We start from the raw sequence: 53,470 nt of genomic DNA, 5'->3' as shown, positions 1-53,470 counted from the left end.
GGGTGATGCCGGGCATGTCCGAGTCCTTCGCATGCTTCTGGAAGAACAACTCGCCGCCAATACCCTCGGGCGCCCGCACCAGCGACACCGGGCGGCCCTTGAGATGCGGCAGCATCACGGCCGAGGCCGCCTGGTAGTAGGCGGCGAGCTCGCCCTTGGTGGCGCCGCTCTCGGGGTCGATCACCCGGTCTGCATGGGTGATGCGCACGCCGGCGGTCTTGCCGGCGGGTGTGGGCTTGGTCTTTGCGGCAGCAGGCATGGCAGTGTCCTTGGAGGGGTTGGACGGCGCGGTGGCGGGGGACGATGCACCGGTCACGGGCACCGCCTTCTCGCGCGTCACCTGGCGCGCCGGCTTGTCGCTGCGCAGGCCCTGGAACACGCTGTGGCGCACACGGTGCTCGCGCGTCCATTCGCCGAAGCTCACCTCGGCCACCAGTTCGGGCCGGACCCACTGCGCCTTGACCGAGCGCGGCACGCCCGCATCGCCGCTGCCGAAGGGCGACCGATCGGCCGCCACGGCGTCCAGCCGCGACTTGATGTCTTCCAGCCGGCTGGCGTCGAAGCCGGTCCCGACGTTGCCGCAGTACTGCAGCACCCCCCGGGCGTCGTACACGCCGAGCAGCAGTGCGCCGAAGCCGGCACGCGAACCCTTGGGCGCGGTGTAGCCACCGATGACGAACTCCTGCCGCTGCAGGCTTTTGAGCTTGATCCAGTCGGACGAACGGCGCGAGACGTAGATCGACCCCTTGCGCTTGCCGATCAGCCCCTCGAAGCCCAGCGCGCTGACCGATGCGAGCAGGTCGCGCGGAGGCGCGTCGAAGGCCTCGCTGAAGCGCAGCTGCGGCGCCAGGTCCTCGCCGATCAGGGTGGCCAGGCGGTCGCGGCGCAGCTCGACCGCCTGCTCGCGCAGGTCTTCGCCATCGACGAAGAGCAGGTCGAAGATCCAGTAGACGATCGAGGCGGTCGACCGACGGTCGAAGGCGTTCTGCAGCGCCTGGAAGTCCGGTGCATCGCCCTCCCCCTGCACGATGATCTCCCCATCGAGCCAGGCCGAGCGAAGCCCGAGCCGACCGAGTGCGCGCACCAGCTCCGGCAGCTTGCCGGTCCAGTCATGGCCATTGCGGGTGAAGCAACGCACCTCGCCGTCCTCGATGCGGGTGAGCAGGCGGTAGCCGTCGAACTTCAGCTCCCACAGCCAGTCGCCGGGCTCCGGGGGTGGTGCAGTCGCGAGCGTGGCGAGCTGCGGTGACAGCAGGGCGGGCAAGGGCACCGCAGCGGCTGCGTTCTTCTGGGCGAGCTTGGTGGTGCGCCTGGGGGGCGTCTTGACGGCCGTCAGCACGCTGTCGGGCAGCGCTTCGGTCACGTCGTAGTCATCGAGCGGCCGCGCCTGGGCATCGTTCTCCTTGATCAGCAGCCAGCTCTCCTGCTTTTCGTCGTCCTTGCCGCGCATGCGAACCAGGGTCCAGTGGCCGCGGAGCTTTTCGCCGCGCAACTCGAACTTGAGCTTGCCCGCCGCCAGCGCCTGCCGGGCGTTGCCCTCGGGCAGCCAGTCGCCCCGGTCCCAGACGATCACCGTGCCGGCACCGTACTGGCCGGGCGGGATGGTGCCCTCGAAGCCGCCATAGGCGATCGGATGGTCCTCGACATGCACCGCCATGCGCTTGACGTGCGGATCCAGGCAGGGGCCCTTGGGCACCGCCCAGCTCTTGAGCGTGCCGTCGAGCTCGAGTCGGAAGTCGTAGTGCAACCGGCTCGCATGGTGTTTCTGGATCACGAACGACAGCCGGCCCTTGCCGGCCGCGCCGCCGGTGCGTGGCTCCGGCGTCTTGCCGAAATCGCGCTTGCGGTGGTAGGGGAGCAATGCGTCGCGGGCGCCCATGTGCGGCCTCTTCGAGGGGGTCTTCGGGGGGCTTCGGGGCGCTTCGGGGGTTCGAGGCGGGTCAGGCAGCGCGGCGGCGCGCCGGTGTCTTCGCGGCCGCCGTGCTCTTGCGCGCCGGTGTCTTGCGGGCCTTGGCGGCCGGCTTGCTGGCGCTTCGGGCCTTGCCGGATTTGGCCGATGCGGCGTCTTCCTCGCCCTCATCGTCCGAGTCGGCCGCTGGCTTGCCCGCCGGCTTGCCGCCGCCCCCCTTGCGCAGGCTGCGTTGCAGCAGCTCGGTCAGGTCCAGGATCTTCGCGCCGCTGCCGCCGTCCTCGGACGGCTCCAGCGGCGTCACGGCCTCGGTCTCGCCCGCGGCCACCTTGCGGTCGACCAGCCGCATGATTTCGTCCTTGAACGAGTCCTTGAATTCGTCGGGGTTCCAATCCGAACTCATGTCCTCGACCAGTTCACCGGCCATCTTGAGTTCGCGCTCCGACAGGCCCGCGGCCTTGGCACCCTCGGCCGGCAACGGCAGGTCTTTCCAGGGGCGGATGTCGGCACCCCAGCGCAGCAGGTTCAGCACCAGCCCCGGGCCGGTCGGCACCAGCACGGCCAGGTGCTGCTTGGTCTGGATCACGACCCGCGCCACGCCCACGCGGCCGGTACGCTGCAGCGTCTCGCGTAGCAGCGCATACACCTTGGCGCCCTTGTTGATGGGTGCCACGTAGTAGGGCCGCTCCAGGTACACGAAAGGAATCGCGTCGGCCGGAACGAAGGTCTCGATCTCGACCGTCTGGGTGGTCTTCGGGTAGGCCGCCGCGATTTCGGCATCGGTGAGAACGACGTACTGGCCGTCCTCGTAGGCGATGCCCTTGACGATCTGCTCGCGCGCGATTTCCTTGCCGGTCTTCTTGTTGATGCGCTTGTAGCCCACCGGGTCCATGGTGCGCTTGTCGAGCCAGTCGAAGTCGATGCTGTGGTCGGTGGTGGCCGAGTACAGCGCGACCGGGATGTGGACCAGCCCGAAGCTGATGGCGCCCTTCCACAGGACGCGCGGTGTAGATGTCTTGGCAGCAGGCATGCGAAACCCTCCAGACCGCCACCCTAGGTCCGCGCGTGCCACCACGCTGTAGGAGCGCCACTTCCCGCCTCGTGGGGAGTGGCTGATCGCGCTACAGCCTGCGCTCGCTCGCCACTGCGAAATAGAACCACTCGGCGCCCGGCTGCGCCTCGGTGTTCGGGAAGATGATGAAGCCGTCGCGCTCGGCGCCGAGCACGCTGCCGTCCGCACGCACGCCGATCGGCTCGCCGCACGCGACGGCGTCGAAGGTGGCCCATTCGCGCACGAACTGATCGTCCTCGTGCGCCCGGTCGGTGACGCTCACCAGGCGCAGCAGTGCAGGCTGCTGCGGCGGCGCGGGCGGCGGCGCGTCGACCAGGCCCAGCAGGCGCAGGGCCGAATGGATGGCCGCATGCGCGACGTCCGGCGCGGCGGGGTCCTGGTGCTGACCGCATTCGAGCGTGACGCCGTAGCCGCCGCGGCTGCGCATGTACTCGTTGGTGCCCCAGCCGAAGGCGAGCGCCGCATCGTCCGCCGGCGCGCCGCCCGCGCGCTGCGCCAGGCCGGCGGCATAGATGTCGAGCCAGCCTTCGACCACGCGCGGCGTGCCGAGGTGCAACGCCAGCCGGCCTTCTTCGGTGGCACGTGCGAAGGGCTCGAGCGTGCCGTCGTTGTCGCGCGGGCCGATCATCGCGAAGGCCTCGCCCGCGCTCTGGAACGAGTGCAGGTCGAGCAGCACGTCGTGGCGGTCGAGCAGCGGGCACAGCAGGTTGGTGACCCGGGCCTCGTAGTCGGCCGGTGCGCCGCTCGGCCGGAACGACCGGTTCAGGTTGCGCTCGCCCTCGCGCTGCATCAGCCGGCGGGCCAGCGGATTGGCCACCGGCACCATCGTGAGTTGGCCGCGGCGCAACGCGAGCGTGCCGCCGTCGAGTTCGGCGAGCACCCGTTCGATGCCCGCTGTGCCGCAGGTCTCGTTGCCGTGCACACCACCCAGCACGATGAGCCGCGGGCCGGGGTCGGTCGATGCGAAGCTGTGGATGCGCAGGGTGTCGTGGAGAGAGGAATCGGCCATCGCCGACGATCCTACAGCGGCCGGCCCGGCGGTCCTACCGGGCCGATCCGCAGTCCATGGCAGAAACGGAGATCATGAGGAGCACCGCCATGGCCACACCCAAAGCGAACGACAGCACCGACCAGCGCCCACCGCGCAGCCCGGCCACGCCGGACCCGAAGGGTGACGGCAACACCCGCACTGCACAGAATGGCGAGTCGTCGCCGCGCCTGCCGCACGAACGCGACGAATCCTCGGACAGCCAGCAGAACCAGGACGGCAGCGCGTCGGCCATCGGCCATCGGCCAGCGGGCCCACGACGACGTCGAGCGCGGCGTGGTCGACACCAGCCGCGGCGAGGAAACCGACCGCGTCTACAACGACCAGGTCAAACGCTGAGGCCCCGGCGGGCCCGGTGGAATCAGCGGCCGGCCGTGGCCAGGTTGGCGCGCATCGCCGACACCACGCCGCCGTAGTCCTTGGCATTGAAGATCGCACTGCCGGCCACGAAGGTGTCGGCACCGGCCGACGCCACCCGCGCGATGTTGTCGGCCTTGATGCCGCCGTCGACTTCGAGCCGGATGTCGCGACCGCTCTGCTCGATGCGCTTGCGCGCCAGCTCGATCTTGCGCAGCGCCGAATCGATGAAGCTCTGGCCACCGAAACCCGGGTTGACGCTCATGATGAGGATCAGGTCGATGTCGTCGATCGCCCAATCGAGGGCCTCCAGCCCGGCGCCCGGGTTGAACACCAGCCCCGGCTTGCAGCCGGCGGCCTTGATGGCCTGGATGCTGCGGTGCACATGCGGCGACGCGTCGGGGTGGAAGCTGATGTAGTCCGCCCCCGCCTGCGCGAAGGCGGCGGCCAGCGCGTCGACCGGCTGGATCATCAGGTGCACGTCGATCGGCACCGGCGTGCCGTCGGCGGTCTTGGCATGCGGCTTGAGCGACTGGCAGACCATCGGGCCGAAGGTCAGGTTGGGGACGTAATGGTTGTCCATCACGTCGAAATGGATCCAGTCGGCGCCGGCGGCGATCACGTCGCTCACCTCGGCGCCCAGGCGCGCGAAGTCGGCCGACAGGATCGAGGGGGCGATGCGGTAGATGGAGCTCGTCATGCCCCTGATTGTCGCAGGGCCTCGCGCGGGCAAGCCGTTACCATTCCGGCATGTCCCAGCCCGCCATGAGCGTCACCGTCGAGCCCCGCTATCTTGCCGACCAGTCCTCCCCGGAGGCCAAGGTCTATACCTTCGCGTACACCGTGACCGTGACCAACACCGGCGACGTCGCGGCCCAGCTCATCGCCCGGCACTGGCACATCGACGACGTGTCTGGCCATTCGCAGGAGGTGCAGGGGCTGGGCGTGATCGGCCAGCAACCCCTGCTGGCGCCCGGCGAATCGTTCCGCTATACCAGCGGCTGTCGATTGCAGGCCGCCAGCGGCACGATGCACGGCAGCTACTTCTTCGTGAGCGAACAAGGCGAGCGCTTCGACGTGCCGATCCCCCTGTTCCTGCTCGAGGCGGACGCCCAGGGCGCACCGGGCTCGCGCGTGCTGCACTGACGCGCGCTGCCGGTCCGCCGCGAAGCGCGCTTCTTCGCCCCCCTTTCCGGTTTCGTTCCGAACCTTCTCGATGACATCCTTCCTTCCTGCCGACGTGCTTGGCTTCTGGGCCCAGTGGGTGCGCCCCTCGGCCGGGCTGCCGACGGTGCTGTGGTCGCTGCTGCTGGCGGCCGCGGCGGCGTCGGGCCACCTCGTTCAACGCTACATGGGCATGCCCAAGGTGGTCGGCTATTCCATCGTCGGCACCCTGGTCGGCCTGGCCGGCTTCGAGGGGGCACTCTGGCCGCTGCAGGGCATTCCGCTTTTCCTGCTGGAACTGGGCGTCGCCATCGTGCTGTTCGAGGCCGGCGGCCGGCTGCCGCTGCGCTGGTTCCGCCACAACCCGATGGTGCTGCTGCAGAGCCTGCTCGAATCGGCGCTGACCTATTTCGGCGTGTTCTGGACGCTGCACTGGATGGGCGTGCCCAACCCGGTGGCCAACCCGGTGGCGCTGATGGCCATCGTCGCCTCCCCGGCGGTCCTGAGCCGGGTGGTGATGGACACGCGCGCCTCCGGCCCGGTGACCGAACGCGCGCTGACGCTGGCCACGCTCAACACCTTCTATGCGCTCGCGCTCGGCTACGCGCAGGCCGGCCTGCTGGAGCGCGGCCCCGAGGGGCTGATGAACAAGCTCTACCCGGTGCTGGTGGTGCTGGGCGTGTCCTTCGTGGTCGGCGCCGTCATGGCGCTGGCGCTGCGGTCGGCGCTGCGGGTGATGAGTCCGGCCAGCGAGAACACCTCGATCCTGCTGCTGGCGATCATCGGCGCGGGCGCCGCGCTGGCGGCGCATTTCGGCGGCTCGGCGCCGCTCGGCGCGCTCATCGGCGGCATCCTGCTCAAGCAGCTCAACCCGAAGCCCTGGGCCTGGTCGCGGCAGCTGGGCACCGCGGCCTCGCTGCTCACCATGCTGATGTTCGTGCTGGTGTCGATCGTCGCGGCGCAGGGCGATTGGAGCATGCCGGTGGCCAGCCTGGTGCTGGCGGTGATCGGCGTGCGCCTGCTGGCCAAGATCGCCGGCGTGGCCATTGCCAACCCGGGCAGCGGCGCCAGCTGGAAGCAGGCCTTCTGGGTCGGCTGCGCGATGTCGCCGCTGTCGTCGATCGCGCTCTTGATCGCCTCCAACTTCGCCACCGCGTCGCCGCTGCTCGGCGCCATGATCACGCAGATCGCGCTGCCGGCCATCCTGCTGATGGAGGTGGTGGGCGCGGTGCTGGCGACGATCGCCATCCACGCATCGGGTGAAAGCCTCAAACCCTGGCTGCCCGAGGTGTTCCGGGGCAACGAAGAACGGGATACGCAGCGATGAGCATCGCCAACCTGCCGAGCTCGACGCGCGACCGCACGGTGCAACTCGAGCCCTTCAACAAGTCCGAGGCACTGTCGCTCGGCGTCGAGCTCGAGCTGCAACTCGTCAACACCCACGACTATGACCTCGCGCCCTATGCCGAGGACATGCTGCGGCTGATGGCGCAGACGCCGCTGCCCGGCAGCGTGGTGCCCGAGATGACCTCGAGCATGATCGAGATCTCGACCGGCATCTGCCACTCGGCGCAGGACGTGATCGACCAGCTCACGCCGATCCGCGACGCGCTGGTGCGCAACGCCGACAAACTGAACATCGCGGTGGTCGGCGGCGGCACGCACGCCTTCCAGCAATGGCACGAGCGCCGCATCTACGACAAGCCGCGCTTTCGCGAACTGTCGGAGCTGTACGGCTACCTCAGCAAGCAGTTCACCATCTTCGGCCAGCATGTGCACATCGGCTGCCCGGATGCCGACGCCGCCCTGCTGATGCTGCACCGCATGTCGCGCTACATCCCGCACTTCATCGCGCTGTCGGCCTCGTCGCCGTATGTGCAGGGGCAAGACACGCAGTTCGACTCGGCACGGCTCAACTCGGTGTTCGCCTTCCCGCTGTCGGGCCGCGCCCCTTTCACACTGAGCTGGAAGGAGTTCGAAGCGTACTTCGAGAAAATGACCCGCACCGGCGTCGTGCGCAGCATGAAGGACTTCTACTGGGACATCCGGCCCAAGCCCGAGTTCGGCACCATCGAGATCCGCGTGTTCGACACGCCGCTGACCGTCGAGCGCGCCGCCGCGCTGGCCGGTTATGTGCAGTCGCTGGGCGCCTGGTTCCTGCAGGAGCAGCCCTTCACGCCGACCGAGGACGACTACCTGGTCTACACCTACAACCGCTTCCAGGCCTGCCGCTTCGGCCTGGACGCGGTGTATGTGGACCCGGCCAGCGGCGAGCACATGCCGCTGCGCGAGCACATCCTGATGACCATGACACAGCTCGAATGGCACAGCGAGGCACTCGGCGCCACCCGCTCGTTGGCCCAGCTGCGCACCGACGTCGAAGCCAGCCGCAACGATGCGCGCTGGCTGCGCGAGAAGCAGGCCAAGGAGAACCTGCTGGCCGAGGTGGTGCGGCAGGCGGCACTGCGGTTCAGGAACCCGACCAAATGAGCGCCGTCGGCGAATTCGATCTCATCGCGCGCTACTTCGCGCGGCCCGCCAAGCGCTCGCCCTTGGGCACCGGCGACGACTGCGCGCTGCTGGCGCCGGCGCCGGGCATGCAGCTGGCCGTGTCGACCGACATGCTGGTCGAGGGACGGCACTTTCTTTCGACCGTGGACCCGGCCCGCCTCGGCCACAAGGCGCTGGCGGTGAACCTCAGCGACCTCGCCGCCTGCGGCGCGAAGCCGCTGGCCTTCACCCTCGCGCTGTCGCTGCCGGCGGTCGACGAAGCCTGGCTCGAAGGCTTCTCGCGCGGCCTGTTCGCGCTGGCCGAGGCGCACGACTGCGACCTGGTCGGCGGCGACACCACGCGCGGCCCGCTCAACATCTGCATCACGGTGTTCGGCGAAGTGCCGCAAGGCGCCGCGCTGCTGCGCTCGGGTGCACGCGCTGGCGACGACCTCTGGGTCAGCGGAACACTGGGCGATGCGCGGCTGGCGCTCGAGGTCTTCCGCGGCACGCTCGACCTTCCGTCAGACCTGTTCGCGCTGGCGCGCTCGCGCATGGAGACGCCGACGCCGCGCGTGGCGCTGGGCATGGCGCTGCGCGGCATCGCGAGCGCAGCCGCCGACGTGAGCGACGGCCTGCTGGGCGACCTGTCGCACATCCTGCGCGCGAGCGGTACCGGTGCCGAGGTCGACGCGGACGCCGCGGTCGGCTGCATCGCGGCGCGGACACATCCGAGCTTCGATCGCAGCGTGCTCGGCGACGAGATGCAACGCCTGTGCGCGCTTTCGGGCGGCGACGACTACGAACTCGTGTTCACCGCGCCGGTCACGGCCCGCGACGCCGTGATGCAAGCCGGCCGCGCAAGCGCCACCGCGGTAACGCGCATCGGCCGCATCGAAGCCGAAGCCGGCGTGCGCATCGTCGATGCGGCGCATGTGCCGGTGGGACAGCGCTTCACCTCGTTCGATCACTTCGTCTGAGGTGGCGTCGGATGCTGGTCCGACAGCGTCAAGCCGACGCGCCGAAGTGCAGCACCCCGAAGGCCGCGAGGATCCACAGCAACAACAGGAAGTGCGTCTGCTGCAGCGCCTCCTGCCGGATCCAGTAGGCGGTCGCCAGGCCGCCCAGCAGCATCGCCATCACCGCAGCCGACAGCGCCGCCAGGCCGAGATCGAACCAGGGCATAGCGGGCACGCGCGTGCCGTGGATGGCCCACACGACGCAGCCGGTCCAGAGGCCGGCCGCCGCGATGAATTCCAGCGAGACCACGACGATCAAGCCGAGCCGGTGCAGCAGAGGCGAGCGGATCGCGCGGCGGCGCAAGGGCGTGTCGATGGCCGGTGGCTCGGCCAGCAGGGCCATCGACAACGTGCGACCGACCGCCGCCGCGGCGCCGTGGAAGTCCTGCAGGTTGTTGATCACCGCGAGGCTGGCCCAGAGCGCCAGCCCCAGCGCTTGCGTGCCGGCGAACAGTGCGACGGTGTCGATGCTCATGCGTCACCCCGCGTCGCCCGCCCGGCCAGCCATGCAGCCGCCAGCGGTGCCAGTGCGAAGCTGGCGAACAGCCACAGCGCCGCCGACTGCGCGCCGGCCACGCCGCCAGGCATCGTCAGCCCCGCCGCATTGGCCACGAGACCGGCGATGGCCGCGCCCACCGCCATGCCGTAGAGCTGCACCGTGGTGATCGAGGCCGACGCGATGCCCTCCTCGCCCGCGGGTGCGAGCGCCATCACGCGCGTCAACAGGTGCGGCCAGCCGATGCCCACCCCCAGGCCGACGGCGCTGAGCGCCAGCGCCATGACCATCAGCGTCGGGCCCGCTGCCAGCGCGCCGCTCGTGGGCACGGCCCAGGCCAGCACGCCGAGGCCGAGGGCCGACAGCACCGGCCCGAGGCGCAGCAGGCGGTCGGCCGCCGCGCCCTGACGCCCCGACGACCCCAGCGAACCCACGCTCCAGCCCGCTGCCATCGCAGCCGTGAGATAGCCCGCGGCCAACGGGCTGTGGCCCTGCAGTAGCTGCAGGAAATAGGGCACAAAGATTTCGGTGGTGGTACCGACCAGCAGCAGCGCGATGGCCGCGTAGATGGCGCCCAGCGGCCGGCCCAGCGCATAGGCGCCGGTGGGCAGCAGGCGCACCGTGGCGCGCCGGTCCCAGCGGCTGGCCAGCCATCCCAGCGCCAGCCCGATGAGCACGGCCACCGCCTGCGCCGTCAGCGATGCCAGCAGCCCGCCCGCGGCGATCGCCAGCACCGACAGCGTCAGCAGCGCGATCTGCGGCGCGGGCACGCGCGGCATCGTGTCGGGCCGCCGATGCGGCACGCCGGCTCTCGGCGAGAGCCGCCAGTTCACCAGCAGCGCCTGCAGCACGGCCAGCGGCAGCAGCGCCCAGAAGGCCCAGCGCCAGTGGCCGGCCTGGGCGAACAGGCCGCCCACCGCGGGGCCGCACAAGGTCGCCACGCCCCACATCCCCGACACCAGCGCCACCGCGCGCGGCCAGAGCCGCGGCTCGAACACCCGGCTGATGAGCGCGTAGCTCAGCGCCGCGAGGATGCCACCGCCCAGGCCCTGCACGGTGCGGCCGGCCAGCAGCCAGGGCATGGTCGATGCCATCGCGCAGCCGACCGAGCCCGCAGCGAACACCGCCAGTGCGGCCAGGCAGGCACCGCGCGGCCCCAGCGCGGCCAGCAGGCGCACCGACAGGGCAGCGCCGACGATCGAGCCGACCACGAACAGCGTGGTGCTCCAGGCGTACCAGTCGAGCCCGCCGATCTCGCGCACCACCGAGGGCAGCACGGTGGTCACGATGTGCACGTTGACCGCATGCAGCGCGACGCCGCCGGTCAGCGCCAACGCACGCCAGCCGTTGCGACCGGTGAAGAGTTCGGCCCATCCAGCGGCGGTGTCATGAGAGGAAGGCAAAGGAGAAGAAGACGAGGCGGCATCGGCCGCAGAGGCATGCGAAGTCATGGGTTGGGCACCGGACACCGCCGGCGTTAATATCAAAGTCAAGTCTTGGATATTAGGCTTGCACACGCACTTAAACAAGCAAATACTTGCATAATGGAAATCGACTCCACCGCTGATCGCATCCTGTTCGCCCTGAAGACGCGCGGGCCGGTCGCGACCGCCGCTCTCGCCGCCCAGCTGGCAATCACGGGCGAGGCCGCGCGCCAGCAACTGCAGAAGCTGCAGGCCGCAGGTCTGATCGAAAGCCGACTGCAGCCGCAAGCCGGCGCGGGCCGCCCACGCAGCGACTGGGCGTTGACCGCCGCGGGCCATGCGCGCTTCCCGGACACCCATGCGCAGCTCACAGTGCAGTTGCTGTCGACGGTGCGCGAGGTGTTCGGCGAGGAAGGGCTGGATCGCCTCGTCGCCATCCGCGAGCAGGCGACGCGCACCGCCTACCTGCAGGCCTGCGACGGGATCGAGGCGCTCGAACCGAGGCTGCGCCGGCTCGCCGCGCTGCGCGACGCCGAGGGCTACATGGCGCGCGTCGAACCCGATGGCCGCGACTGGCTGCTGATCGAGGACCACTGCCCGATCTGCGCCGCTGCCACCAGTTGCCTGGGCTTCTGCCGTTCCGAGCTCGAGGTGTTCCGCGAGGTCGCCGGCCCGCGCGGCACACTGCAGCGCGAGGAGCACCTGATCGCCGGCGCGCGGCGCTGCGTCTACCGCATCACGCCGGTCGAGTCACCCGTCCGATCCAAAAGACGCGACACGTCGAAGTGATGCCGATATCACAACGCTTCAGCGCGCTCGACCACGTCGCCTGAGGTTTCGCGCCGCGCCGCTCAGGAGCCTCGAACCACCGTCTGCAGTTTTTGCTGCGCCGCGTTGATGGCGGTCGACTGGCTGTTCAGCCGCTGCAGCATCTTGTTGAGTTCGGCCTGCACGGCCGGGTCGGTCACGCTGATGGCGCCGCCCGAAATCTGGATCTTCGACTTGTTCTGCTCGATGTAGGTGCCGATGGTCAGCGCGCTGTCGAACACGGTGTCGAGCGCCGGGAATACTTCCTTGAAGGTGGTCGATGGCAACGTCACGGTCTTGTCGTAGGCCTTGTCGTAGACCTGCTTCAGGTCGTCGGGCTGCTTGAGCTGCGCGTGCGCGGCGTCGGCATCGGCGGTCTGCTGGTCGAGTGCGGTGCGCAGGCCCACCAAGGCGTCCTTCGCAGCCTTGATGTCGTCGCGGCGCGAGGCCAGATCGCCGATGGAACGCAGCCCGCCCTTGGCCATGAGTTGCGTCATGGGCTGGCCCACCGACGTGTTCATGCCATCGTTGAAATCGGTGATCACCGCGTAGTGCGGCGCATAGTCGCCGAAAGAAGCCTTCTCCTCCACGCTGGGCGCCGGCACACGAATGCCGGGCTTGTCGAGCACCCGGGTCTGCAGGAACGTGGTGAAGGCCTTGCGCTGATCCGCCTCCTTGTTGCCGCAGGCCACCAGCGCGCAGCCGAAGGCCACGAGAAGCGACAGGGCCCCAAGACGTTGAACGATGTTTCTCATGAGGCGGTGCGCTCCCGTTCATTGTGAAAGCAAAAAATTATAGAAGGCGCCTCACGGCGTCGAGGCGTCCGGCCGGCCCGAGATACGCGACACTTCAAAGTGATGTCCACCGCACCCGAATCCGGCGCCTTGTCGCCCGCCGCCCGCCTGCACGCCGTCCCGATGCGCCCGACCTTCCGCTTCATGCGCTCGCACCCGGCGCACCTGATCGCCCTGGGCTTCGGCTCCGGCCTGCCACGCCGCGCCCCGGGCACCGTCGGCACGCTGTGGGCCTGGGCCGCCTTCGTGGTGATGCAGCTGTGGCTGTCGCCGGCCACCATCGGCTGGGTGATCCTGGCGTCGCTGCCGATCGGTTGGTGGGCCTGCACCGTGACGGCCCGCCACATGAACGTGGCCGATCCGGGCCACATCGTGTGGGACGAGGTCGTTGCCTTCTGGCTCATCCTCTGGCTGGTCACGCCGGCCGGGCTGTGGGCGCAGCTCGCGGCCTTCGTGCTGTTCCGCATCTTCGACGCGGCCAAGCCCGGCCCCATCGCGTGGGCCGATGCCCTGTGCAAGCAGAAGGGCGCCGCGGCCGAGGACATGCGCTGGGCCATCGCCGGCTTCGGCATCCTGTTCGACGACCTGGTCGCGGCCTTCTGCACGCTGGTCGTCATCGCGCTGTGGCGCGCCTGGTGAACCCGGCCGGTGCGCCAGCGCGGCATACTCGCCGGCGATGAACGACGCCAACGACTCCCTCCCCGACCTGGTCGCGCGCCTGGCCGGACTGCTCGAACGACGCGGCGCGATGCTGGTCACCGCCGAAAGCTGCACCGGCGGGCTGATCGCCGCGGCGTGCACCGAGCGCGCCGGCTCCAGCGCCTGGTTCGAGCGCGGCTTCGTCAGCTATTCCAACGAGGCGAAGCACGAAGCGCTCGGCGTCGATGCCGCACTGATCGCCGCGCATGGCGCCGTCAGCGAGCCGGTCGCGCGCGCGATGGCCGAAGGTGCCGTCACACATTCGCGTGCCCAGGTGTCGCTCGCGGTCACCGGCATTGCCGGGCCGACCGGTGGCTCGCCCGACAAGCCGGTGGGCACCGTGTGGTTCGGCTGGTCGGTGGGCGGCGTGACGCGCACCGAACGCCGGCGCTTCGACGGCGACCGCGCGACGGTGCGCCAAGCCACGGTGGCCCATGCGCTGCAGACGCTGGCCACGCTGCTCGACCGCCCCTGACCCTTGAGCAAGGACGAACCATGCACGCCAGCGAAGAGACGATCCGCCGCTTCTACGACGCCTTCGCGCGCCTGGACGCCCACACCATGGCCGCTTGCTACGCGCCCGACGCGACCTTCCGCGACGAGGTCTTCGAGCTGCGCGGCGCGCGCGAGATCGGCGGCATGTGGACGATGCTGTGCACCGGCACCGCCGTCAAGGGCGCGCAGGTGTGGAAGCTGACCTACCGCGGCGTGCAGGCCGACGCCGCCGGCGGCCAGGCGCACTGGGACGCGCATTACCTCTTCAGCGCCACCGGCCGGATCGTCGACAACGCGATCGACGCCCGCTTCACCTTCACGCCCGAAGGCCTGATCGCGACGCACCGCGACCGCTTCGCCTTCTGGACCTGGGCACGCCAGGCGCTCGGCCTGCCGGGCCTGCTGCTGGGCTGGTCGCCCAGCCTGCGGCGCAAGGTGCGCAGCACCGCCGCATCGAACCTGAAGGCCTTTCTCGCCCGAAACCCCTGAACCCACTTCACGAGCCCCCCATGCCCGACATCCAGATCACCAACAACGCCGAGAAGCACCGCTACGAAGCCTTCATCGGCACCGAGCTCGCGGGCTACTGCGAATACAACCTGCTGACCGACGCCATCATGTTCACGCACACCGAGGTGCTGCCCGAGCATGAGGGCCAGGGCGTCGGCTCGACGATTGCGAAGCATGTGCTCGACACCGCGCGCAGCGAAGGCAAGCATGTGATCCCGGTGTGCCAGTTCATCGCCGGCTACATCCGCAAGCACCGCGACTACGCGGACCTGGTGCGGCCGGACATCCAGCGCGCCTTCAAGATCTAAGCAAATCGGCACGGCAGCGGCGGCATCATGCGGGGATGCAGTTTCACGACGCCATCGCCGCCCACCGCTCGGCCCGACCCTTCCTGCCCGCGCCGTGGCGAGGCATCGCCGACCCGGCGCATCCGCTGGACGGCCTGGTGAGCGAGCGCGCCCCGCTCGAGGAAACGGTGCGCTTCCATGGTGTCTGAAGACCGCGTGCTCGACCGCCGCGGCTTCCTGCAGGCGGGCGTTGCCGCCACGGTCGCGCTGATGGGTGCGGGCTGCGCTTTGCCGGGGTCCACTGACCCGACCCTGCTGGGCTTCGGCGCGGTGCCGCCCACGCTGCACGACGGCATCACGCTGCCGCCCGAGTACCGTGCTCAGGTGCTCTACCCCTGGGGCACGCCGACCGGCGTCGCCGGCGCGATGCCGGCCTTCACGCCCGACGCCAGCAACAGCGCGGCCGACCAGGCGGTGCAGGCCGGCATGCACCACGACGGCATGCACTTCTTTCCGCTGGGCAGCGACGGCACGCGCGGCCTGCTGGTGATGAACCACGAGTACACCGACGAGCGGCTGCTGCACACCGACGGCGTCGAACGCTGGACGGCCGAGAAGGTCCGCAAGTCGCTGCATGCGATGGGCGTGTCGGTGATCGAGATCGAGCGCATGGCCGACGGCTGGCGGCAGGTGCGCCCGTCGCCCCATGCACGGCGCATCCACGGCGCCACGCCGATGCGCATCGCCGGGCCGGCCGCCGGCTCGCCCTGGCTGCGCACTGCGGCCGACCCCACGGGCACGCGGGTGCTCGGCACCTTCGCCAACTGTGCGATGGGCGTCACACCCTGGGGCACCTACCTCACGTGCGAGGAGAACTTCCACGGCTACTTCGGCGGCCCGGCAGACGCGGCGGCGCGCATCACGCCGGCGCAGCGCCGCTACGGCACGGTACCCGGCGCGCAGTGGGTCGAGTACTGGCGTTTCGACGAACGCTTCGACCTGTCGAGGCATCCCAACGAGGCGCACCGCTTCGGCTGGGTGGTGGAGATCGACCCCTTCGACCCGAGCAGCACGCCGGTCAAGCGCACCGCACTGGGCCGCAAGCGCCAGGAGAGCGCGACCTGCACGCTGACGAAGGACGGCCGCGTCGCGGTCTACATGGGCGACGACGCGGCCTTCGAATGCATCTACAAGTTCGTGAGCCGGGACAAGGTCCGCCCCGGGCAGGACGCGGCGGCGCGCGCAGCGAACCGCACGCTGCTCGATGACGGCACGCTCCATGTCGCGCGCTTCGATGCCGATGGCCGTGGCCGCTGGCTCGAACTCGTGCACGGCCGCGGCGGGCTCGACGCCGCACGCGGCTTCGCCGGCCACGACGAGGTGCTGCTGCATGCCCGGCTCGCGGCCGACGTCGTCGGCGCGACGAAGATGGACCGCCCCGAATGGATCGCGGTGCACCCGCGCACCGGCGAGGTCTACGTCACGCTCACCAACAACAGCCAGCGCGGCGCCGCCGGCAAGCCGGCAACCGACGCCGCCAACCCGCGCGGCCCGAACCTCTTCGGCGGCATCCTGCGCTGGCGCGAAGACGGTGGCGACGCGGCCAGCACCGGCTTCGCGTGGGACCACTTCGTGCAGGCCGGCGACCCGGCCCTGCCCGACATCGGCGCGCGCTATCCGCGGGCCGACGACGACGCCTTCGGCTCGCCCGACGGACTGCACTTCGACAGCGGCGGGCTGCTGTGGATCCAGACCGACATGAGCGGCCAAGCGATCGGCACCGGCGCCCATGCCGCCCTGGGCAACAACCAGCTGCTGTGCGCCGACTCGGCGAGCGGACGCATCCGCCGCTTTCTCGTTGGGCCGAACGGCTGCGAGATCACGGGCTGCGTCGTGACGCCTGACCGCCGCACGCTGTTCGTCAACGTGCAGCACCCCGGCGAGCGCCGCGACGACGGCACCGGCGCGCTCAGCAGCGCCTGGCCCGACGGCACGCTGCCGGCGAGCACGCGACCGCGCTCGGCCACGGTGGTGGTGCAGCGGCGCGACGGCGGCATCGTGGGCACCTGAACACGCACCTCAAGGAGACATCCATGGCCATCCGCATCATCCGCCTCGGCACGCCGCGCGCGCCCGGCGAGGGCCTGCGCATCGGCACCGTGCGGCGCCCGCCGCGCGGCGTGCCGAAGACCGCGTTCGCCGCCCAGGACTGGTACGACGTGTGGTACCCGAACCTCGCCCCATCGGCTGAGACCATGAAGCTCGGCCAGGCCGCTGAGACGCCGGCGCAATGGGCCGCCTTCAGCCGCCTCTACCAGCGCGAGATGGCCCAGCCCGATGCCAGCCGAAACCTCGACCTGCTGGCCGCGCTGTCGCACCACGGCGCGATGGCGGTCGGCTGCTATTGCGAAGACGCGGCGCGCTGCCACCGCTCGCTGCTGCGCGACCTGCTGGCGCAACGCGGTGCCGAAATCATCGACTGACCTTGCCATGACCACGACAGCCCTTGCACCCCTTGCCGGCACCCGCGTGCTGAGCCTTGCCCTCAACCTCCCCGGCCCTGCGGCGCTGATGCGCTGCCGGGCCATGGGCGCGCACTGCGTGAAGTTCGAGCCGCCCGCAGCGGCCGGGCAATCGGCCGACCCGATGAGCCTTTACGCGCCGGCCGCCTATGCCGAAATGCACGAGGGCATCGCGCACGTGCAGGGCGACCTCAAGACCGCAGAAGGTCGTGCCCAGCTCGACACCGAGCTCGCACGGACCGACGTGCTGATCACGTCCTTCCGGCCCTCCGCGCTTGCCAAACTCGGCCTCGGCTGGGAGGCGCTGCACGCCCGCCATCCGCGCCTGTCGATGGTCGCCATCGTCGGTGCCCCAGGCGCCCGCGCCGAAGAGCCCGGCCACGACCTGACCTACCTGGCCGAGAGCGGCCTGGTCACCGGTTGCGCGCTGCCGTCCACGCTCTACGCCGACATGGCAGGCTCGCTGATGGCGAGCGAGGCGGCACTGCAGGCGCTGCTGCACCGCAGCATGCATGGCAGCGGCACGCGCATCGAGGTGGCGCTGTCGGCCGCCGCACACTACCTCGCGCTGCCGCGCCAATGGGGACTCACCACGCCCGGCGGCTCGGTCGGCGGCGCGCATGCGGGCTACCGCGTCTACCCGTGCCGCGACGGGCGCGTCGCCCTCGCCGCGCTCGAGCCGCACTTCGCGCAGCGCCTGTGCGCAGCGGCGGGCCTGGGCGCCGAGGCAGGGAACGCGATGTTCCGGTCGTCCACGCATGCAGCGATCGCGGCCTTCCTGGAAGGCCGGGACTGCGCCGAAATCGAAGTGATCGCCAGACAGCATGACCTGCCGCTGCATGTCCTGCGCGACGAGGCCACGCCGGGGTAACCCCAAAGTGTCGAATTGTCATAAAACTGTCACACGAGAGTTGCGACAATCCTTCGATTCCCGGCCATCGCCAGCGTCGTCGTTCAACCGGACAAACCCGGAGACCACGGCCCCGGGTCTGCCGCCATCCCCCTTGAAGGATCACCCGTGAACGCCATCAAATCTGCCCGCAAATTCATCGTCGCCAACCCTTCGAGCGAATCGGCCCGCACGCTTGCGCAGCTCGTGCTCGCGCTCGAGTCCGAAACGCAGTTCAACGTCGCCGACCTCTACAAGCTCGAGCTCGAGACCTTCGACATCGCCATCGACATCCTCAAGGAATGGCGCATCGACCGCTACTACGCCGGCAAGGCGAAGCTGTTCGACCTGTCGGTGCAGGTGACCGGCCTGCCAAACTGAGTCGCGGACCCACATCCGCCCCCCCCCGACGAGCCCGCCCCTTGGCGGGCTCTTTGCATTTCAGCGGTCGGAGAGAATGCCCGCTTCGTCACTCCCGCTCTCGCCGTGGGCGTGCTGTTGCTGGTCTGCCTGCTGACCTTCTTCGTCTACGGCTTCGACAAGCACGCGGCCGAGACCGGGCGCTGGCGCACATCGCCGCAGTCGCAGCCTGGGTCGGCCGGTTTCTGCCGGCCGGCCTCACGGCCCTGTGAACCTCAGGGCGCGGCGGTGGGCACCCGCAGCGTCGACAGCGCCGCATCGAAGCGCAGCAGCCAGAAGCGCGTCGGCCGCTCCAGGTCACTGCCGCGTGCGATGCGCGCGCTGACCACACCGGCCGGGCAGCCCGAGACGATCGCGCCGGCAGCATCGACCGTGCAGTCCTCCATGCTGCCCGCCACGGTCTTGCCGTTGGCATCGAGCAGCGTGGTGCTCACACCGAAATCGTTGTCGTTGACCAGCGCCAGCGTGTGGTCGTCGACCAGCGCCAGGCCTTCGGCCTTCTCGGCCAGCCACCCGAGCGCGTTGAGGTCCAGCAGCTCGGTCTTGCGCAAGGCGACGACACCTGCATAGTTGACGCCGTTCGAGGCGGCCTGCGTGATGCTGCTGATCTCGAGGTTCTGGTCCATGGCAGCGATGTTCGTCGCATTGGCGGGCACCTCGACCAGGAACAGCTTGTTCATCACCTTGCCGTCGCTCTTGCGCGCGCCCTGCTCGATCACGATGAAGCGGCCGTTGCCCAGGCTCACCAGATCGCCGAGCTTCGCGTTGCCGGTGCGGTCCTTGTCGTACATGCTGCCGTCGATCGGGTAGGCATAGAGCTTCGACGTCTCCGTCGTCGGGTCGAACTCGAGCCAGCGTGCGAACTTCGCGATGTGGCGCACGTCGGTGTTGGTGCCGCCGGGCGGCTTCGCCTTGATCGACTTGCCGGCACTGTCGCGCGGATCGATCGGGCTCTGCAGATAGCCATGCAGCTTGCCGCTGGCGACGTCGAGCGCCAGGCCTTCCATGCCGCGGTTCGGCCGGCGCTGCGCCAGCACCATCGGCAGGTCGGCCGCGCCGCTGCCGGGGCCGTAGCGCTTCTCGACCACACCGCTGTCGATGGCGATGCGCGCGATGAAGGGACCGTACTCGTCGCTGGTCCACAGCACCTTGCGCGCCTTGTCCAGCACCATCGTCTCGGGGTCGAGGCCATTGGCGTCGAAGTTGGCCTTGGTGGCATCGAAGACGTACTTGTCGGTCAGTGGCGTCTCGCCGGTGGCGCCGACGCCGGTCTGCGGCGGCAGGCCGGTGAGCTTCTTGTCGGCGTTCAGGCGCAGCGGCGTGCTCGATTGCAGCACCGCGCCATTCGAACCCACCCGCACCACGCCGAAGCTCGGCGCGAAGGACGGCGCGGGGAACACCTTGCTGATGTTCAGCGTGCCAGCGGGCGCACCCGGCACTGGCGCGTTCGGGCCGTCGCCATTCGGGCCGCGGTCGGTGATGGCATAGAACTCCAGCGCGCCATCGGCTGCCGTGCCCTTGAAGGCCAGGCCGGAACCGTAGGCCGGCAGGAAGCCGTCCGGGAAGTCGGCACGCGTCCTGGCGTTGTCGCCTTCGTACGGCACGTAGTACTTGGCATCGGCCTGCAGTTGGTAGCGCGAGACTTTCAGCGCCAGCGTGCCGAGCGCGTTGGTCTGCGTGGCCGATTCCTGGATAGTCGTGTTGAGCTGGGCGGCAAGCGTGTTCTGGAAATGCTCGAGCGCCAGCGCGCGACGGTTGGCATCCACCGTGCGGTCCGCATAGCTCGCGGGCAGCACGGTCAACAGACCGTTGAGGGCGGTGTCGAACGACGCGGCCGGCGCGGTGAAATCCAGGGCGCCGGCCTTCAGTGCGGCACGGAGTTCAGCCGTCAGGCGGATGCCGTTCGACGGGTCGCGGTCCTCGTCGAAGCTCTGCAACGCGAGCAGCCGATTGACCACGGCGTCGGCCTTCACGTCGGTGCCGGCCGCCAGGGTCAGCGGCGTCACGGTCGTGCCGCAGGTCGCACTGCCGAGCACCAGAGCGCCAACGCTGAACTGCACGGTCTGGCCCTCTTCACAGACGAAGTCGCCCTTGACGCCGGTCTGGGCCTTCGCGCCGTTGCCTGCCACGTAGTCCAGCCCTTCGACGGCGGCATCGAGGAAGACGCCGTTGACGGTCTTCGCGACTGGCGCTGTGCCGGGGCTACCGCCGCTGCCCGCGGTGGCTGTTCCTCCGCCATCTCCGCCACCGCAGGCCGCGACCAGAAGCGCCGCGGCAATGGACGCCAGCAGAGGCCGTCCCGAGATCGATTGTTGTTGTGTCATGTGCAGTTCCTGGGCAAGGGTGCCGCGCACCCGCGCAGCTGCGGGGATTAACCCCGAGCCTTGTGACAGGAAGGTGACGCTGCCCGGAGGCGGCGGCGTCGTGGGCATGCACAGTGTGTTGAGCCCGCAGGATCGGAGTGCGGAGCCTTTCCCGCCATAGCGCCTCTGTGGCATCCTCCGGTCGACGGCAAGCGGCCAAAGGCAGGCCTTCGCTGGCGGTGCAGACCTCGCTCCATGCTTGACCGTTCGACCCAACCTATCGACCCATCACAGATGCTCTTCTTCAACAGGTCCAAGAAGCGCTCCGTCGAGCTATTGCAGCTGCACCAGTATCTGGCGCTTCTGGACGGAGGAATGGAAGCGCATGAGGCGTCGGGTGTCGAGAAGGTGGCTGCCCTTGCGCTCGCCCGCGATGTCTGGCAATCGCTTGCGCTCGGCGTCTGGGCCGAAATCGACCCTGCCCGTATCGATGCTTGGCGCAACAAGGTGCACGGTCAAGCGCTTGTCCACATTCCGACAGGAATCGAAGACTGCTTTCTGGTCGTCGTCTTCGACGAGTCAGCGGCACCAGCTTCGTACTTTCTGTTCGATATCGGTTCCCAGTACACGCCAGCAACTCTTTTCAGCCCCGCGTTTGGACTCGAGCAGGCTGCCACGGAGACAGACATCCGTCGAGTAGTCCCGCAACTGCCCGCCAGCTCAGAATCGTTCGTCGTGCTGGAGTTGCGCGGTGGGACCTACATGCAGGTCTACGCCGATGAGCACGGCTTTCATCTGGAGCATCAACTGGTGACCACTGGCGCCCACTACCGCTGCGCTTCGGTGCTTGGTCCGGAGGATGCGGCTGACATGCTTGTTTCCTACGCGTTTGGCAGCTATGAATGGGCTCGCACCAAGCGTTGGGAGCGCATGAGCCTTTAGAAGAGGCGCCGCTCCGCCAGCAACGGACATTCGAGCGGCTGCACAATTCAGCCAACGCATCCGATTCGAGGGATAGGAGCAAGCGACATGAAGTCAGAACAACGCGAGGTGTTCATCGGTACTTTGAAACTGCGCTTCGAACAACACAAGCACCGACACCCAGGAATCGACTGGGCCGACGTTCATGTCCGCTTGCAAGGCAGCCCGCAGCAGCTGAAGTCGCTCCATGTGATGGAGACGACAGGAGGAGAACCTGATGTCATCGGGGCGGCGGACGATGGCGGCGCCTACCTTTTCTGCGATTGCGCGGCCGAAAGTCCGCAGGGGCGCAGGAGCCTTTGCTTTGACGAAGAAGCTTTGCATTCCCGGAAACAGAACAAGCCGAAAGGCAGCGCCATCGACTTGGCTGCCGTCATGGGCGTCTCGCTGCTGACGGAGGCGCAATATCGCGCCCTTCAACAGTTCGGTGAGTTCGACTTGAAGACATCCAGCTGGGTGGCAACCCCGCCTGACGTCAGAAAGCTGGGCGGCGCTCTGTTTTGCGATAGACGGTACGGCAAGGTTTTCGTGTATCACAACGGCGCTGAGTCTTACTACGCCGCGCGAGGATTCAGAGGCTCAATAAGTGTCTGAGCTGAGGGCGGAGGGCGGCCAAGCGCGGAAGTCTGCCCGGCGTTGCTCGTTGCATTCAGCACGCTGACGACCCCATGCAGTGCACCCGCCTGTTTCGGGAGAATGGCGGTCTCATGCTTCAGCCGATTCCTCAACACGCTCTCTCCCAACGTTCACGCCCACTGCTCGAAAAGAAGCCCGCAAAGCGAACCCGCTCCGTGTGGGCGTGGCTGCTGTGCCGCGCATGTGTCTTCGCGCTGTTGCTCCCTGTCGGATGCGCTACCGCAGCGCCTGCTGCGCCGGAGCTCTTCCCAGGAGCATCCTGGGCGGCAGCGTCAGAGGCTGAACCGGGCAGCGCCTGCCGCCGTGACCTGGACGCCACCCGCAGCTACGTGCGCACGCTGGACACGACCGCTCTCATGGCAGTGCAGGACGGCCGCGTGCTGTTCAGCGAGGGCCCGGTTCAGGCCGTGAGCATCGTGTTCTCGGTGCGCAAGAGCCTGCTCTCGATGATGTACGGCAAGTACGTGGCCAACGGCACCATCGACCTCGACCGCACGCTGGCCGACCTGGGCATCGACGACGTGGGCGGCTTGCTGCCCATCGAGCGGCAGGCGAGGCTGCGCGACCTGCTCGCCGCGCGTTCTGGGGTCTACCACGCGGCGGCCAATGGCGGTGACGACGCAGCGGCCGCACCCCCACGTGGATCGCATAGGCCCGGCAGCTACTTTCTGTACAACAACTGGGACTTCAACGCTGCGGGTACCGTCTTCGAACGCTTGACCGGGCGAGACATCTACCAGGCTTTCACGGATGACCTGGCAATACCTCTGCAGCTCGAGGATTTCGACTTGGCCCGCCATGCACGCAGCGGCGACGCGCGGCGCTCGCAGCACCTGGCCTACCCCTTCTACCTGTCCACGCGCGACATGGCACGTCTGGGCTACTTGATGCTGCACCAGGGAAATTGGCGCGGCCAACAGCTCGTACCGGCTGATTGGGTCAAACAAATGACGAGCCAGACCACGCCCGCTGCACAGATGCATCCGCCGCACACGGCACGGCGTGGCTTCGGGTACGGCTACCTGTGGTGGCTGCTCGAAGAGCCGCAAGACTCACCGCTGAGCGGTGCGTACATGGCATGGGGCGTGCATGGCCAGTACATCCTGGTCGTACCGAAACGCAATATGGTGATCGCGCACAAGCGCGAGGTGCCGGTAGCGGGTAACTGGGATGTCAGCTGGGTGGGGCCGGTGGCGTTCCTCCGCGCAGCGCGGATGTTGGCTGCAGCACCTTGCCGTGTGGGGGAGCAATGAGTTTGCTGCGCGTATGACGAACGGCGGCTGATCCATCTTCCGGCGACACGCTGTGCGCTCCAGTCGTCCAATACCGGCGCTTCGCTTCGGTCGCTCGATGAACTGCTGTCATGAACATTCAAGAGATCAAGGCGACCATCCGACCGAGCACGGACAAATCACTCTCATTCTCATCTACACTCCAAGAGGCGTTGCGTGGTGTGCGCCGGGTTGGCGAGCGCCCCGGTGCTGCTCCGCTGTGACTTTCAAAATTCCTGACTCCTTGTGCCAGAGCGTCACTACCGAGAACTGCTGCGGTACTTCATTCGCAAGGCCGGAAACGGCGACGCTGCCGCCGATGTGGTCCAGGAGGCCTATATGCGCGTGTTCGCGCTTCAGCATGGCGGCGGCACCATCCGCGAGCCGCGGGCGCTTCTCTTCCAAGCTGCGCGCAACATATGGACCAATCAGATCGTTCGACGGGCCGCCGAGCTGCGCATGCTCGAGACGCTGGCCGTGGTGCGCGACGACAGCGTCCCTTCCGTGGAGCGCGAAGTCATTGCGCGGCAGCAGCTGGCGCACCTCTTGCGACTGCTTTCGAGCATGCCGCGCAAGCGGTGTGAGGTCTTCGTGCTGGTGCGAATTCATGGGTTGAGCTATGCCCAGACATGTGCCCACCTGGACCTGAGCCTCAAGGCAGTGGAACATCACATGACGCGCGCCTTGCTCGACTGCGCCGGCTACGGCCGGCCTTCGGGGCACTGACTGGGACCTCCAGCACCGCGATGACCGACCCTCAGCACAACGATGGGCTGCTTGGCGCAGAGGAAAGGCGGGCACCGCGCCGGCTGGTGGCGCACGCTCTCACCTTGTTGGGACGCATGGAACGCGCGGATCCCCAGCTTTCACAGGCGGCCGAGGCGGCACTCCATGCATGGCGTCAGCAAAGCCCCAAGAATGAAGAGGCGGCCACCACCGCATGGCGCATCTGGCAGTTGACTGGGCAAAGCGCAGCGCGTGCTCTGCTTCCCATGCCCCCACGGGCCGAGGACCGGCCTGCGTCTCGACGCCGGGCAATGGGCCTGCTCGGCGTCGTTGGCTTCACTGCAGCGGCGGTCGCAGGCGCCCGGTTCTACTGGGGGCAGCCGCTGGAAGTTTTCGCACTGCACACCCCGCGCGGCCGCACGCTGACCCGCACGCTGGACGATGGCACCCGACTGGACCTCGACTCGCTCACTGCTGCGCGGGTGCGATTCTTCCGCGATCGGCGTACGGTGCATCTCCTCGAGGGGGAGGCGCGTTTTGGCGTGACGCACGATGCAGAGCGGCCTTTCATCGTGACTTGCGCCTGGGGAAGCGTGCAGGTCGTGGGTACCGCCTTCACGGTTTCGGCACGGGAGGGCCGCATGCGCGTGGCCGTTGCCGAAGGACGCGTGCTGGTGCGTGCGACGAACGCGCCAGCTGCGGCCGCTTCGCTCACGCTCGGCCCCGGAGAGGCGGTCGAGACGGATGAAACGGGCCTGCGGGCACCCTGGGCGATCGATGTTGCCGATGTTGCTGCCTGGAGGCAGGGCTGGCTCGTCTTCCGCAACACGCCCCTTCCCGAGGTGGTGGCGCGCTGGAACGACTACCTCGGGCAACCGATTCGGCTCGACACGGACGCACGCCTTGAGCGGCTGCGTGTCTCCGGCCGTTTTGCCCTGCGCGATCTGCAGGGGTTCCTCGATGCATTGGCATTGATGGTGCCCGTCCAGGTCAGGCGTGCTGCAGACGGCCCGACCGAAATCCAGGTTCGCCGCTGAACGCCCCCAAGTACATCAAGCGGATCTTTCTTTGGGGGGTATCGGCCCTCGAACTTGTCTTCTGTTCGAACCAACCCCAAGGACCTTCGAACATGAGCAAGCCTGCCGCGCAGTCCCTACTCCCTCTCCCGCATGACGTCACTCGTCATCCCGTCGCGTGGATCACCCGCGCCAAGCCGCTGGCGGCCGCCGCCGCGATTTGTGCCAATGTCTTGGTCCTCACGAGCGGCCAAGTCCATGCGCAGAGCGCTTCGTCCCCTCCCGTGGCACGAACGCCACTGGCCCTTCCCGCGCAGGCACTTCCCATCCGCCTGGGCGTCCTCTCGCGCCAGTTCGGCGTCTCCATCGGGGGTGAGGCCGCTCTGCTCGAGGGCCGCCTCGCCCCCGCCTTGAATGGCTCCTTCGATCTGCAGCAGGCGATGGATCGCACGCTGGAGAACACGGGCCTCACCTACGTTCGCTCCGCGTCGACGGTGACCGTCTTGCCGGCGGGTGACGGGCGTGCCAGCACGCTGGCGGCCGTCACCGTCACGGCGAGCGCCCCGGCGGAGACGGCCAGCAGCCGGGTGGAGGGTTTCATCGCGCGCCGCACGGCCACGGCCACCAAGACGGACACCCCCATCGCGGAGATTGCGCAGTCGATTTCGGTCGTCACGCGCGACCAGATGGAGGCGCAAGGTGTCCAGACCGTGGAGCAGGCACTGCGCTACACGGCTGGCGTGCTGACCGAGGTCACCGGCTATGACCTGCGTTACGCGAGCCTGAACATTCGCGGCTTTGACGCGACCCTCTATCGCGATGGCCTGAGGGTCTTCAAGACCGGGACCTACGGTGATTGGCTCACCGAACCCCAGGGCGTCGAGCGCGTGGAGGTGCTCAAGGGCCCCTCCGCCGTCCTCTATGGGCAAGGCGGCCCGGGGGGCATCGTCAACCAGGTCTCCAAGCGCCCGACGAGCGATGCGGTCAGCGAGGTCAACGTGAGCGCGGGCAATCATGGCCGTTATCAGGCCGGCTTCGATCTCGGACGGACGCTCGATGCCGACGGTACGCTGATGTTCCGGTTGAATGGCATGGGTCGCGACAGCCGCACGCAGACGGCCCACTCGCAGGATGACCGCATGTACCTTGCGCCCGCGCTGACCTGGAAGCCCACGGCGCAGACCTCGCTCACGATCCTGGCAGACGTCACGCGCGACCGAATGACGCCCAAGAGCTGGTGGCCGAACCAGTCACTTCTCGGCACTTATGCAGAGGGGCGGATTCCCGTGCGCACCTTCGCCGGCGAGCCCGAGTTCGACCGCTACGACCGGGACATGCACTCGCTGGGCTATCTGCTGGAGCATCGCTTCGACGACACGCTGACCTTGCGTCAGCAATTGCGCCGAGCCAGTTTCGAGCTGGACTATCAGCACGTGTATGCGACGGCGGTTCGCGGCGACCAGCGCAGCGTCAACCGGGCATCGCTCATCTCCCGCAGCAAGAGCGATGTCACCACGGTGGACACCAGCCTGCAGAAGGAAGTCGCGACCGGGCCACTGCGGCACACGCTCCTTTTGGGCCTGGACTACCAGCGCTTCTCCGGCAGCGAGGACATCGGCTTTGGCAATGCGCCCGTTCTGGACATCTTCAATCCGGTCTACGGACGCGCTTTCCGCGCACCGGTGACCGCCCCGAGTACCGCGGAGCTGCGTCAGCTTGGCCTCTATGCACAGGACCAGATGCGCTGGGACCGGTGGATCGTGACCGCCGGGCTGCGTCATGACCGGGCCGATACCGTGCGGCGGGCCGGAGCGACCGAAGCCTCTGCAGAGGACGGCAAGACAACCGGCAGCGTGGGCGCCATGTACCGCTTCGACAACGGGATCTCGCCCTACGCCAGTTACGCGACCGCCTTCGTTCCGGTCGTCGGCAGCAACTACCGGGGGACCCCGCAACCAGAGACGAGCGAGCAGTTCGAGGTGGGTGTGAAGTTCGAGCCCGCGGGCGCTGGCCATCTGCTCACCGCGGCGGTGTTCGACCTGCGTCGCCAGAATGTCACCACCCTGGATCCCACCAACCCGCTGCTGCGCGTGCAGACGGGCGAGGTCAGGGCACGCGGTCTCGAGCTGGAGGGCAAGTCGCGCTTGAGCGCCGGCGTCGATCTGATCGCAAGCTACACGTATCTCGACGCGGAGATCACGCGCAGCAATGATGCCGCGGAGCTCGGCAAGCGACCTTTCCAGACCGCTCGGCAAACGGCCAAGCTCTGGTTGAACTACGCCTTTCGCAGTGAGGCGGCTCGCGGCTGGAGCGTCGGCGCCGGTGTGCGCCGCGTCGGCCCCACGGTGGCCGACACGTACAACCGCTACTGGAACGCGGGGTATACGTTGATCGACGCGGCCGTGCGCTACGACGCCGGGCCCGTGCGCTTCTCGATCAATGTCGCCAATCTCACCGACGAGGTGACGACCGCGAACCGGGCGCAGTTCTACGGCCAAGACCGCACGGTCACTGCAACCCTGGGGTATCGCTGGTAGCTGAAGACGGTTGTGGCTGAGAAGGCGGCCGGGCAAGGGCGCAATCAGTCGGCGCGACGCGCACCGCAGCTTGCCAGCGCAGGCGCCATGCCGCGCGCTCAACGCGCCTTGCGAAAGCCCTTGCCGGGCACGCCCGTCGGACCGCGGGCGGCGCCGTTGTCGCGCGGCGGCAGGCCGGTGTGCTGCGTGAGGATGCGGCCCTTCGACGGCTTCACCGGCGTGAGCTTGACCGGTGCGGCCTTGGCGGCGGGCGGCACGGCGGTCGAGTTCTTGCGGCGCGCGCTGGTGTAACCGCCGTCGGTCAACGGCTGCCAGGTCGGGATGAGGTGGTGCTTGCCGTTGCCGATCAGGTCGGCCCGACCCATGCTCTTCAAGGCTTCGCGCAGCAGCGGCCAGTTGTTGGCGTCGTGGTAGCGCAGGAACGCCTTGTGCAGCCGGCGGCGCTTGTCGCCGCGCACGATGTCCACCGTCTCGCTCTCGCGCGTGATCTTGCGCAGCGGGTTCTTGTTGGTGTGGTACATCGTCGTCGCCGTGGCCATGGGCGACGGGTAGAAGGTCTGCACCTGGTCGGCGCGGAAGCCGTTCTTCTTCAGCCAGATCGCGAGGTTCATCATGTCCTCGTCGCTGGTACCCGGGTGCGCCGCGATGAAGTACGGAATGAGGTACTGCTTCTTGCCCGCCTCGGCCGAGAACTTCTCGAACATCTGCTTGAACTTGTCGTAGCTGCCGATGCCAGGCTTCATCATCTTCGTGAGCGGGCCCTGCTCGGTGTGTTCGGGCGCGATCTTGAGGTAGCCGCCGACGTGGTGCTGCACCAGTTCCTTGACGTACTCGGGGCTCTGCACGGCCAGGTCGTAGCGCAGGCCGGAGCCGATCAGGATCTTCTTGATGCCGCGCAGCGCACGGGCGCGGCGGTAGATCTTGATGAGCGGGTCGTGGTTGGTGCCCAGGTTCGAACAGATGCCCGGGTACACGCAGCTGGGCTTGCGGCACGCAGCCTCGATCTCGGGGCTCTTGCAGCCGAGCCGGTACATGTTGGCCGTGGGGCCGCCGAGGTCGGAGATGGTGCCGGTGAAGCCGCTCACGCTGTCGCGGATGGCCTCGACCTCCTTGATGATCGAATCTTCGGAACGGCTCTGGATGATGCGGCCCTCGTGCTCGGTGATCGAGCAGAAGGTGCAGCCACCAAAGCAGCCGCGCATGATGTTCACGCTGAAGCGGATCATTTCCCAGGCCGGGATCTTGGTGGCGCCGTCGTGGCTGCCCGCCTCGTCGGCGTAGCGCGGATGCGGGCTGCGCGCGTACGGCAGGTCGAACACGTGATCCATCTCGGCCGTGGTCAGCGGAATGGGCGGCGGGTTGATCCAGACGTCGCGCGCGGTGTGCCCTTCGCCGTGCGCCTGCACCAGCGCGCGGGCGTTGCCGGGGTTGGTCTCGAGGTGCAGCACGCGGTTGGCGTGCGCGTAGAGCACCGGGTCGGCACGGACTTGTTCGTATGACGGCAGGCGGATCACCGAGCGATCGCGCGGCGGCACCTTCAGCTTGACCGAGGGGTTGGCGACGAAGGTGATGGGCTTGATCGCCGGGTTCACGTCGGCCGAGCGCGCACGCACCGCGGCCAGGGCCTGGGCGCCCGCGGCTTCGGCGGTGGCAGCGACGACCTGGGCTTCGTCTTCCTTGGCGCAGGTGGCGCCGTTGGCCTTGGCTTGGTCCGACACCATGAGGTATGGGTTGACGTGCGCCTCGACACGGCCGGGTTCGTCGACGCTGGTCGAGTTGATCTCGAACCAGGCTTCGGGCGTCTCGCGCCGCACGAAGGCCGTGCCGCGCACGTCGGTGATCTGCTGCACCGGCTCCTTGGCGGCCAGGCGGTGCGCGATCTCGACGATGGCGCGTTCGGCGTTGCCGTAGAGCAGCAGGTCGCACTTCGCATCGACCACGATCGAGCGGCGCACCTTGTCCGACCAGTAGTCGTAGTGGGCGATACGGCGCAGGCTGCCTTCGATGCCGCCGAGGATGATCGGCACGTCGCTCCAGGCTTCCTTGCAGCGCTGCGAGTAGACGATGGCCGCGCGGTCGGGCCGGGCACCGCCGACATCGCCGGGCGTGTAGGCGTCGTCGCTGCGGATCTTCCGGTCCGCCGTGTAGCGGTTGATCATCGAATCCATGTTGCCGGCGGTCACGCCGAAGAACAGGTTCGGCTTGCCCAGCACCTTGAAGGGGTCGGCGCTCTGCCAGTCGGGCTGCGCGATGATGCCGACGCGAAAGCCCTGCGCTTCGAGCATGCGGCCGATCACCGACATGCCGAAGCTGGGGTGGTCGACGTAAGCATCGCCAGTGACCACGATCACGTCGCAACTGTCCCAGCCCAGGGCGTCCATCTCCTGGCGCGAGGTCGGCAGGAATTTCGCCGTGCCGAACCGCGCCGCCCAGTACTTGCGGTAGCTGGTCAGCGGCTTGGCGGCGCGCGCGAAAAAGGAGACGTCGACGGGGGCGTTCATCGGGGGGACTATCGGGGGGTCAGTGCATCAGGCCTGGAAGGCGGCCTTGGCCTTCGGGCCTGCGAAGGACAACCCGCGATTGTAGGCGGACGGGTCGTTTTTGTCGCCTCTGCCGAGAGTGCCCTGCCCCCCAACAGGTCTTGATTTGATTGACCAAGTCAACTTGTTGGCGCCAAAATCCGCCGATGCCTACCACCGCCAACCCCGAGCCCGTTGCATCCGAAGCCGTCAAGGCGGTGCGCCGCTTCAACCGCTTCTTCACCCGCCGCATCGGCGTGCTCGAGCCGTACCTGGGCAGCGCGCTGTCGCTGACCGACATCCGCGTGCTGTACGAACTGGCCCACCGGCCGGGCGTCGTGGCGCGCGACCTGATGCACGACCTGGGGCTGGACGCCGGCTATCTCAGCCGCATCCTCAAGCGCTTCGAAGCCGCGGGCTGGCTGACGCGAAGCCCGAGCCCCGAGGATGCGCGACAAAGCCTGCTGACCCTCACCGAGGCCGGCCATGCCGCCTTCGCGCCGCTGCAGCAGCGGTCCCGCGACGAAGCGGCCGCTCTGCTCCGGCCCCTGCCGCCCGGCCCACGGCGGCAACTGGTCGACGCCATGGCGCGGGTCGAAGCGCTGCTCGCCGACGCGCCGACGGCCTCGCGCCAGGTGGTGCTGCGCGATCCGGTGCCGGGCGACATCGGCTGGGTCGTGCAGCAGCACGGCGCCCTCTACGCCAGCGAATACGGCTGGGACATGCGCTTCGAAGCACTGGTCGCCGGCATCGCGGCCGACTTCGTGCGCAAGTTCCAGCCCGACTGGGAGAAGTGCTGGATCGCCGAGCTCGACGGCGAGCGGGTCGGCGCGATCTTCGTGGTGCGCAAGTCGGCCACCACGGCGCAGTTGCGGATGCTCATCCTCACGCCCCAGGCGCGTGGCTTCGGCCTGGGCGCACGGCTGACCGACGAATGCATCGCCTTCGCGCGCGCCAAGGGCTATCGGAAGATGGTGCTGTGGACCAACAGCTGCCTCACGGCGGCGCGTGGCATTTATGCCAAGCGCGGCTTTCAGCGCGTGAAGTCCGAGCCTTACGAAGGCTTCGGCCAGCAGCTCGTCGGCGAGACCTGGGAGCTGCGGCTGTAGCGCAACCTTATTCCATGCTCCAGCCGTGGCTGACGATGAGCGACTGGCCGGTCAAGGCATTGGTCGGGAACGCCGCGAACAGCAACGCCACGCGCGCCACGTCGTCGGTCGTGGTGAATTCGCCATCGACCGTGTCCTTGAGCATCACGTTCTTGACGACCTGTTCCTCGGTGATGCCGAGCGTCTTGGCCTGCTCCGGGATCTGCTTCTCGACCAGCGGCGTGCGCACGAAGCCCGGGCAGATGACGTTGGAGCGAACGCCGTACTTGGCGCCTTCCTTGGCCACGGTCTTCGACAGGCCGATGAGGCCGTGCTTCGCCGTCACGTAGGGCGCCTTCAGCACCGATGCTTCCTTCGAGTGCACCGAGCCCATGTAGATCACGCTGCCGCCGCGGCCCTGCGCGTACATGTGCTTGAGGCAGGCCTTGGTCGTGAGAAACGCGCCGTCGAGGTGGATGGCGAGCATCTTCTTCCAATCGGCGAAGCTGAATTCCTCCACCGGATGGACGATCTGGATGCCGGCATTGCTCACCAGGATGTCGATGCCACCGAAGGCCTTGGCCGCCTCTTCGACGGCCGCGTCGACCTGCTCTTCGCTGGTCACGTCGACCGCCACGCCGATGGCCTCTGCGCCCTTGGCCTTCAGCTGCGCCGCGGTCGCGTCGGCCGCAGCCTTGTTGAGGTCGGCGATGACGATCTTGGCGCCCTCCTGCGCGAACAGAATGGCGATTTCCTTGCCGATGCCGCTGGCCGAGCCGGTGATGAAGGCGACCTTGTCCTTGAGTTGCATGAGATGTCCTTGTTGACGTGAAAAGGATGTGGCAAGCGTGCAAGCCGCGTGCCGGAGGATCGAAGAAAACAGCCTACGCGGCGCGCCTTTGACGAAGCTGACCGGTCAGCGCGCCGAGCGCACGGCCGGCAGCTGGAGCGGGCGGCGCACCCGGTGCGCGTTCGGCTCGGTCAGGTCGAAGGTGGTGACGCCGTTGACCTGCGAGGCCTCCTGCAGCAGTTCGGGATGGCTCAGCGTGTTGCGGATGTCGCGCAGGCCGGCCTCCCAGTGGTCTTCGACCGAGGCGCGCGAGAACTCGTAGTCCTTCGATTCCAGTTCGTAGTGCTTGTCGCGGTAGATCAGATGCACGATCTCGATCGGCTGGTGCGTCAGCTCGGCGCAGATGGCGGCCACCGCCGGGTCCTTGCGCAGGCGCTCCGGCATCTTGGCCATCAGGTCGGCGATGGCCTGCTGCAGGTTCATGTTGGCGGCCATCGCGTCGGTGTTCATCCGGGTGCGGCTCGAATAGGTGATGTCCTTCTGCCGCTCCAGGGCCTCGGCCAGGGTGCGCGGCATGTCGCCGTGGGCACTGAACAGGTCGACCTGCAGCACCATCAGCGGCTCGGTGCGCGGATGGGTGTCGAGCACGTACTGCAGCGGCGTGTTCGACACGATGCCGCCATCCCAGTAGTCCTCGCCGTCGATGTGCACCGGCGCGAAGCCCGGTGGCAGCGCGCCGCTGGCCATGATGTGCTCCGGGCCGATGCGCTGCTGCGAGTTGTCGAAGTAGACCGAGTTGCCGCTGCGCACGTTGACCGCGCCGACGCTGAAACGGATGCCGCCTTCGTTGATGCGGTCGAAGTCGACCAGCCGCTCGAGCGTGGCCTGCAACGGCGCCGTGTCGTAGTAGCTGAGCACCGGCGCCGCCCCGCCCAGCAGCAGGGCGGGCGAACGGCGCGGCTCGAAGAAGCCGGGGATACCGAACAGCGTGGCAGCGCTGGCGCTCCACTGGTTGCGCCAGGTGCGCTCGCCGGCCCAGTTCGGCAGGCGCTGCGCCGGGCCGGACGACACCAGGTGCCAGAACTCTTTCAGCCGCTCGACGCGCTTCTCCGGCGGGTTGCCGGCGATGAGCGCGGCATTGACCGCGCCGATCGACACGCCGGCCACCCAGTCGAGTTGCTTGTGCTTCTCGGTGACACCGGCATAGACGCCGGCCTGGTAGGCACCGAGTGCGCCGCCGCCCTGCAGCACCAGCGCACGGCGCGCCTTCGTGATGTCCAGGCGCGGGGCCGATCGGCGGGTCTTGGGGCGGGAGGGGGAGGTCATGCCCGACATTGGACACCAAGCCCGCTGCCGATGGCATCATCCCGCGCATGAACCTGCAGCCTTCCCCCGACGATGTCACGCGCTTCTGGCGAGACGCCGGCCCCCAGCGGTGGTTCAAGAAAGACGCCGCTTTCGACGCGGATTTCAAGGCACGCTTCGAGATGGCGCACCACGCAGCCGCGACCGGTGCGTTCGAGGGCTGGGCGTCGGAGCCCAAAGGCGCCCTCGCGCTTGTGATCCTGCTCGACCAGTTGCCGCGCAATGCCTGGCGCGGCAGCGGCCACATGTTCGCGACCGACGGCAAGGCGCTGGCCGTGGCCCGTACCGCCGTCGACGCCGGCTTCGACCGCCGGGTCGATGACGCGCTGCGCGCCTTCTTCTACATGCCCTTCATGCACTCGGAGTCGCTCGCCGACCAGGAACGCTGCGTCGAGCTCTGCGCCGACCTGGCCGACAACCTGCGCTTCGCGATCCTGCATCGCGACATCATCCGGCGCTTCGGCCGCTTTCCGCACCGCAACGCCGCGCTCGGACGCACGACGACCCCAGAGGAACAGCGCTTTCTCGACGAAGGCGGCTTCGCCGGCTGACGGGCTTCAACCCTTCATCGCAACGGCGCGGGCTGCTGCGGCACGTGCTCCTGGGGCTGCGGTTTGCCGCGCAGCGAGCCGTACTGGTGGGCGTAGACCCAGGTGAACTCGGCCCCCAGCAGGAAGATCTGCGCCGAGTAATAGACCCACACCAGCACCACCACCAGCGAGCCCGCCGCGCCGTAACCCGAAGCCACGCTGCTCTTGCCGATGTACAGGCCGATCAGGTGCTTGCCGACGGTGAAGAGCAGCGCCGTCACGCTGGCGCCCACCCACACGTCGCGCCACTCGACCTTCACCCGCGGCATCAGCTTGTAGATCATTGCGAAGATCACGGTGACCATGGCGAAGCTGAAGACGAAGTTCACGGCCTGCGCCAGCACTTCCCAGCCGCCGAAGACCGGCGCCCACCACTTGCCCAGCGCCGCGATGGCCGCGCTCGCCACCAGCGACACCATCAGCAGGAAGCCGATCCCCATGATCATGCTGAAGGACAGCAGGCGCACCCGCAACAGGCCGAAGATGCCGCCGCCGGTGTCGCGCGCCGGCGCGCGCCAGATGCGGTCCATGGCGTCCTGCAGCTCGCCGAAGACGGTGGTGGCGCCGACCACCAGCAGGGCCAGGCCCACCAATGTGGCGATGAGGCCCTCGCGCGGCTTGTTGACCGCCTCGAGCATGCCCTGGACTGCCAGCGCGCCTTGGGCCCCCATCATTCCGGAGAGCTGCGCGAAGATCTCGCCGCGCGCCGCCTCCTCGCCGAACACCAGGCCGGCGACCGAGATCACGATCAACAGCAGCGGTGCCACCGAGAAGACCGTGTAGTAGGCCAGTGCCGCGCCCATGCTCGGTGCGTAATCGTTCTTCCAGGAAAGGAAGGCCTGCTTGGAGAGATCGCCGAGTGCACGCAGTTGCATGCGACCAGTGTCGCCGCGCACGGCGCCGCAGCGTGTCGGCGCAGCGCCCGTGCGACCGACGTCGGCACCGCCAGCGCCGCGCGGCGGGGCCGCCCATAATCGTCCGCCTATGCCGCCGCACACCCCGGACCCCGCCCCTGCACGGGCCGCCGATCGTCCCCGCCCCCAGTCGCCCCGCGACCTCTTCGTCTCCTTCACCTGGCTGGCCCTGCAGGGCTTCGGCGGCGTGCTGGCCATCGTGCAGCGCGAGGTGGTCGAGAAGAAGCGTTGGCTGACGGCCGAGGAATTCCTCGATGACTGGGCCGTCGCCCAGGTGCTGCCCGGGCCCAACGTGGTCAACCTGGCAGTGATGATCGGCGATCGCTATTTCGGCCTGCGCGGCGCCGCGGCCGCCCTGGCCGGCATGCTGACGGTCCCGCTGGTCGTGATCCTCGCACTGGCGGTGCTCTATGCGCACTTCGCCGGCAACCCGCAGGTGGCGGGCGCGCTGCGCGGCATGGGCGCCGTCGCGGCCGGCCTCATCGCCGCCACCGGCATCAAGCTGCTGCCGGCGCTGCGGCGGCATCCGCTCGGCTTCGGACTGTGCCTGGCGTTCGTCGCGGCGGTCTTCGCGGCCATCGCCTGGCTGCGCATTCCGCTGGGCTGGGTGCTCGTGGTGGTGGGCGGCGTGGCCTGCGCCGCCACCTGGCGGCGGCTCCCGCCGACGAAGGACGCGGCGCCATGACCATCACGATGCACTGGCACGACTGGCTGGCGCTTTTCGCGCAGTACCTGCTGCTGTCGCTGTTGTCCGTGAGCGGCGCGATCACCACCGTGCCGGACATGCACCGCTACCTGGTCGACCAGCACCGCTGGCTGACCGAGGCCCAGTTCACTTCCTCGGTCGCCATCGCGCAGGCCGCCCCCGGCCCCAACGTGCTGTTCGTCGGCCTGATGGGCTGGAACGTCGGGCTCAACGCCGGCGGCGGTATCGGCGCCGGTTTGCACGCCTGGCTGCTGGGCCTGTTCGGCCTGGCCGTGACGATGCTCGGCATCCTGGTGCCGAGCACCACCCTCACCTACTTCGCCACCCGCTGGGGCCACCGCAACCGCGAGCGGCGCGAGGTGCGCGCCTTCAAGCAGGGCATGGCGCCGGTGGTCGTCGGCCTGCTGATCGCGACCGGCTGGGTGCTGGCGGCCGGAAACGTCGACGCCGACGTGCCGGCCTGGCGCCTGTGGCTGCTGACCGGCACCGCCGCCTTCATCGTCTGGCGCACCCGCGTGCACCTGCTCTGGCTGCTCGGCGCCGGTGCGCTGCTGGGCGCGTTCGGGCTTGTCTGACTTTTACAGGAGAACCCATGCAACTTCGCGAACTCGGCCGCTCCGGCCTTCAGGTGTCCCCGCTGGCCTTCGGCGGCAATGTCTTCGGCTGGACCGTGGACGAAGCCCAGTCCTTCCGCCTGCTCGATGCCTGGCTCGATGCCGGCTTCAACTTCGTCGACACGGCCGACGTCTACTCCCGCTGGGCGCCCGGCCATGTCGGCGGCGAGTCCGAAACCATCATCGGCAAGTGGTTCCGGCAAAGCGGCAAGCGCAACCGGGTGGTGCTCGCCACCAAGGTCGGCAAGCCGATGGGCGACGAGAAGGTCGGCCTGTCGGCGGCCTACATCCGCGCGGCGGTCGACGCGTCGCTGACGCGCCTGAAAACCGATCACATCGATCTCTACCAGTCGCACGACGACGATGCGGCCACGCCACTCGAAGAGACGATGGAAGCCTTCGCCGGGCTCATCCAGGCCGGCAAGGTGCGCGCAATCGGCGCATCCAACTACAGCGCGCCGCGGCTGGCCGAGGCGCTGGACGTGTCGGAACGCCTGGGCCTGCCGCGCTACGAAAGCCTGCAGCCGCTCTACAACCTCTACGACCGTGCGGTGTTCGAGGACGCGCTCGCGCCGCTGTGCCTGGCGCGCGGTGTGGGCGTGATCAACTTCTATGCGCTGGCGGCCGGCTTCCTGACCGGCAAGTACCGCAGCGAGGCCGATGCGGCCAAGAGCCTGCGCGGAGCGAACACGACCAAGAAGTACCTGAACGCCCGCGGCCTGCGCATCCTCGAGGCGCTGGACGCCGTGGCGGCGAGCCATGGGGCGACCCCGGCGCAAGTGGCGATCGCGTGGCAGATCGCGCAGCCCGCCATCACCGCGCCGATCGCCAGCGCCACCTCCGTGCCGCAACTGGAGGAGCTGGCGAAAGCCGCCACGCTGGTGCTCGACCCCGTGGCCATCGCCACCCTGGATGCGGCGAGCCAGGAGGACAAGCAGTAGGCTCGTTCCCACACGCTTTGGCGGTCGGGCCCCCTGCCGACAGCGCGTCAGCGGGTGCAGAGTTCTCTTCATTCCAAAAACCCGGAGAGAGAACCATGTCTTTTGCGCTTTACATGATCGGCTTCCTGATCTTTCTGGCCGGCCTCGGCTGGGGTGCGTCCGTCGCCGGTGTGCCAACGATCTACATCGGCATCGGCGCGCTCATCCTTCTTGGCATCGGCATCTTCAGCGCCGTGAGCCGCACGCGCAGCAAGGACCCTTCCTGATCAGCGGCGCGGCGCCCTGAGCGCCGCGTGCCACCCCAAAAAAGCCCGCCGGGCTGTGCCGAGGCGGGCTTTTTGCTGCGCGCCGTGGCGCGAATCGGGCCGCGACGCCCGTGCGTATTTTTACTTCGGTGCCGAGGCGGCGTTGCGCGCAGCGCCGGTGGCTGCATTGGCTGCGTCGAGCGCCGACGATGCCGAGGAGGATGGCGCGGCCGCAGGGTCCGACGATGCGGGCGCCGAGGGGCTGGCAGCGGCGGGTGCGCTGGGCATGGACGGTGCAGGCGTCACGGCCGCGGGCGGTGGCGTGACCACGGCCGGTGCGGCGTCTTCCTTCTTGCCGCAAGCGGTGAGTGCAGCGGCCGCGATCACGGTGGCGAGCAGGACGGACTTGTTCATGGAATCTCCTTGAAATGATGCATGAGCAAAAATTCTAGGACTGCGTTCCTGCATCAAAACGTGAGCGCGGCCTCGGCTTACAAGCCCAGGGTGGAAGCCGGAAAAGCCGGCCGCGCGTGGCGCAAACACTCGTCGATCCGCTCGCGCAAGCCACGACGGTTGTCGGCCTGAACACTGCACACGCCGCGGCTGCGTTCGACGTCGATGCGGTGCAGCGACCATGTCGGCGTCCACACCGCACTGGGCACCGTCGGCGCGCCGGCCCCGCTGCAGGCGCGCGCGTCCACCACATGGCTCCAGAGCCGCCGCCATTCGACGAAGCGCGCGTGCGCATGGTCGAACACCTTGAAGCTCTCGGCCAGCAACAGCAGCGTGCGGCCGCTCGCCGCCCAGGCCTGTAGTGCAGCGATGCTGCTGCGCTCGCCCAGCGGCCAATCGACAAAGGCCGGGTCGCTGAACACGATCTCGCGCCAGCCCTGCTGCGCCGCTGCGTCGAAGGCGCTGCGCAGCTGCGCATCGAAGGCCACGCGGCCATCGAAGGAGCCATCAGACAAGGCGGGCCGCTCGGGCGGCGGCGTGTCAGTCGGCATGGGCCCACCCCGCTTCGCACCAGTCGCTCAGCAGGGCCATCGCATCGTCGCTGGCCCGCGCCAGGTCGCGCGCGTCGAGGCTGCGCTGGTCGGCCAGGCGGCGCATCAGCGTCGCGTCGCGACCACCGGCGCGGAAGCTCTCGCCGTTGATGTAGAGATGGCGCGCGTCGTAGAGCATGCGGGTGCGGCGGTCGAGCCGCACGCCCTGCGTGAGCTCCGGCGCTTCGTCAGCGGCTGCATCGAACCAGACGTTGGACTTCGGCTCGGTCATCGATTCGCCGAGTGCGCGGTCGATCGCATCCGGATCGCGCAGCGCGGCCTCGACGGCCTGCCGCGCAAAGGCCTGCAATGCGCCCGGCATGGCGGCCGGATGGTCGACCGCCTCCTGGCCGGCGTCGCGGTAGTACACCGGCGGCCGGTCCGTCGCATCCTGCAGGGCATCGGCCTGCGCCTCGGCCATCCGCGCCAGCAGGTCGGCGCCGAGCGGCGTGGCGGCCGGCGAGCGCAGGCCGATCGAATAGGTCATGCAATCGCCGCCAACGGCGACGCCGTCGTGCGCATAGCGCGGCGGCAGGTAGAGCATGTCGCCCGCCTCGAGCACAAAAGTCTCTTCGGGCTCGAAGTGTTCGAGGATCTTGAGCGGTACGTCCGGCTGCAGGCGCAGGTCGCGCTGCCGGCCGATCGACCAGCGCCGCCGCCCGCTCGCCTGCAGCAGGAAGACGTCGTAGCTGTCGAAGTGCGGGCCGACGCCGCCGCTGTCGCTGGCATAGCTGATCATCAGGTCGTCGAGCCGCGCATCCGGCAGGAAGCCGAAGCGCCGCATCAGCGCATGGGCGCCCTCGTCATGCAGATCGACCCCCTGGACCAGCAGCGTCCAGCCCGGCTGCTGCAGCGCGGGCAAGGCACGCCGCGCGAAGGGGCCGTGCTTCAACGCCCACCCCTTGGGCGTCTGGCGGATCAGGCGCGACTCGACGCCTTCCTGCGCCGCGAGATCGAAGAGCGCACCGCGCGGCACGGGCGGCACCATGTGCGGCACCGCCTGGCGCACCAGCAGCGGCTTCTTCTGCCAATGGCGGCGCATGAATTGCGCCGCGCTGAGTCCGCCCAGGAACGCGAGAGGGGAATGAATGTCCATGGGAGAATTCTGCAATGGAAATTTCTGAACAATGCGTGGTCGGCCTGACCTGGACGCTCAAGGACACCCTCGGCGACGTGCTCGACGTGCTGGACGACCCGGTCGAGTTCCTGGTCGGTGGCGACGACCTCTTCGACGCTATCGAAGCCGTGCTGCAGGGCCACGAGCCGGGCGCCCGGGTGCAGGTGCAACTCGAACCCGAACAGGCCTTCGGCGACTTCAACGACCAGTTGCTCTTCCTCGAGCCCCGCACGCTGTTCCCCGAAGGCACCGAGGAAGGCATGACCTTCGACGGTGCCGCCCTGCCCGACGGCGTCAACCCCGACATGCCCAAGGACGTGATCTATACCGTGGCCGAGATCTACCCCGACCATCTCGTGCTGGACGGCAACCACCCGCTCGCGGGCATCGCGCTGCGCCTGGACATGACCGTGCGCTCGGTGCGCGAAGCCACCGAAGAAGAGATCGGCCGCGGCTCTGCCGGCACCGGCTTCTTCAAGCTGGCCTCTGCCACACCCGGCAGCGACACGCTGCACTAAAGACCGCCCCTCCAAACAGAAAGCCCCGCACGCGGGGCTTTCTTGTTCCAGGGATACCGCGGATCTGGCTCCGCCAGTCCGCTGGTATCGCCCCCTCGAGGGGGAGGCGGCGACACGCAGTGCGCCGCATCGGGGGTGGGGTCAGGATCAATACCTTGAAATCTGGCCACCGTTGATGACCACCCGATCACCGATGCGCAGGTCACCTGGCGTCGGCACGTCGAAGGCCCGGTAACCGCCGCGCTCTGTTTGCACCGAGATGCGGTAGCTTTCGTAGGCACGGGGCGCGTTGTTGTTGGCTTCGATGTTGTTGCCCAGCAGCGCGCCGCCGACGATGCCCAGCGCCGTCGCCGCTGCGCGACCGCCGCCATGCCCGATCTGGTTGCCCAGCACGCCACCGATCACGCCACCGGCCACCGCACCGCCGCCGCCAGGCGCCGCGCCGCGCGTCTCGCTGCGTATGACCTCAATGTTGGCGATCTGGCCGTACTCGGCGTACGGACCCTGCGGTGCCGCATAGGCCGGCTGTGCGTGCGGATGGTACGGATAGCGGGCGGACTCATAGACCGGCTGAGGCGCCACGCAGGCGGTCAGCGTGGCCAATGCGACCACACCCGCTGTGAGCGAAAGGATGCGAAGTTGTTTCTTCATGTGTCTGTACTCCACGGAACCTGTTGAATGGAAAGCTCCCGGCTTACCTTAACGCGCCGATGCGCGATGCGATGACCGAACAGGGATGTGCGGTTCATCCTCCATAAGACGAAGGCACGGGGACAGGAGTTCCGAACTTTGCATGTCGGACACATGGGCGCCATGGCAGGCGCCGATCACCGACAGCGCTCAGCCGCGGCCGGTCGAGCCGTAGCCGCCTTCGCCGCGCTCGCTCGGCGGGAACTCGGCCACCAGGTTGAATTGCGCCTGCACCACCGGCACGATGACCAACTGGGCCAAGCGCTCCATGGGCTGCAGCACGAAGGCGGTGTCGCTTCGGTTCCAGGCGCTGACCTTCAATTCGCCCTGGTAGTCGCTGTCGATCAGCCCGACCAGGTTGCCCAGCACGATGCCGTGCTTGTGGCCGAGGCCCGAGCGCGGCAGGATCATCGCCGCGTAGCCGGGGTCGGCCAAATGGATGGCGATGCCGGTGCCGACCAGTTGCCACGCATTGGGCTCGAGCGTGATCGGCGCGTCGAGGCAGGCGCGCAGGTCGAGGCCGGCGCTGCCGGGCGTGGCATAGGCGGGGAGTTGGTCCGCCATGCGCGGATCGAGGATGCGGACGTCGACTTTCACGGATTCACTTTCACGGGCTCACTTGCCTTGTTGTCGTTGCTGTTTCTCGGCCGCCTGGCGGGCCAGGTCTTCCAGCCAGGCTCGCCACGTGCTGATGCCGGGCGGCAGGAGGCGCCGGCGGAACTGGTGGGCCAGCCAGAGGCCGGCGCCGAAGACGAGCAGAACCAAGCCGAACGGCAGGTCGACCATGACCATCGCGAGCAGCACGCCGCCCCAGACGAGCACGGCACCGCGCAGCAGGTCGATCGACGCCGGGCGCGCGGCGCCGGGTGCCGCTTCGCCCACGACCGGGGGAACCGCCGGACGCGCCCGCACCACGCCGCGCCGGGGCGAGGCGCCCTCTTGCGGCTCGCTGGTCGGCACCATGCCCACGTCGAGGGCATGTTCGCCGTCGGCTTCGGAATGGCGCCGGGCGATGGCCGATCGCGCTGACAGTTGCTCCACGTAGCGCGCGAAGTCACCGTCGGGCGGCGTGTTCCACTGCGGGTTCATGTGGGTGGGCCTCAGGTTTTCGTGGCTGGCAGGCGCGCGGCGATCTCGGCGACCAGTTCGCGCGCCAGTTGCAGCTTGGGCGCACGCGGCAGTTCGCGCAGGCCGTCGGCATCGACCAGCAGCAGGCTGTTGTCGTCCTGGCCGAAGGTCAGCGGGCCGATGTTGCCCACCAGCAGCGGGATGCCCTTGCGCGCGCGCTTGGCCTTGGCGTGTTCGGCCAGGTTCTCGCTCTCGGCCGCGAAGCCGACGCAGAAGAGCTCGCCGCTGCGTCCACGCGCGCTCTGCGCGATGGTCGCCAGGATGTCGGGGTTCTCGACGAAATGCAGCACCGGCGGCTGGCCGCTGCCGTCCTTCTTGATCTTCTGCTCGCTGTGCGAAGCCGGCCGCCAGTCGGCCACGGCCGCCGTGGCAACGAAGACCGACGCGCTGCGGGCCTCGCGCTCGGCCGCGTCGCGCATCTCCAGCGCGGACATCACGTCGATGCGGCGCACGCCGCGCGGCGTGGCCTGGTGCACCGGGCCGGCGATCAGCGTGACCTCGGCGCCGGCTTCGCGCGCGGCGCGGGCGATGGCAAAACCCATCTTGCCGGACGAGTGGTTGGTGATGCCGCGGATCGGGTCCAGCGCCTCGAAGGTCGGGCCGGCTGTGACCAGCACCTGGCGGCCCGCCAGCAGCTTGGGTTGGAAGAAGGCCGTGATGTCCTCGAGCAGTTGGGCCGGCTCGAGCATGCGCCCGTCGCCGGTCTCGCCGCAGGCCTGCCAGCCACTGCCGACGCCCAGCATCGTGGCGCCGTCGGCCGCCACCTGCTGCAGGTTGCGCTGGGTCGCGGGGTGGGCCCACATCTCGCGGTTCATGGCGGGCGCGATCAGCAGCGGCACGCGGTCCGTCGGCCGGGCCAGGCACATCAGGCTCAGCAGCTCGTCGCTGCGCCCTTCGGCCAGCCGCGCGACGAAGTCGGCGCTGCACGGCGCCAGCACGATCGCATCCGCCTCGCGGCTCAAGTTGATGTGAGGCATGTTGTTGTCCTCGCGCGGATCCCACTGCGAGATGTAGACGCGCCGACCCGACAGCGCCTGCATGGTGACGGGCGTCATGAACTGCGTCGCCGCCTCGGTCATCACCACCTGCACCGTCGCGCCCGCCTTGACGAACAGCCGGCAGAGCTCGGCCGACTTGTAGCAGGCGACGCCACCGGTGAGGCCCAGAACGAGGTGTTTGCCAGCGAGGTCTTGCATGCCGGTATTGTTGCTCAGGCCACGCACCGGGCGGATTCTCAGATGCCCCCGGTGCCGGCTGGGGGGCTCGCGCCACTTATAATCCTCATTTCCCACTGACCGGACTTCAAAGTCTGGAAATGGCATGACCAAATTCGTCTTCGTCACCGGCGGTGTGGTGTCTTCCCTGGGCAAGGGAATCGCCTCCGCCTCTCTCGCCGCCATCCTCGAATCGCGCGGCCTCAAAGTCACCCTCATCAAGCTGGATCCGTACATCAACGTCGATCCCGGCACGATGTCGCCGTTCCAGCACGGCGAGGTGTTCGTCACCGACGACGGCGCCGAGACCGACCTCGACCTCGGCCACTACGAGCGCTTCATCACGACGCGCATGCGCAAGGCCAACAACTTCACGACCGGTCAGATCTACAAGACCGTGCTCGAGAAGGAACGCCGCGGCGACTACCTCGGCAAGACGGTGCAGGTGATCCCGCACATCACCAACGAGATCCAGGAATACGTCAAGCGCGGCGCCGGCATCGGCACCGCGCACGAGGTCGACGTGGCCATTGTCGAGATCGGTGGCACCGTCGGCGACATCGAGTCGCTGCCCTTCCTCGAAGCGGTGCGCCAGATGAGCCTGCGCATGGGCCCGAACAACTCGGCCTTCGTGCACCTGTCGTACGTGCCCTGGATCGCCGCGGCCGGCGAGCTCAAGACCAAGCCGACGCAGCACACCGCCAAGGAACTGCGCGCCATCGGCATCCAGGCCGACGCCCTGCTGTGCCGCGCCGACCGGCCGATTCCCGACGACGAGCGCGCCAAGATCTCGCTGTTCTCGAACGTGCCCGAATGGGGCGTGATCTCGATGTGGGACGTCGACACCATCTACAAGGTGCCGCGCATGCTGCACGAGCAGGGCCTGGACGGCCTGATCTGCGACAAGCTGCGCATCAACACGCCGCCGGCCAAGCTGCAGCGCTGGGACGACCTGGTGTACGAGGTGGAGCATCCGCAAAAGGAAGTCTCGATCGCCATGGTCGGCAAGTACGTCGACCTGTCGGACAGCTACAAGTCGCTGAACGAGGCGCTGCGCCATGCCGGCATGAAGAACCATGCCCGCGTGAAGATCGACTACATCGACTCCGAGACCATCACGCCGCAGGATGTGTCGCGCCTGTCGAAGTACGACGGCGTGCTGGTGCCCGGCGGCTTCGGCCAGCGCGGTGTCGAAGGCAAGATTTCCGCGGCCAAGTTCGCCCGCGAGACCCTGGTGCCCTACCTGGGTATCTGCCTGGGCATGCAGGTCGCGACCATCGAATACGCCCGCAACGTGGCCGGCCTCCAGAACGCCAACAGCACCGAGTTCGACCCGGAAACGCCCACCCCCGTGATCGCGCTGATCACCGAATGGAAAGATGCCGACGGCAGCATCAAGACGCGCAACGAGAAGTCCGACCTGGGCGGCACCATGCGCCTGGGCGCGCAGAGCTCCGACGTCTCACCCGGCACGCTGGCGCACAGCATCTACGGCGACGTGGTGACCGAGCGCCACCGCCACCGCTATGAAGCCAACGTCAACTACCTCGACGAGCTGCGCCGCGCCGGCCTGGTGATCTCGGCGCTGACGCAGCGCGAGCACCTCACCGAAATCGTCGAACTGCCGCAAGACGTGCACCCCTGGTTCATGGGCGTGCAGTTCCACCCCGAATTCAAGTCCACGCCGTGGAGCGGTCATCCGTTGTTCAACGCATTCATCAAGGCGGCACTGGACCACCAGGGCGCCGACAAGAAGGCCCTCAAGGTCGTCGCCTGACAAGGAACCCATGAAACTCTGCGGATTCGACGTCGGCCTCGACCGGCCCTTCTTCCTGATCGCCGGCCCCTGCGTGATCGAGTCGGAGCAGCTGCAGATGGACACCGCCGGCACGCTGAAGGAAATCACCTCGGCGCTCGGCATCCCGTTCATCTTCAAGAGCAGCTTCGACAAGGCCAACCGCTCGTCCGGCACCACCTTTCGCGGCCCGGGCCGCGACAAGGGCCTGGAGATCCTGGCGAAGGTCAAGCGCGAGCTGGGCTTGCCGGTACTGACCGATGTGCACACGAACGAGGACATCACCGAGGCCGCCAAGGTGGTCGACGTGCTGCAGACGCCCGCCTTCCTGTGTCGCCAGACCGACTTCATCCGCGCCGTGGCGCAGTCGGGCAAGCCGGTGAACATCAAGAAGGGCCAGTTCCTTGCGCCGCACGACATGAAGAACGTGATCGACAAGGCACGCGCGGCCGCCAAGGAAGCCGGCCTCGACGAAGACAGCTTCATGGCCTGCGAGCGCGGTGCGAGCTTCGGCTACAACAACCTCGTCTCCGACATGCGCTCGCTGGCGATCATGCGCGAGACGAAGGCGCCGGTGGTGTTCGACGCCACGCACTCGGTCCAGCTCCCGGGCGGCCAGGGCACCACGTCCGGCGGCCAGCGCGAGATGGTGCCGGTGCTGTCGCGTGCGGCGGTGGCGGTCGGCGTGGCGGGCCTCTTCATGGAGACGCACCCCGATCCGTCGAAGGCCCTGAGCGACGGCCCCAACGCCGTGCCGCTCAAGCACATGAAGGCGCTGCTCGAGACGCTCGTCGCGCTCGATCGCGTCACCAAGAAAAGCACTTTCCTCGAGGACATCTTCCAGCCATGACCAGTGCCTACATCATCGCCAACGTCGAAGTCACCAACCCGACGCAGTACGAGGAATACAAGAAGTGGTCGACCGCGGCCATGCAGGCGCACGGCGCCGAAGTGTGCGTGCGCGGCGGCAAGGTCGAGGTGCTGGAGGGCGACTGGGCGCCGCAGCGCCTGGTGATCCTCAAGTTTCCCACCGTCGAAGCCGCCAAGAATTTCGACAGCTCCCCCGAATACGGCAAGGCGCGTGCGGCGCGCCAGGGCGCAGCGATCATGCGGATGATCGTCGTCGAAGGTGTCTGAGTTTTTTGTCTTGAGAAGGAAAGAAGAAACATGAGTGCAATCGTTGACATCGTCGGGCGCGAGATCCTCGACAGCCGCGGCAACCCCACTGTCGAATGCGACGTGCTGCTGGAAAGCGGCACCATGGGCCGTGCCGCCGTGCCCTCGGGCGCGTCGACCGGCTCGCGCGAAGCCATCGAGCTGCGCGACGGCGACAAGGGCCGCTACCTCGGCAAGGGCGTGCTGAAGGCCGTCGAGAACATCAACACCGAAATCTCCGAATCGGTGCTGGGCCTCGACGCCAGCGAGCAGGCCTTTCTGGACCGCACGCTGAATGACCTCGACGGCACCGAGAACAAGGCGCGCCTGGGCGCCAACGCCACGCTGGCCGTGTCGATGGCCGTGGCGCGTGCGGCAGCCGAAGAGTCGGGCCTGCCGCTGTACCGCTACTTCGGCGGCATGGGCGGCATGCAGCTGCCGGTGCCGATGATGAACGTCATCAACGGTGGCGCGCACGCCAACAACAGCCTGGACCTGCAGGAATTCATGATCATCCCCGTGGGCGCCAAGAGCTTCCGCGAATCGGTGCGCTACGGCGCCGAGGTGTTCCATGCGCTCAAGAAGATCCTGGGCGACCGCGGCATCAGCACCGCGGTCGGCGACGAAGGCGGCTTCGCGCCCAGCGTCGAGAGCCATGAAGCGGCCATCCAGCTGATCCTCGAAGCGATCGACAAGGCGGGCTACGTGGCGGGCGAGCAGATCGCCCTGGGCCTGGACTGCGCGGCCAGCGAGTTCTACAAGGACGGCAAGTACGTGCTGGCCGGCGAGAACCTCTCGCTGTCGGCCGAGAGCTGGACCGACATGCTGGCGACCTGGGTCGACAAGTACCCGATCATCAGCATCGAAGACGGCATGCACGAAGGCGACTGGGACGGCTGGAAGCACCTGACCGAACGCCTCGGCAAGCGTGTGCAGCTGGTGGGCGACGACCTGTTCGTCACCAACACCAAGATCCTGCAAGAGGGCATCGACAAGGGCATCGCCAACTCGATCCTGATCAAGATCAACCAGATCGGCACGCTGACCGAAACCTTCGCCGCCATCGAGATGGCCAAGCGCGCGGGCTACACGGCGGTCATCTCGCACCGCTCGGGCGAAACCGAAGACTCGACCATCGCCGACATCGCGGTCGGCACCAACGCCGGCCAGATCAAGACCGGCTCGCTGTCGCGCTCGGACCGCATCGCCAAGTACAACCAGCTGCTGCGCATCGAGGAAGACCTGGGCGACGTCGCGGTGTACCCCGGCCGCGCCGCGTTCTACAACCTGCGCTGATCCTTCGTCTTCCGAGGCATGCGCTCGCGCGTCGTTCCCATCGTCCTGGCCCTGCTGCTGCTGATCCTTCAGTGGCAGCTGTGGACGGGGCGTGGGAGCGTGCCGGAGGTGTCGCGGCTGGAGGACAAACTGAGCGTGCAGAAGGAATCCAATGCACGCGCGGCACTGGCCAACGACCGGCTCGGCTCCGAGGTCAACGACCTGAAGGAAGGCCTGGAGATGGTCGAGGAACGCGCCCGGCAGGAGCTGGGCATGGTCAAGCCGGACGAGGTCTTCGTCCAGATCACGCACTGACCCGGTCGGCATGCCCGAGTTCTTCTCGGCGCCGGCCTTCGTGCTGTGGGGCGCCCCGACCAGCTGGCTCGAAGTGATCGCCGCATCGCTGGCCCTGGCCATGGTCGGCTGCAACATGCGCGAGATTCACTGGGGCTGGCCGCTGGCCATCGTCAGCTCGCTGCTCTACTTCTTCGTGTTTTTCGAGGCGCGCATCTACGGCGACGCCTCGCTGCAGATCTTCTTCGCCGTCGTCGCTTTCTGGGGCTGGTTCCAGTGGCTGCGCGGCCATCGGGGCGACGGCGGCCCGTTGCGCATCGCGCGGCTGTCCCCGCGCGGCATCGCACTGGCCGTGCTGGCCTGCGCCATCGCCTGGCCCGCGGTCGCCCTCTTCCTGCGTCGCTTCACCGACACCGACGTGCCCTGGTGGGACGGCTTCGCGACCGGCCTCAGCCTTGTTGGCCAGTTCCTGCTGGGGCGCAAGTTCGTCGAGAACTGGTGGGTGTGGCTCGCCGTGAACACGGTGAGCATCGGGCTCTTCATCCACAAGGGCCTGTGGCTCACCGTCGGGCTCTATGCCGTCTTCGCCGCACTGAGCGTGGCGGGTTACCTGGCGTGGCGACGGCGGCTGGCGCCGGTGACCGCATGACGCCCTCGCTCACCCGCGGCAGCGTGATCGCCGTGGTCGGTGCCGAGAGCACCGGCAAGACCGAGCTGGCGCGCCTGCTGGCCGAGCGGCTGACGCAACGCGGCATCGCGGCCACGCTGGTGCCCGAGGTGCTGCGCGAATGGTGTGCCCGCGAAGGTCGGACACCGCGGCCCGACGAGCAATTGGCCATCGCCGAGGAGCAGACCCGCCGCATCGCCGACGCAGCGCGTCGCGGCGTGGTGGTGGCCGACACGACGGCGTTGATGACCGCCGTCTACAGCGACCTGCTGTTCGGCGACCTCGCGCTCTACGCCGGCGCACTCGCAGCGCAGGCCGGCTACACGATCACGCTGCTGACTGCGCTCGACCTGCCCTGGGTCGCCGACGGCCTGCAGCGCGACGGGCCGCATGTGCGCGAACCGGTGGACGCCCTGGTGCGCGCCGCTTTGGCACGTGCGGGCGTCTCGTATGCGGTGGTGCACGGCCGTGGTCCGGAGCGGCTCGCCAGCGCCTGGACGACCGTGAATCTGGCCAATGACGCCGAGCTGGCGGTGTCGCACCGAACGACGGGCGAGGCCTGGCGCTGGTCCTGCGAGAAATGCTCGGACCCGGTGTGCGAGCACCGGCTGTTCAGCGACCTCGTGTCCCGGCGCGGCTGAACCCGCCACTGACACCTGCCGAGGCCGCGCGCCGGGCGTTACTGGACGGTCGGCGTCCCCGGCAGCTGATCGCCCGGTGGACGGAAGATCTGCGCGGCGTCGACCGCGTCGAAGCGGTACTGCTTGCCGCAGAAGTCGCAGCCGACCTCGATGTCGCCGCGCTCCGCGAGGATGCTCTCGGCCTCGTCCACCCCCAGCCCGCGGATCATCTGCGCCACGCGCTCGCGTCCGCAGGTACAGGCGAAGTGCGGGCCCAGCAGGCCCTTCTGCGGCTCGAAGCGCAGCAGCTTCTCTTCCCAGAACAGGCGGCGCAGGATGGTCTCGACGTCGAGCGTCAGCAGCTCGTCGCGCGTGAGCGTCGAGGCCAGGATCGAGATGCGGTTGTAGTCCTCGTTGAGGCCGATCTCGTCTTCGTTGGCCGGGTTGCGGTCACCGTCGGCCGTGCCTTCGAGGTTGCCTTCACCCTTGACCGGCAGGCGTTGGATCAGGAGGCCCGCCGCCACCTGGTCGTCGGCTGCCAGCACCAGCGTGGCGTCGAGCTGCTCGCTCTGCAGCATGTAGTGCTGCAGCACCTCGCTCAGCTTGCCGAGCTTCTCGCCCTCGTCGCCGAACAGAGGGACCACGCCCTGGTACGGCTGCTGGCCAGGGACACGGCCCTTCGGCTCGAGCGTGATCGCGCAGCGGCCCTTGTTGTTCACGTTGACCATGTCGGGCAGGTGTGCGTCGGCGGGCAGGTCGCCCACCACGGTGGCGGTGGCGCGCAGGCTCAGATCGGGCTTGACCTCGGCCACCACCACCTTCACCGGGCCGTCGCCGAAGATCTGCAGGATGAGCGAGCCGTTGAACTTGATGTTCGACTGCATCAGCGTGGCGGCCGCCGTCATCTCGCCCAGCAGCTCGGCCACTGGCGGCGGGTAGGCACCGGTCGTCGTGTTCGCCGCGCGCCGCGTCAGGATCTCCTGCCAGGCGTCGGTCAGGCGCACGATCATGCCGCGCACCGGCATGCCATCGAACAGGAATTTGTGCAGCTCGCTCAAAACAGTCCTTCGCTCCCTCAGGAGATTTTCTTGAGGCCCTTCGCGAAGCGACGGCCGTTGTCCACATAGTGCTCTGCGCTGGCGCGCAACTTGGCGGCGGCCGCATCGTCGAGCGTGCGCACCACCTTGGCCGGCGCGCCGATGATGAGCGAGTTGTCCGGAAACTCCTTGCCCTCGGTCACCACGCTGCCGGCGCCAACGATCGAGTTGCGGCCGATCTTCGCGTTATTCAAGACCACCGCCTGGATGCCGATCAGCGAGTTGTCGCCCACCGTGCAGCCATGCAGCATGACCTGGTGGCCGATCGTCACGTTCTCGCCGATGGTCAGCGGCGAGCCCACATCGGCATGCAGCACCGACAGGTCCTGCACATTGCTGTTGCGGCCGATGGTGAGTGGTTCGGTGTCGCCGCGCAGCACGGCGCCGAACCAGATGCTGACGTTCTCGCCCAGCACGACCGAGCCCATCACCTGCGCGCTGTCGGCCACCCAGGTGCCGTCTGCCAATTGCGGTGCCACACCGTCGAGTTCGTACAAGGCCATCGTTTGTCTCCGTGGGTCGAAAACTAGAATTGTAGGGATGCACCCCCGCCTCGGCGCCCTCGCCGCACTTCGCCTCACCGACCCCGATGCCAAGGTGGCCGCGACGCGTGCGCTTGCCGCGGCCAGCCTCGCCGCACCGATGTCGGAAATTCCCGTGCGACAGCCCGGCGACGACGACGGCGTGCCCGGCCGGCCCGAGCGGCCGTTGACCGTCTCGGCCATGGACGTCGGCAAGCGCTCGCCCTTCACGCCCGACGGCCGGGCGGCGCTGGTCCATTCCATCTGCCACATCGAATTCAACGCGATCAACCTGGCGCTCGACGCGATGTGGCGCTTCGACGGCATGCCCGAGGCCTACTACCGCGACTGGCTGCGCGTGGCCGACGAGGAGGCACAGCACTTCACGCTGCTGCACGCGCACCTGCAGACGCTGGGCTTTCGTTACGGCGACTTCACCGGCCACGACGGCCTGTGGTCGATGTGCGAGAAAACGAAGGACGACGTGCTGGCCCGCATGGCGCTGGTGCCGCGCACGCTGGAGGCGCGCGGGCTGGACGCCACGCCGCTGATCCAGGCCAAGCTGCGGCGCGTGAACACGCCCGACGCCCACGCGGCCATCGCCATCCTCGACCTCATCCTGCGCGACGAGGTGGGCCACGTGGCGATCGGCAACAACTGGTACCGCTGGCTGTGCGCGCGGGAAGGCGTCGAGCCCGTCGCGCACTACCGCGTGCTGTACCGCCGGCATGAGGCGCCACGGCTGAAAGCGCCGTTCAACCTCGAAGCGCGGGCCCGCGCCGGTTTCACCGCCGAAGAACTGGCCGACCTCGCCGCCAACTGACGCGCCGGAGGACGCCGCGCTAAGGGGCGCGAGCGACGACCACCAGCTTCGGCGTGAAGCGCTGCAGCACCTCGCCGCGCTGGTTCTTCGTCTCGCAGCGCGCCTGCACCATGGCGCGTCCCGGCTTGGAACGCGACGGCACGATCTCCAGAATCTCGGCTTCGACGTGCAGCACATCGTCGGGCCGCGTCGGCTGCGGCCACTGCAGTTCGCCGCCGGAGCCGATCACACCGTCGGCCAGCGGCAGGCCGCTTTCGACCAGCAGCTTCATCGTGAGCGCGGCCGTGTGCCAGCCACTCGCGGCCAGGCCACGGAAGAAGGTGCCTTCGGCCGCATCGGGGTCGGTGTGGAAGGGCTGCGGATCGAACTGCGCAGCGAAAGCGACGATCTGCGCCGGGTCGAGCGCATGCTCGCCGCTGGTGAAGCGGTCGCCGACCGACAGGTCGTCAAGATAGAGGCTGCGGCGTGGCGCTGCCGGCGAATGCGTTTCGGCCATGGATGTCTCCGGTTTTTTATCAGCAGTCGAAGCCGTATCTTGGCATCAGACCCGCTCGAGGATGGTTGCAATGCCCTGTCCGCCGCCGATGCACTGGGTCGACAGCGCATAGCGCCCGTTCTCGCGCACCAGCAGCGCCGCCGCCTTGCCGGTGATGCGCGCGCCGGTGGCGCCGAGCGGGTGGCCGATCGCGAGGCCGCCGCCGTCGAGGTTGACGGTGGCCGGGTCCAGCCCGAGGTCGCGGATGCAGGCCAGCGCCTGCGACGAGAAGGCCTCGTTGATCTCCACCACGTCGAGGTCGGCGACCGTGAGTCCGGCACGTGCCAGCGCCTTGCGCGTGGCCGGGATGGGGCCGATGCCCATGATCGCCGGGTCGACGCCGACGGTTGCGAAGGACTTGACGCGCGCCAGGGGCGTCAGGCCATGCTTCTCGGCGAAGGCGTCGCTGGTGACCAGCACCACGGCCGCGCCGTCGGTCAGCGGCGACGCCGTGCCCGCCGTCACCACGCCATCGGGGCGGAAGGCCGGCTTCAGGCCGGCGAGCGCTTCGAGCGACGTGCCCGGGCGGATGCAGCCGTCGGTGTCGACGACGTCGCCGTTGGCCAGCCGCACCGGAATGATCTCGTCCGCCAGGCGGCCTTCGGCGCGTGCCGCTGTGGCCTTGCGGTGCGACTCGACGGCGAGCGCCTCCTGATCGGCGCGGCTCACGTGCCAGCGGGCGGCCACGTTCTCGGCCGTCTCGCCCATCGAGAGGTAAGCCTGCGTGGTCGCCAGCAGCTCGGGGTTGGGCGAGAAGTTGAAGCCGCCCTGCGGCACCATCGTCATCGACTCCACGCCCACGCACAGGAAGGCCTCGCCCATGCCCGCCTCGATCTGCGCGGCGGCGATATGCACCGCCTGCATCGACGAGCCGCAGAAGCGATTCACCGTCATGCCGCCCACCTCCTGCGGCAGGCCGGCCAGCAAGCCGACGATGCGCGCCAGGTTGTTGCCCTGCGAGGCCTCGGGGTAGGCGCAGCCGAGGATCAGGTCCTCGATAAGCGCCGGGTCGAGGTCGGTGCGCTTGAGCAGGCCGCTCACCGCCTGCGCGGCGAGCGTGTCGGGCCGCACCTCGGCGAGCGCACCCTTGCGGGCGAAGTGGAAGGGAGTGCGCGCGTAGGCGGCAATGACGGCTTTCATGAAGGATCTCCTTGGATGAACCTACCGACCAATCGGTAGGTTTTGAGGAAAAAGAAAAGCACGCCGAAGCGTGCAGGGGGTGACGACATCAACGCGGGATCGATTGCTTCAGCTGGGTGATGGCTTCGTCGAAATCCTCGACCCGGCCGGTCATGCGCGCCGACAGCAGCGCGCCCTGGCAGGCCGCGAACACA

Annotated in this window: 60 protein-coding genes (2 of these 60 only partly in view); 35 read left to right on the top strand and 25 right to left on the bottom strand. The window is 68.4% G+C overall.

Annotated elements, in window-relative coordinates:
• From ligD to rpe, 5 genes are all read right to left on the bottom strand, one after another.
• A protein-coding gene (ligD, locus tag ACSFBE_RS18285; protein WP_435491831.1) for a DNA ligase D crosses the window boundary here: on the bottom strand, positions 1 to 1,879 show its 5' portion. Its footprint begins 674 nt before the window's first position; the window shows 1,879 of its 2,553 coding nt (coding positions 1-1,879); its start codon is at positions 1,877 to 1,879; its stop codon lies off the left edge, out of view.
• A gap of 61 nt (positions 1,880 to 1,940) precedes the next feature.
• Entirely contained in the window at positions 1,941 to 2,939 is a 999-nt protein-coding gene (gene ku / locus ACSFBE_RS18280) for a non-homologous end joining protein Ku (RefSeq protein ID WP_435491830.1), read from the bottom strand.
• A 91-nt stretch (positions 2,940 to 3,030) separates the two neighbouring features.
• Complete coding sequence (locus ACSFBE_RS18275; RefSeq protein WP_435491829.1) at positions 3,031 to 3,990, bottom strand: M14 family metallopeptidase; 960 nt, start codon at positions 3,988 to 3,990, stop codon at positions 3,031 to 3,033.
• Positions 3,991 to 4,024: 34 nt separating this feature from the next.
• Positions 4,025 to 4,264 carry a hypothetical protein gene (locus ACSFBE_RS18270; protein WP_435491828.1) on the bottom strand — a complete coding sequence of 80 codons (240 nt, stop codon included), beginning with the start codon at positions 4,262 to 4,264 and terminating at the stop codon, positions 4,025 to 4,027.
• Between the two features lie 126 nt (positions 4,265 to 4,390).
• On the bottom strand, positions 4,391 to 5,086 hold the full coding sequence (rpe, locus tag ACSFBE_RS18265; protein WP_435491827.1) for a ribulose-phosphate 3-epimerase: 696 nt from the start codon (positions 5,084 to 5,086) through the stop codon (positions 4,391 to 4,393).
• 50 nt (positions 5,087 to 5,136) lie between these two features.
• Here rpe and apaG point away from each other — a divergent pair, with 50 nt between their 5' ends.
• From apaG to thiL, 4 genes are all read left to right on the top strand, one after another.
• Positions 5,137 to 5,532, top strand: a complete 396-nt coding sequence (gene apaG, locus ACSFBE_RS18260; RefSeq protein ID WP_435491826.1) for a Co2+/Mg2+ efflux protein ApaG — start codon at positions 5,137 to 5,139, stop codon at positions 5,530 to 5,532.
• A 70-nt stretch (positions 5,533 to 5,602) separates the two neighbouring features.
• Positions 5,603 to 6,877 (top strand): cation:proton antiporter, encoded by a 1,275-nt coding sequence (locus ACSFBE_RS18255; RefSeq protein WP_435491825.1) that lies wholly within the window; start codon positions 5,603 to 5,605, stop codon positions 6,875 to 6,877.
• 38 nt (positions 6,878 to 6,915) lie between these two features.
• Entirely contained in the window at positions 6,916 to 8,040 is a 1,125-nt protein-coding gene (locus tag ACSFBE_RS18250; RefSeq protein WP_435492003.1) for a YbdK family carboxylate-amine ligase, read from the top strand.
• On the top strand, positions 8,037 to 9,020 hold the full coding sequence (gene thiL / locus ACSFBE_RS18245; protein ID WP_435491824.1) for a thiamine-phosphate kinase: 984 nt from the start codon (positions 8,037 to 8,039) through the stop codon (positions 9,018 to 9,020). Before ACSFBE_RS18250 ends, thiL begins: the two co-directional genes overlap by 4 nt.
• Positions 9,021 to 9,048: 28 nt before the next feature.
• Here thiL and ACSFBE_RS18240 read toward each other — a convergent pair whose 3' ends face one another.
• The gene (locus ACSFBE_RS18240; RefSeq protein ID WP_435491823.1) at positions 9,049 to 9,534 is read right to left on the bottom strand and encodes a DUF2165 family protein; all 486 of its coding nucleotides are present in this window, start codon (positions 9,532 to 9,534) and stop codon (positions 9,049 to 9,051) included.
• Positions 9,531 to 11,006 carry an MFS transporter gene (locus ACSFBE_RS18235; protein WP_435491822.1) on the bottom strand — a complete coding sequence of 492 codons (1,476 nt, stop codon included), beginning with the start codon at positions 11,004 to 11,006 and terminating at the stop codon, positions 9,531 to 9,533. Before ACSFBE_RS18235 ends, ACSFBE_RS18240 begins: the two co-directional genes overlap by 4 nt.
• 93 nt (positions 11,007 to 11,099) lie before the next feature.
• Here ACSFBE_RS18235 and ACSFBE_RS18230 point away from each other — a divergent pair, with 93 nt between their 5' ends.
• A complete protein-coding gene (locus ACSFBE_RS18230; RefSeq protein ID WP_435491821.1) occupies positions 11,100 to 11,768 on the top strand; it encodes a helix-turn-helix transcriptional regulator in 669 nt (222 codons plus the stop codon).
• 62 nt (positions 11,769 to 11,830) lie between these two features.
• Here the strand turns inward: ACSFBE_RS18230 and ACSFBE_RS18225 are convergent, their stop codons facing one another.
• Complete coding sequence (locus ACSFBE_RS18225) at positions 11,831 to 12,541, bottom strand: DUF3053 domain-containing protein (RefSeq protein WP_435491820.1); 711 nt, start codon at positions 12,539 to 12,541, stop codon at positions 11,831 to 11,833.
• Between the two features lie 162 nt (positions 12,542 to 12,703).
• On the opposite strand from ACSFBE_RS18225, the gene ACSFBE_RS18220 reads away from it, so the two are divergent.
• From ACSFBE_RS18220 to ACSFBE_RS18180, 9 genes are all read left to right on the top strand, one after another.
• Positions 12,704 to 13,219, top strand: a complete 516-nt coding sequence (locus ACSFBE_RS18220; protein WP_435492002.1) for a phosphatidylglycerophosphatase A family protein — start codon at positions 12,704 to 12,706, stop codon at positions 13,217 to 13,219.
• 37 nt (positions 13,220 to 13,256) lie between these two features.
• Entirely contained in the window at positions 13,257 to 13,754 is a 498-nt protein-coding gene (locus ACSFBE_RS18215; protein ID WP_435491819.1) for a CinA family protein, read from the top strand.
• Between the two features lie 20 nt (positions 13,755 to 13,774).
• Positions 13,775 to 14,263, top strand: coding sequence for a nuclear transport factor 2 family protein (locus ACSFBE_RS18210; protein ID WP_435491818.1), 489 nt, complete (start codon positions 13,775 to 13,777; stop codon positions 14,261 to 14,263).
• 20 nt (positions 14,264 to 14,283) lie between these two features.
• A complete protein-coding gene (locus ACSFBE_RS18205; protein WP_435491817.1) occupies positions 14,284 to 14,592 on the top strand; it encodes a GNAT family N-acetyltransferase in 309 nt (102 codons plus the stop codon).
• Between the two features lie 35 nt (positions 14,593 to 14,627).
• Positions 14,628 to 14,780 carry a hypothetical protein gene (locus tag ACSFBE_RS18200; RefSeq protein ID WP_435491816.1) on the top strand — a complete coding sequence of 51 codons (153 nt, stop codon included), beginning with the start codon at positions 14,628 to 14,630 and terminating at the stop codon, positions 14,778 to 14,780.
• On the top strand, positions 14,770 to 16,641 hold the full coding sequence (locus ACSFBE_RS18195; RefSeq protein WP_435491815.1) for a PhoX family protein: 1,872 nt from the start codon (positions 14,770 to 14,772) through the stop codon (positions 16,639 to 16,641). Before ACSFBE_RS18200 ends, ACSFBE_RS18195 begins: the two co-directional genes overlap by 11 nt.
• A gap of 23 nt (positions 16,642 to 16,664) precedes the next feature.
• A complete protein-coding gene (locus tag ACSFBE_RS18190) occupies positions 16,665 to 17,054 on the top strand; it encodes a DUF488 domain-containing protein (RefSeq protein ID WP_435491814.1) in 390 nt (129 codons plus the stop codon).
• A 7-nt stretch (positions 17,055 to 17,061) separates the two neighbouring features.
• Positions 17,062 to 17,964, top strand: a complete 903-nt coding sequence (locus tag ACSFBE_RS18185) for a CoA transferase (protein WP_435491813.1) — start codon at positions 17,062 to 17,064, stop codon at positions 17,962 to 17,964.
• Between the two features lie 147 nt (positions 17,965 to 18,111).
• Positions 18,112 to 18,363, top strand: a complete 252-nt coding sequence (locus ACSFBE_RS18180; RefSeq protein ID WP_435491812.1) for a hypothetical protein — start codon at positions 18,112 to 18,114, stop codon at positions 18,361 to 18,363.
• A 254-nt stretch (positions 18,364 to 18,617) separates the two neighbouring features.
• On the opposite strand, the gene ACSFBE_RS18175 is transcribed toward ACSFBE_RS18180, so the two are convergent.
• Positions 18,618 to 20,726 (bottom strand): esterase-like activity of phytase family protein, encoded by a 2,109-nt coding sequence (locus ACSFBE_RS18175; protein ID WP_435491811.1) that lies wholly within the window; start codon positions 20,724 to 20,726, stop codon positions 18,618 to 18,620.
• Between the two features lie 273 nt (positions 20,727 to 20,999).
• On the opposite strand from ACSFBE_RS18175, the gene ACSFBE_RS18170 reads away from it, so the two are divergent.
• From ACSFBE_RS18170 to ACSFBE_RS18145, 6 genes are all read left to right on the top strand, one after another.
• Positions 21,000 to 21,647 carry a hypothetical protein gene (locus ACSFBE_RS18170; protein ID WP_435491810.1) on the top strand — a complete coding sequence of 216 codons (648 nt, stop codon included), beginning with the start codon at positions 21,000 to 21,002 and terminating at the stop codon, positions 21,645 to 21,647.
• 87 nt (positions 21,648 to 21,734) lie between these two features.
• Positions 21,735 to 22,280, top strand: coding sequence for a DUF4256 domain-containing protein (locus ACSFBE_RS18165; RefSeq protein WP_435491809.1), 546 nt, complete (start codon positions 21,735 to 21,737; stop codon positions 22,278 to 22,280).
• 398 nt (positions 22,281 to 22,678) lie between these two features.
• Complete coding sequence (locus tag ACSFBE_RS18160; protein WP_435491808.1) at positions 22,679 to 23,575, top strand: serine hydrolase domain-containing protein; 897 nt, start codon at positions 22,679 to 22,681, stop codon at positions 23,573 to 23,575.
• 264 nt (positions 23,576 to 23,839) lie between these two features.
• Entirely contained in the window at positions 23,840 to 24,319 is a 480-nt protein-coding gene (locus ACSFBE_RS18155) for an RNA polymerase sigma factor (RefSeq protein WP_435491807.1), read from the top strand.
• 20 nt (positions 24,320 to 24,339) lie between these two features.
• Positions 24,340 to 25,356: a FecR family protein gene (locus ACSFBE_RS18150; protein ID WP_435491806.1), complete on the top strand. Its 1,017-nt coding sequence runs from the start codon at positions 24,340 to 24,342 to the stop codon at positions 25,354 to 25,356.
• Positions 25,357 to 25,448: 92 nt separating this feature from the next.
• Complete coding sequence (locus tag ACSFBE_RS18145; RefSeq protein ID WP_435491805.1) at positions 25,449 to 27,872, top strand: TonB-dependent siderophore receptor; 2,424 nt, start codon at positions 25,449 to 25,451, stop codon at positions 27,870 to 27,872.
• A 98-nt stretch (positions 27,873 to 27,970) separates the two neighbouring features.
• Here ACSFBE_RS18145 and ACSFBE_RS18140 read toward each other — a convergent pair whose 3' ends face one another.
• Entirely contained in the window at positions 27,971 to 30,373 is a 2,403-nt protein-coding gene (locus tag ACSFBE_RS18140) for a YgiQ family radical SAM protein (RefSeq protein ID WP_435491804.1), read from the bottom strand.
• A 185-nt stretch (positions 30,374 to 30,558) separates the two neighbouring features.
• On the opposite strand from ACSFBE_RS18140, the gene ACSFBE_RS18135 reads away from it, so the two are divergent.
• The gene (locus ACSFBE_RS18135; RefSeq protein ID WP_435491803.1) at positions 30,559 to 31,500 is read left to right on the top strand and encodes a bifunctional helix-turn-helix transcriptional regulator/GNAT family N-acetyltransferase; all 942 of its coding nucleotides are present in this window, start codon (positions 30,559 to 30,561) and stop codon (positions 31,498 to 31,500) included.
• Positions 31,501 to 31,507: 7 nt separating this feature from the next.
• On the opposite strand, the gene ACSFBE_RS18130 is transcribed toward ACSFBE_RS18135, so the two are convergent.
• Both ACSFBE_RS18130 and ACSFBE_RS18125 read right to left on the bottom strand, forming a co-directional pair.
• Positions 31,508 to 32,290 carry a 3-hydroxybutyrate dehydrogenase gene (locus ACSFBE_RS18130; RefSeq protein ID WP_435491802.1) on the bottom strand — a complete coding sequence of 261 codons (783 nt, stop codon included), beginning with the start codon at positions 32,288 to 32,290 and terminating at the stop codon, positions 31,508 to 31,510.
• A gap of 105 nt (positions 32,291 to 32,395) precedes the next feature.
• On the bottom strand, positions 32,396 to 33,595 hold the full coding sequence (locus tag ACSFBE_RS18125) for a DUF3734 domain-containing protein (RefSeq protein WP_435491801.1): 1,200 nt from the start codon (positions 33,593 to 33,595) through the stop codon (positions 32,396 to 32,398).
• Between the two features lie 47 nt (positions 33,596 to 33,642).
• On the opposite strand from ACSFBE_RS18125, the gene ACSFBE_RS18120 reads away from it, so the two are divergent.
• Positions 33,643 to 34,185 carry a DUF924 family protein gene (locus ACSFBE_RS18120; protein WP_435491800.1) on the top strand — a complete coding sequence of 181 codons (543 nt, stop codon included), beginning with the start codon at positions 33,643 to 33,645 and terminating at the stop codon, positions 34,183 to 34,185.
• 14 nt (positions 34,186 to 34,199) lie between these two features.
• Here the strand turns inward: ACSFBE_RS18120 and ACSFBE_RS18115 are convergent, their stop codons facing one another.
• Complete coding sequence (locus ACSFBE_RS18115) at positions 34,200 to 35,099, bottom strand: YihY/virulence factor BrkB family protein (protein ID WP_435491799.1); 900 nt, start codon at positions 35,097 to 35,099, stop codon at positions 34,200 to 34,202.
• Positions 35,100 to 35,208: 109 nt separating this feature from the next.
• Here ACSFBE_RS18115 and ACSFBE_RS18110 point away from each other — a divergent pair, with 109 nt between their 5' ends.
• The 4 genes from ACSFBE_RS18110 (at position 35,209) to ACSFBE_RS18095 (ending at position 37,665) form a co-directional block, all read left to right on the top strand.
• On the top strand, positions 35,209 to 35,823 hold the full coding sequence (locus tag ACSFBE_RS18110; RefSeq protein ID WP_435491798.1) for a chromate transporter: 615 nt from the start codon (positions 35,209 to 35,211) through the stop codon (positions 35,821 to 35,823).
• Positions 35,820 to 36,419 carry a chromate transporter gene (locus ACSFBE_RS18105; protein ID WP_435491797.1) on the top strand — a complete coding sequence of 200 codons (600 nt, stop codon included), beginning with the start codon at positions 35,820 to 35,822 and terminating at the stop codon, positions 36,417 to 36,419. Before ACSFBE_RS18110 ends, ACSFBE_RS18105 begins: the two co-directional genes overlap by 4 nt.
• A 17-nt stretch (positions 36,420 to 36,436) precedes the next feature.
• Positions 36,437 to 37,399, top strand: a complete 963-nt coding sequence (locus tag ACSFBE_RS18100; protein ID WP_435491796.1) for an aldo/keto reductase — start codon at positions 36,437 to 36,439, stop codon at positions 37,397 to 37,399.
• Positions 37,400 to 37,494: 95 nt separating this feature from the next.
• Positions 37,495 to 37,665 carry a hypothetical protein gene (locus tag ACSFBE_RS18095; RefSeq protein ID WP_435491795.1) on the top strand — a complete coding sequence of 57 codons (171 nt, stop codon included), beginning with the start codon at positions 37,495 to 37,497 and terminating at the stop codon, positions 37,663 to 37,665.
• Between the two features lie 120 nt (positions 37,666 to 37,785).
• Here ACSFBE_RS18095 and ACSFBE_RS18090 read toward each other — a convergent pair whose 3' ends face one another.
• The 3 genes from ACSFBE_RS18090 to ACSFBE_RS18080 form a co-directional block, all read right to left on the bottom strand.
• On the bottom strand, positions 37,786 to 38,058 hold the full coding sequence (locus ACSFBE_RS18090; RefSeq protein WP_435491794.1) for a hypothetical protein: 273 nt from the start codon (positions 38,056 to 38,058) through the stop codon (positions 37,786 to 37,788).
• A gap of 77 nt (positions 38,059 to 38,135) precedes the next feature.
• On the bottom strand, positions 38,136 to 38,648 hold the full coding sequence (locus tag ACSFBE_RS18085) for a hypothetical protein (protein ID WP_435491793.1): 513 nt from the start codon (positions 38,646 to 38,648) through the stop codon (positions 38,136 to 38,138).
• Entirely contained in the window at positions 38,638 to 39,783 is a 1,146-nt protein-coding gene (locus ACSFBE_RS18080) for a JmjC domain-containing protein (protein WP_435491792.1), read from the bottom strand. The genes ACSFBE_RS18085 and ACSFBE_RS18080 overlap by 11 nt, the downstream gene beginning before the upstream one ends.
• Positions 39,784 to 39,797: 14 nt before the next feature.
• Between ACSFBE_RS18080 and ACSFBE_RS18075 the strand changes: the two genes are divergently transcribed.
• Complete coding sequence (locus ACSFBE_RS18075) at positions 39,798 to 40,322, top strand: FKBP-type peptidyl-prolyl cis-trans isomerase (protein WP_435491791.1); 525 nt, start codon at positions 39,798 to 39,800, stop codon at positions 40,320 to 40,322.
• 147 nt (positions 40,323 to 40,469) lie between these two features.
• Here ACSFBE_RS18075 and ACSFBE_RS18070 read toward each other — a convergent pair whose 3' ends face one another.
• From ACSFBE_RS18070 to coaBC, 4 genes are all read right to left on the bottom strand, one after another.
• Entirely contained in the window at positions 40,470 to 40,973 is a 504-nt protein-coding gene (locus tag ACSFBE_RS18070; RefSeq protein WP_435491790.1) for a glycine zipper 2TM domain-containing protein, read from the bottom strand.
• Positions 40,974 to 41,162: 189 nt separating this feature from the next.
• On the bottom strand, positions 41,163 to 41,609 hold the full coding sequence (gene dut / locus ACSFBE_RS18065) for a dUTP diphosphatase (RefSeq protein ID WP_435491789.1): 447 nt from the start codon (positions 41,607 to 41,609) through the stop codon (positions 41,163 to 41,165).
• Positions 41,610 to 41,627: 18 nt separating this feature from the next.
• Entirely contained in the window at positions 41,628 to 42,101 is a 474-nt protein-coding gene (locus ACSFBE_RS18060; RefSeq protein WP_435491788.1) for a hypothetical protein, read from the bottom strand.
• 11 nt (positions 42,102 to 42,112) lie between these two features.
• Positions 42,113 to 43,336 (bottom strand): bifunctional phosphopantothenoylcysteine decarboxylase/phosphopantothenate--cysteine ligase CoaBC, encoded by a 1,224-nt coding sequence (gene coaBC / locus ACSFBE_RS18055; RefSeq protein WP_435491787.1) that lies wholly within the window; start codon positions 43,334 to 43,336, stop codon positions 42,113 to 42,115.
• Between the two features lie 124 nt (positions 43,337 to 43,460).
• Between coaBC and ACSFBE_RS18050 the strand changes: the two genes are divergently transcribed.
• From ACSFBE_RS18050 to ACSFBE_RS18020, 7 genes are read left to right on the top strand one after another with little or no spacing between them, the layout of a single operon-like run.
• Positions 43,461 to 45,131 carry a CTP synthase gene (locus ACSFBE_RS18050; RefSeq protein WP_435491786.1) on the top strand — a complete coding sequence of 557 codons (1,671 nt, stop codon included), beginning with the start codon at positions 43,461 to 43,463 and terminating at the stop codon, positions 45,129 to 45,131.
• 10 nt (positions 45,132 to 45,141) lie between these two features.
• Positions 45,142 to 45,999 carry a 3-deoxy-8-phosphooctulonate synthase gene (gene kdsA, locus ACSFBE_RS18045; protein WP_435491785.1) on the top strand — a complete coding sequence of 286 codons (858 nt, stop codon included), beginning with the start codon at positions 45,142 to 45,144 and terminating at the stop codon, positions 45,997 to 45,999.
• Positions 45,996 to 46,286 carry a DUF1330 domain-containing protein gene (locus ACSFBE_RS18040; RefSeq protein WP_435491784.1) on the top strand — a complete coding sequence of 97 codons (291 nt, stop codon included), beginning with the start codon at positions 45,996 to 45,998 and terminating at the stop codon, positions 46,284 to 46,286. The genes kdsA and ACSFBE_RS18040 overlap by 4 nt, the downstream gene beginning before the upstream one ends.
• Positions 46,287 to 46,316: 30 nt before the next feature.
• Positions 46,317 to 47,600, top strand: coding sequence for a phosphopyruvate hydratase (gene eno / locus ACSFBE_RS18035; protein WP_435491783.1), 1,284 nt, complete (start codon positions 46,317 to 46,319; stop codon positions 47,598 to 47,600).
• A gap of 18 nt (positions 47,601 to 47,618) precedes the next feature.
• Entirely contained in the window at positions 47,619 to 47,894 is a 276-nt protein-coding gene (ftsB, locus tag ACSFBE_RS18030) for a cell division protein FtsB (RefSeq protein ID WP_435491782.1), read from the top strand.
• Between the two features lie 10 nt (positions 47,895 to 47,904).
• Entirely contained in the window at positions 47,905 to 48,522 is a 618-nt protein-coding gene (pnuC, locus tag ACSFBE_RS18025) for a nicotinamide riboside transporter PnuC (protein ID WP_435491781.1), read from the top strand.
• Complete coding sequence (locus ACSFBE_RS18020; RefSeq protein WP_435491780.1) at positions 48,519 to 49,181, top strand: AAA family ATPase; 663 nt, start codon at positions 48,519 to 48,521, stop codon at positions 49,179 to 49,181. The genes pnuC and ACSFBE_RS18020 overlap by 4 nt, the downstream gene beginning before the upstream one ends.
• A 38-nt stretch (positions 49,182 to 49,219) precedes the next feature.
• Here the strand turns inward: ACSFBE_RS18020 and hslO are convergent, their stop codons facing one another.
• Positions 49,220 to 50,218, bottom strand: a complete 999-nt coding sequence (gene hslO, locus ACSFBE_RS18015) for an Hsp33 family molecular chaperone HslO (RefSeq protein WP_435491779.1) — start codon at positions 50,216 to 50,218, stop codon at positions 49,220 to 49,222.
• A gap of 17 nt (positions 50,219 to 50,235) precedes the next feature.
• Complete coding sequence (locus ACSFBE_RS18010) at positions 50,236 to 50,760, bottom strand: gamma carbonic anhydrase family protein (RefSeq protein WP_435491778.1); 525 nt, start codon at positions 50,758 to 50,760, stop codon at positions 50,236 to 50,238.
• 37 nt (positions 50,761 to 50,797) lie between these two features.
• Between ACSFBE_RS18010 and ACSFBE_RS18005 the strand changes: the two genes are divergently transcribed.
• Positions 50,798 to 51,601, top strand: coding sequence for a ferritin-like domain-containing protein (locus tag ACSFBE_RS18005; protein ID WP_435491777.1), 804 nt, complete (start codon positions 50,798 to 50,800; stop codon positions 51,599 to 51,601).
• Positions 51,602 to 51,620: 19 nt separating this feature from the next.
• On the opposite strand, the gene ACSFBE_RS18000 is transcribed toward ACSFBE_RS18005, so the two are convergent.
• The 3 genes from ACSFBE_RS18000 to ACSFBE_RS17990 form a co-directional block, all read right to left on the bottom strand.
• On the bottom strand, positions 51,621 to 52,097 hold the full coding sequence (locus ACSFBE_RS18000; protein WP_435491776.1) for a MaoC family dehydratase: 477 nt from the start codon (positions 52,095 to 52,097) through the stop codon (positions 51,621 to 51,623).
• 45 nt (positions 52,098 to 52,142) lie between these two features.
• Positions 52,143 to 53,276: a thiolase family protein gene (locus tag ACSFBE_RS17995; RefSeq protein ID WP_435491775.1), complete on the bottom strand. Its 1,134-nt coding sequence runs from the start codon at positions 53,274 to 53,276 to the stop codon at positions 52,143 to 52,145.
• A gap of 88 nt (positions 53,277 to 53,364) precedes the next feature.
• A protein-coding gene (locus tag ACSFBE_RS17990; RefSeq protein ID WP_435491774.1) for a TetR/AcrR family transcriptional regulator crosses the window boundary here: on the bottom strand, positions 53,365 to 53,470 show its final stretch. It continues 470 nt past the right edge of the window; only the last 106 of its 576 coding nucleotides appear in the window; its start codon lies beyond the right edge, outside the window; the stop codon is at positions 53,365 to 53,367.

This window comes from Variovorax sucrosi (assembly GCF_051216635.1).
In the GTDB taxonomy this organism is placed as follows: Bacteria; Pseudomonadota; Gammaproteobacteria; order Burkholderiales; family Burkholderiaceae_C; genus Variovorax.
The sequence above is the reverse complement of the archived record's forward strand: the minus strand, read 5'-3'. Positions and strand labels throughout refer to the sequence as shown.

Excerpts from the sequence above, each read along its gene's own strand:
- ku (WP_435491830.1), bottom strand. The coding sequence starts at position 2,939 with ATGCCTGCTGCCAAGACATCTACACCGCGCGTCCTGTGGAAGGGCGCC.
- ACSFBE_RS18275 (WP_435491829.1), bottom strand. The coding sequence starts at position 3,990 with ATGGCCGATTCCTCTCTCCACGACACCCTGCGCATCCACAGCTTCGCA.
- ACSFBE_RS18270 (WP_435491828.1), bottom strand. The coding sequence starts at position 4,264 with ATGGCCGACGCGCTGCCGTCCTGGTTCTGCTGGCTGTCCGAGGATTCG.
- rpe (WP_435491827.1), bottom strand. The coding sequence starts at position 5,086 with ATGACGAGCTCCATCTACCGCATCGCCCCCTCGATCCTGTCGGCCGAC.
- apaG (WP_435491826.1), top strand. The coding sequence starts at position 5,137 with ATGTCCCAGCCCGCCATGAGCGTCACCGTCGAGCCCCGCTATCTTGCC.
- ACSFBE_RS18255 (WP_435491825.1), top strand. The coding sequence starts at position 5,603 with ATGACATCCTTCCTTCCTGCCGACGTGCTTGGCTTCTGGGCCCAGTGG.
- thiL (WP_435491824.1), top strand. The coding sequence starts at position 8,037 with ATGAGCGCCGTCGGCGAATTCGATCTCATCGCGCGCTACTTCGCGCGG.
- ACSFBE_RS18240 (WP_435491823.1), bottom strand. The coding sequence starts at position 9,534 with ATGAGCATCGACACCGTCGCACTGTTCGCCGGCACGCAAGCGCTGGGG.
- ACSFBE_RS18235 (WP_435491822.1), bottom strand. The coding sequence starts at position 11,006 with ATGACTTCGCATGCCTCTGCGGCCGATGCCGCCTCGTCTTCTTCTCCT.
- ACSFBE_RS18230 (WP_435491821.1), top strand. The coding sequence starts at position 11,100 with ATGGAAATCGACTCCACCGCTGATCGCATCCTGTTCGCCCTGAAGACG.
- ACSFBE_RS18225 (WP_435491820.1), bottom strand. The coding sequence starts at position 12,541 with ATGAGAAACATCGTTCAACGTCTTGGGGCCCTGTCGCTTCTCGTGGCC.
- ACSFBE_RS18220 (WP_435492002.1), top strand. The coding sequence starts at position 12,704 with ATGCGCCCGACCTTCCGCTTCATGCGCTCGCACCCGGCGCACCTGATC.
- ACSFBE_RS18215 (WP_435491819.1), top strand. The coding sequence starts at position 13,257 with ATGAACGACGCCAACGACTCCCTCCCCGACCTGGTCGCGCGCCTGGCC.
- ACSFBE_RS18210 (WP_435491818.1), top strand. The coding sequence starts at position 13,775 with ATGCACGCCAGCGAAGAGACGATCCGCCGCTTCTACGACGCCTTCGCG.
- ACSFBE_RS18205 (WP_435491817.1), top strand. The coding sequence starts at position 14,284 with ATGCCCGACATCCAGATCACCAACAACGCCGAGAAGCACCGCTACGAA.
- ACSFBE_RS18200 (WP_435491816.1), top strand. The coding sequence starts at position 14,628 with ATGCAGTTTCACGACGCCATCGCCGCCCACCGCTCGGCCCGACCCTTC.
- ACSFBE_RS18195 (WP_435491815.1), top strand. The coding sequence starts at position 14,770 with ATGGTGTCTGAAGACCGCGTGCTCGACCGCCGCGGCTTCCTGCAGGCG.
- ACSFBE_RS18190 (WP_435491814.1), top strand. The coding sequence starts at position 16,665 with ATGGCCATCCGCATCATCCGCCTCGGCACGCCGCGCGCGCCCGGCGAG.
- ACSFBE_RS18185 (WP_435491813.1), top strand. The coding sequence starts at position 17,062 with ATGACCACGACAGCCCTTGCACCCCTTGCCGGCACCCGCGTGCTGAGC.
- ACSFBE_RS18175 (WP_435491811.1), bottom strand. The coding sequence starts at position 20,726 with ATGACACAACAACAATCGATCTCGGGACGGCCTCTGCTGGCGTCCATT.
- ACSFBE_RS18170 (WP_435491810.1), top strand. The coding sequence starts at position 21,000 with ATGCTCTTCTTCAACAGGTCCAAGAAGCGCTCCGTCGAGCTATTGCAG.
- ACSFBE_RS18165 (WP_435491809.1), top strand. The coding sequence starts at position 21,735 with ATGAAGTCAGAACAACGCGAGGTGTTCATCGGTACTTTGAAACTGCGC.
- ACSFBE_RS18160 (WP_435491808.1), top strand. The coding sequence starts at position 22,679 with ATGGCAGTGCAGGACGGCCGCGTGCTGTTCAGCGAGGGCCCGGTTCAG.
- ACSFBE_RS18150 (WP_435491806.1), top strand. The coding sequence starts at position 24,340 with ATGACCGACCCTCAGCACAACGATGGGCTGCTTGGCGCAGAGGAAAGG.
- ACSFBE_RS18145 (WP_435491805.1), top strand. The coding sequence starts at position 25,449 with ATGAGCAAGCCTGCCGCGCAGTCCCTACTCCCTCTCCCGCATGACGTC.
- ACSFBE_RS18140 (WP_435491804.1), bottom strand. The coding sequence starts at position 30,373 with ATGAACGCCCCCGTCGACGTCTCCTTTTTCGCGCGCGCCGCCAAGCCG.
- ACSFBE_RS18135 (WP_435491803.1), top strand. The coding sequence starts at position 30,559 with ATGCCTACCACCGCCAACCCCGAGCCCGTTGCATCCGAAGCCGTCAAG.
- ACSFBE_RS18130 (WP_435491802.1), bottom strand. The coding sequence starts at position 32,290 with ATGCAACTCAAGGACAAGGTCGCCTTCATCACCGGCTCGGCCAGCGGC.
- ACSFBE_RS18125 (WP_435491801.1), bottom strand. The coding sequence starts at position 33,595 with ATGACCTCCCCCTCCCGCCCCAAGACCCGCCGATCGGCCCCGCGCCTG.
- ACSFBE_RS18120 (WP_435491800.1), top strand. The coding sequence starts at position 33,643 with ATGAACCTGCAGCCTTCCCCCGACGATGTCACGCGCTTCTGGCGAGAC.
- ACSFBE_RS18115 (WP_435491799.1), bottom strand. The coding sequence starts at position 35,099 with ATGCAACTGCGTGCACTCGGCGATCTCTCCAAGCAGGCCTTCCTTTCC.
- ACSFBE_RS18110 (WP_435491798.1), top strand. The coding sequence starts at position 35,209 with ATGCCGCCGCACACCCCGGACCCCGCCCCTGCACGGGCCGCCGATCGT.
- ACSFBE_RS18105 (WP_435491797.1), top strand. The coding sequence starts at position 35,820 with ATGACCATCACGATGCACTGGCACGACTGGCTGGCGCTTTTCGCGCAG.
- ACSFBE_RS18100 (WP_435491796.1), top strand. The coding sequence starts at position 36,437 with ATGCAACTTCGCGAACTCGGCCGCTCCGGCCTTCAGGTGTCCCCGCTG.
- ACSFBE_RS18095 (WP_435491795.1), top strand. The coding sequence starts at position 37,495 with ATGTCTTTTGCGCTTTACATGATCGGCTTCCTGATCTTTCTGGCCGGC.
- ACSFBE_RS18090 (WP_435491794.1), bottom strand. The coding sequence starts at position 38,058 with ATGAACAAGTCCGTCCTGCTCGCCACCGTGATCGCGGCCGCTGCACTC.
- ACSFBE_RS18085 (WP_435491793.1), bottom strand. The coding sequence starts at position 38,648 with ATGCCGACTGACACGCCGCCGCCCGAGCGGCCCGCCTTGTCTGATGGC.
- ACSFBE_RS18080 (WP_435491792.1), bottom strand. The coding sequence starts at position 39,783 with ATGGACATTCATTCCCCTCTCGCGTTCCTGGGCGGACTCAGCGCGGCG.
- ACSFBE_RS18075 (WP_435491791.1), top strand. The coding sequence starts at position 39,798 with ATGGAAATTTCTGAACAATGCGTGGTCGGCCTGACCTGGACGCTCAAG.
- ACSFBE_RS18070 (WP_435491790.1), bottom strand. The coding sequence starts at position 40,973 with ATGAAGAAACAACTTCGCATCCTTTCGCTCACAGCGGGTGTGGTCGCA.
- ACSFBE_RS18060 (WP_435491788.1), bottom strand. The coding sequence starts at position 42,101 with ATGAACCCGCAGTGGAACACGCCGCCCGACGGTGACTTCGCGCGCTAC.
- coaBC (WP_435491787.1), bottom strand. The coding sequence starts at position 43,336 with ATGCAAGACCTCGCTGGCAAACACCTCGTTCTGGGCCTCACCGGTGGC.
- ACSFBE_RS18050 (WP_435491786.1), top strand. The coding sequence starts at position 43,461 with ATGACCAAATTCGTCTTCGTCACCGGCGGTGTGGTGTCTTCCCTGGGC.
- kdsA (WP_435491785.1), top strand. The coding sequence starts at position 45,142 with ATGAAACTCTGCGGATTCGACGTCGGCCTCGACCGGCCCTTCTTCCTG.
- ACSFBE_RS18040 (WP_435491784.1), top strand. The coding sequence starts at position 45,996 with ATGACCAGTGCCTACATCATCGCCAACGTCGAAGTCACCAACCCGACG.
- eno (WP_435491783.1), top strand. The coding sequence starts at position 46,317 with ATGAGTGCAATCGTTGACATCGTCGGGCGCGAGATCCTCGACAGCCGC.
- ftsB (WP_435491782.1), top strand. The coding sequence starts at position 47,619 with ATGCGCTCGCGCGTCGTTCCCATCGTCCTGGCCCTGCTGCTGCTGATC.
- pnuC (WP_435491781.1), top strand. The coding sequence starts at position 47,905 with ATGCCCGAGTTCTTCTCGGCGCCGGCCTTCGTGCTGTGGGGCGCCCCG.
- ACSFBE_RS18020 (WP_435491780.1), top strand. The coding sequence starts at position 48,519 with ATGACGCCCTCGCTCACCCGCGGCAGCGTGATCGCCGTGGTCGGTGCC.
- ACSFBE_RS18010 (WP_435491778.1), bottom strand. The coding sequence starts at position 50,760 with ATGGCCTTGTACGAACTCGACGGTGTGGCACCGCAATTGGCAGACGGC.
- ACSFBE_RS18005 (WP_435491777.1), top strand. The coding sequence starts at position 50,798 with ATGCACCCCCGCCTCGGCGCCCTCGCCGCACTTCGCCTCACCGACCCC.
- ACSFBE_RS18000 (WP_435491776.1), bottom strand. The coding sequence starts at position 52,097 with ATGGCCGAAACGCATTCGCCGGCAGCGCCACGCCGCAGCCTCTATCTT.
- ACSFBE_RS17995 (WP_435491775.1), bottom strand. The coding sequence starts at position 53,276 with ATGAAAGCCGTCATTGCCGCCTACGCGCGCACTCCCTTCCACTTCGCC.